The sequence below is a fragment of the Pseudaquabacterium terrae genome, assembly GCF_013266755.1.
In the GTDB taxonomy this organism is placed as follows: domain Bacteria; phylum Pseudomonadota; class Gammaproteobacteria; order Burkholderiales; family Burkholderiaceae_C; genus Pseudaquabacterium; species Pseudaquabacterium terrae.
The window spans coordinates 563712-620718 of sequence record NZ_JABRWJ010000002.1; the positions used below are offsets into that span (position 1 = coordinate 563712).

The window sequence follows — 57007 nt, forward strand, 5'->3', positions numbered from 1 at the left end:
GCCCGACGATGGTGTCGGCTTCCTCGCCGAGGGCGAGATCGAAGCCTCGCAGAAGCACTGGGACCCGGCGATCGCCGCGTTCCGCAATGCGCTCGGCAAGACTGACGCCAGCACCGCGGCGACGCGGCTGCATGCCGCGCTGCTGGGTTCGCAACGCCCGCCCGAGGCGCAGCGTTTCGCCGACAGCTGGCTCAAGGACCATCCCACCGACGCCGCGTTTCGCCTCTACCTGGGCGACGCCGCGCTGGCGATGAACGACCTGCCGGCGGCCGAGGCGCGCTACCAGGACGTGCTGCAGCGCCAGCCCGACAACGCCATCGCGCTGAACAACGTCGCCTGGCTGAAGATGCGCCAGAAGAAGCCCGGCGCGCTGGAGTTCGCCGAGCGCGCCGTTGCCGCCGCGCCGAACCAGCCGGCGCTGATGGACACGCTGGCGATGGTGCTGTCGGCCGAACGCCAGCATCCGCGCGCGATCGAGCTGCAGAAGCAGGTCGTCGCGCAGGCGCCGCAGGTGCAGGGCTTCCGCCTGAACCTGGCCAAGATCTACCTCGAGGCCGGCGACAAGAAACAGGCCCGCACCGAGCTCGAGCCGCTGGTCAAGCTCGGCAAGGATTTCGTCGGTCACGCCGAAGTGGCGCAACTCGTGAAGAAGATCGAAGGCGGCTGATCGATCAGGCGCACTGCGCGGCGCCTTCGCGCCGGAACGCCACCACGTGGTCGAGCTCCAGGCGGATGCCGATGCGCTCGCCGATCGCGTGGTTGTGGTGCGAGGGCACCAGTGACAGCACCGTCGCGCCGCTGGCCAGGCGCAGCGTGTACAGGAACTCGGCGCCGCGGAAGGCCTTGGCCAGCACCTCGGCGGTGACCGGGCTCAGGTCGTCGTGGATCACGTCGTCGGGGCGCAGCAGCACGTCGACCGCGCAGCCCTGCGGGCAGAGGTCGCCGTGTTCGGTGCAGGTCACCGGCTGCGGGCTGTGCACCAGCCCGAGCTCGAGCTGCAGCTGCCGGTCGCCGGCGACGATGCCGGTCACGAAGGTGCCCTGGCCGACGAAGTCGGCGACGAAGCGGTTGCCCGGCCGGTGGTACAGGTTGTAGGCCGAGTCCCATTGCTGGATGCGACCCTCGCTCATCACGCCGATGTCGTCGGCGATCGCGAAGGCCTCGTGCTGGTCGTGCGTGACCATCAGCGCAGTGATGCCGGCGCTCTTCAGCAGGTGGCGCAGCTCCAGCCCGAGGCGCTCGCGCAGCTCGATGTCGAGGTTCGCGAACGGCTCGTCGAGCAGCAGCAGCCGCGGCTCGGGCGCCAGCGCGCGGGCCAGCGCAACACGCTGCTGCTGGCCGCCCGAGAGCTCGTGCGGATAACGCCGCGCGGCGTGCGCCAGACCCACGGTCTCGAGCATGCGCAGCGCGCGCCCGGCGGCGTCGGGCTGGCGCTGCAGGCCGAAACGCACGTTGTCGAGCACCGTCAGGTGCGGAAACAGCGCGTGGTCCTGGAACACCATGCCGACGCGCCGTTCTTCCGGTGGCCGCTGCAATTGCACGCTGGCAACCGTCTCGCCGCCGAGCTCGATGTGCCCGGCCAGCAGCGGCTCGAAGCCGGCGATCGCGCGCAGCACCGTGGTCTTGCCGCAGCCCGAAGGACCCAGCAGGCAGCCGATGGTGCCGGCGGGCAGGGTGATCGACAGCTCCTCGACGACGGCACGCCGGCCGTAGCCCACGCTGACCCGATCGACGACGAGCCAGGCAGGCGCGGCGGACATCGCGCGCATCATAGGGGCGCCCCTGCGGCGCGGCAGCGCGCCGATACACTGCGCCGGTGCCGTCCCCGTCCCTCGCGCTGCGCCTGCGTCCCGTCGTCGAACTGCCCTGGTTGAAGCTGTGCGCGCTGGCCGCGGCGGCGCTGGTCGCCGCGCCGCTGCTGTCGGTCGGGATGAACGTCTTTGCCGGCGGCACCGGCGCCACCTGGGCCCATCTGGCGGCCACCGTGTTGCCCGACTACGTGGTGACGACGCTGCTGCTGTGCCTGGGCGTGGCCCTCGGTGTCGCGGCGCTGGGTGTCGGCGCGGCCTGGCTGGTGACGCGCCATGAATTTCCGCTGCGTGCGCAGTTCGAGTGGGCGCTGGTGCTGCCGCTGGCGATGCCGGCCTACGTGATGGCCTACACCTACACCGACCTGCTGCAGTACGTCGGGCCGGTGCAGGGCGCGTTGCGCGAGGCCTTCGGCTGGCGCCGCGCCGACTACTGGTTCCCCGACGTGCGTTCCACCGGCGGCGCGGTGCTGATGTTCTCGCTGGTGCTGTACCCGTACGTCTACATGCTCGCGCGCACCGCCTTCCTCGAGCGCGCTGGCGGGCTGGTCGAGGTGGCGCGGGCGATGGGGCTGACGCCGTGGCAGGGCTTCGTGCGCGTGTCGCTGCCGCTGGCGCGGCCGGCGATCGCCGGCGGCATGGCACTGGCGCTGATGGAAACGCTGGCCGACTACGGCACGGTCTCGTACTTCGCGGTGCAGACCTTCACGACCGGCATCTACCGCGCCTGGTTCTCGCTCGGCGACCGCGTCGCCGCGGCGCAGCTGGCGCTGGCGCTGCTGGCCTTCGTGATCGGGGTGCTGGTGCTGGAGCGGCTGTCGCGCGGCCGCTCGCGCTTCCACGACACCACGCTGCGCCGCAGCGGCGTTTCGCGCAGCCCGCTGCATGGTGCCCAGGCGCTGCTGGCGCTGCTGGCCTGCGTGCTGCCGCTGGTGCTCGGCTTCCTGCTGCCGGCCGGGCTGCTGCTCGAGATGGCGTGGAGCGAAGGCGATGCGCAGTTCGGGCCGCGCTTCTTCGCGCTCGCCGGCAACAGCGTGCTGTTGTCCGGCCTGACGGCGCTGCTGGCGGTCGGCTTGGCGCTGCTGATTGCCTACGCCGCGCGCAGCCACGCCGGCCCGGCGATGCGCTGGGCGCACCGCGTCGTCGGGCTCGGTTATGCGCTGCCCGGCTCGGTGATCGCCGTCGGCGTGCTGATCCCGGTGACGCGACTGGACCACCTGATCGCCACGCTGCTGCGCGAGACGCTGCACGTCGAGGCCGGGCTGCTGTTCACCGGCACGATCGCCGCGCTGGTCTACGCCTGCCTGGTGCGCTACCTGACCGCCGCGGTGCAGACGGTCGATGCGGGCCTGTCGAAGATCACGCCGCACATGGACGATGCGGCTCGCAGCCTCGGCCACGGCCCGGGCGCGACGCTGCGCCGCGTGCACCTGCCGCTGCTGCGCGGCAGCGTGCTGACCGCCGCGCTGCTGGTGTTCATCGACGTGATGAAGGAGCTGCCGGCGACGCTGGTCATGCGCCCCTTCAACTTCAATACGCTGGCCACGCAGGCCTACACGCTGGCCTCCGACGAGCGCCTGGCCGAAGCCTCGACCGCGGCGCTGGCGATCGTCGTGGTCGGGCTGCTGCCGATGATGCTGCTGTGCCGGCAGATCGCGAAGGGGCAGGCGGTCTCGGCACATTAGGGGCTGTCCGGCGCCGGGCCGTCCCAAGCCGGACGCGCCCCCTTGGGGGGCCGACGCCGGAGGCGGCTTGGGGGTCTCATTTCCAGCCGGCGCGGTCGAAGACCTTCTGGGCCTGCGTCGTGGTTTTCGCCAAGTCGCCGATCGGCAACTGGTCGGCCTTGAAGCTGCCGAGCATGGCGAGCTGCTTGTTGGCGATGGTCGCGGTCTTCACCACCGGCCACTCGTTGTTGCCGTCGGCGAAATAGGCCTGTGCTTCGTCGCTGGCCAGGTATTCGAGGAACTTGACGGCGGCATCGCGGTGGGGCGCATGCTTGAGCACGCCGGCGCCGGAGACGTTGACGTGCGTGCCCCAGCTCGACTGGTTCGGCCAGACGATGCCGATCGCATTGACGACCTGCTGGTCCTCGGCCTTGGTCGAGCGCATCAGCCGCACCAGGTAGTAGGTGTTGGAGATCGTCACGCCGCATTCGCCGGCGGCGACGGCCTTGATCTGGTCGGTGTCGCCGCCCTTGGGCGCCCGCGCGAAGTTGGCGACCAGGCCCTTGGCCCAGGCTTCGGTCTTCGCTTCGCCGTCGTGGGCGATCATCGCGGCGCCGAGCGACAGGTTGTACGGATGCGCGCCGGAGCGCACGCAAACCTGGCCCTTCAGCGCCGGCGCGGCGAGGTCGGCATAGTTCTGCACCTGCTCGCCCTTGAGCGCGACCTTGTTGTAGACGATGACGCGCGCGCGGGTCGAGAACGAGAACCAGGTCGGCGTGCGCAGCGTGGCCGGCACGCGGGTTTCGAGCACGCTCGACTTGACCGGCTGGAACAGGCCGAGCGAATCGGCCACTTCGAGCCGCGCCGCGTCGACGGTGATCAGCAGGTCGGCCGGGCTCGCCGTGCCTTCGTTGCGGATGCGCTCGACCAGCTCGTCCTCGCGGCCGTCGAGGCGATTGATCTTGATGCCGGTGGCCTTGGTGAAGTTGGCGTACAGCGCCTCGTCGGTCTGGTAGTGACGGGCGGAGTAGATGTTCAGGACCTTCTCCTGGGCCTGGGCGGGCAGCGCCACGGCGACGGCCAGCAGGGCGGGGAGAAGCGCGAGGACGGGGCGGCGGTGCATGTTTTTCGGTGCGAATGGATTTCGGGGCAAAAATCATAACAAGAATGATTCGCAAGACGCGGCCTGTTTATTGCCCTTGGTTGCGCGCGGTCAAAGCCGCGACGGTGCGCCCAGGCGGGCCGCTACAGCCAGCCGGCGCGCCGGAAGCGCCACCACATCAAGGCGCAGACCACGCCGATGACGCCCAGCGCCGCCGGGTAGCCCCACGGCTTCTTCAGCTCCGGCATGTGCTCGAAGTTCATGCCCCAGATGCCGACGAAGAAGGTCGCCACGGCAAAGATGCCGGCATAGGCCGCCAGCCGCTTGGTGACCTCCGACTCCTCGATCGTCGTCACCGACAGGTTGACCTGGATCGCCGTGCTGATCGTGTCGCGCATCGCGTCGATCGAGCTCTGCACGCGCGCCAGGTGATCGAAGATGTCGCGGAAGTAGGCCTCCGACCGCGCGCACACCGATGGCACGCGGCCGCCGTGCAGCTTGGTCGTCGCATCGAGCAGCGGCGACACGGCGTGCCGCAAGGTCGTCACCTTGTGCTTCAGCTCGTACAGCCGCTCGATGTTCGCGCGCGCCTGGCCACGCTCGAAGATCTGGCCCTCGATCGCCTCGAGCTCGGTCTCCAGCGCATCGACGATCGGGAAATAACGGTCGACGACAGCGTCCATCAGCGCGTACAGCACGAAGCCGGTGCCCTGGCGCAGCAGGTGCGGCTCGCGCTCGCAGCGCTCGCGCACGCCGAGGAAGCCCTGCGTGCTGCGGTTGCGCACCGACAGCACGAAGTTGCTGCCGGCGAAGACATGCACCTCGCCGACGCGCAGCTCGTCGGTCGGCGTGAACTCGACCATGTGCATCACGGTGAACAGCGTCGAGCCGTACTCCTCGATCTTCGGCCGCTGGTGGCCGTGGCGGGCGTCCTCGATCGCCAGGTCGTGCAGGCCGAACTCGTCCTGCATCGTCGCCAGCTCGTCCTCGCCGGCATCGCGCAGCGCCACCCAGACGAAGCAGCCCGGCTTCTGCAGGTAGTCGCTGATCGCCTCGACGGGAATGTCGGCGAGCTTGGTCCCTTCCTGGTAGGCGACGCAGTTGACGAGCATGGGTGCAACTCCTGGGCACGAACGCAGATAACGAGCGGCCGATCTTGGCATGGCGCCCGTGGTCGGCCGGCGCGAGAATGGCCGGATTCATCAGCGCGGAGAACAAGCCATGAAAGGCGACGCCAAGGTCCTGGACTACCTCAATGCCCAGCTGAAGATGGAGCTGACGGCCATCAACCAGTACTTCCTGCACTGCAGGATGCTGAAGAACTGGGGCTACGGCCGCATGGCCAAGCACGAGTACGAAGAATCGATCGAGGAGATGAAGCACGCCGACAAGTTGATCGAGCGCGTGCTGATGCTCGAAGGCCTGCCGAACCTGCAGGACCTGGGCAAGCTGCTGATCGGCGAGAGCGTCGTCGAGGTGCTGCAGTGCGACCTGAAAGTCGAGGTCGCCTCGCAGGCCCACCTGAAGGATGCGATCGCCCACTGCGAGAGCGTGCGCGACTACGTCAGCCGCGAGCTGCTCGAGGACATCCTCGAGGACACCGAGGAACACATCGACTACCTCGAGACCCAGCTCGGGCTGGTCGGTCAGGTCGGCGAGCAGAACTACCTGCAATCGCAGATGGGCGAGCACGGCGGCAGCTGATCGAGACGGCCGCGGCGTGACGCAGCGCACGGCCAAAGCCCCCGCGGGTTGGGGGACGATTGAGAACTATTCGTATTAGCGTGTAGACTGGCGGCACCGACTCAGCTGTGCCCGTTTCGCCGCCATGATCGTCTGCATTTGCCGCCGCGTTTCCGACCGCGATATCCAGCACGCCGTGCGCGAAGGCATCGCCAGCTTCGACGTGCTGCAGGACGAGACCGGCGTCGCCAGCCATTGCGGCGCCTGCCACGATTGCGCGCACGAGGTCTTCGAAGAGGCCCGCGCTGCCGCGCATGGCGGCTGCGCCGGCGCCTGCCACGCCGGCACCAAGGTCATCTCGATCGCGACCGCCTTCGCGACCTGAAGGCGAATCAGGCCTGCACCAGCAGGCCCTTGGTCTCGATGAACCCGACCACCTCGGCCAGGCCTTGGCCCGTGCGCAGGTTGGTCATCACGTGCGGGCGGTTCGGCCGCATGCGCCGCGTGTCGGCTTCCATCACCGCGAGGTCGGCCCCGACGTAGGGCGCCAGGTCGGTCTTGTTGATCACGAACAGGTCGCTCTTGGTGATGCCGGGCCCGCCCTTGCGCGGGATCTTCTCGCCCGCGGCGACGTCGATGACGTAGAGCGTCAGGTCGCTCAGCTCCGGGCTGAAGGTCGCGGCGAGGTTGTCGCCGCCCGACTCGATGAAGACGATGTCGGCCTCGGGAAAGCGCTCGAGCATGCGGTCGACCGCCTCGAGATTGATCGATGCGTCCTCGCGGATCGCGGTGTGCGGGCAGCCGCCGGTCTCGACGCCCATGATGCGTTCCGGGGCCAGCGCGCCGGCGACGGTCAGCAGCCGCTGGTCTTCCTTGGTGTAGATGTCGTTGGTGATGACCACCAGGTCCCAGCGCTCGCGCATCGTCTTGCACAGCATCTCGACCAGCGTCGTCTTGCCCGAGCCCACCGGACCGCCGACGCCGACGCGCAGCGGCGGCAGTTTCTTGGTCCGTCCGGGGATCGTGTGCAGTTTCATGCGGTCCAGTGTAGCCAGCGGGTCGGTCACGAGCGGAACAGCCGCGAGTACTGCGCCTCGTGGCGCGCCGACAGGATCGCCCAGCGCGGCGCGAAGCTCTGGCGCGCGGCGTCGCCAGCGCCGGCGGTGGCCAGCGCGGCGTCGATCGCGGCCGGCAGCGCGCCGGCGAGCGCATCGAGCAGGCGCTGGCCGGCGGACTGGCCCAGCGGCACGGCCTTCAGCGCCGCCTGCACCATGTTCTCGGCCCAGCCGAACCCATAACCCAGCAGCGCATCGGCCGCGCCCAGGCCGCTGCAGTCGGCGGCCAGCGCAAAGGCGATCGGCCAGGCCGGCGCCGGGCGCAGTGCGCGCAACGCCTCGACGCGTGTGTCCGCGGGCTGGCGCTGGCGCAGCCAGTCGGCGAGCGAGCGGCCGGTCTGCTCGGTCTGCAGGCGCAGCTCGGCGCTCTCGCGCGTGCGCAGCGCCCAGTCGTTCAGCGCCTCGATGCGCGCCAGGTCGTGCTGCTGCCAGGCGGCCAGTGCCGCGGCGAGCAGGGGCAGCTCGGCGCGCTGCAGGCCGAGCGCGAGGTGGTCGATCAGCCAGCGGCCGGCGCTGGCCTCATCGCTGACCAGGCCGGCGTCGATGGCGGCTTCGAGCACCTCGGAGTAGCTGAAGCCGCCCACCGGCAGCGCCGGCGACGCCAGCCGCATCAGGCCGAGCAGAGCACGCCGGTCGGTGCTCAATGGTCGTGTTCGTGGCCGTGACCGTGGCCGTGGCCGTGATGATCGTGGCCATGGTCGTGGCCGTGTTCGTGATCGTGGCCATGGTCATGATCGTGCCCGTGCCCGGCATGCCCACCCGAGCCGTAGGCCCCGCCCTCGGGCTCGAACGCCGCCAGTTCCTCGTGCACGATCAGGTGCTGCTGCCGCAACAGCGCGGCCAGCACGTGGTCGGGCTCCAGCTTCAGGTGATCGGGCTTCAGCTCGAGCGCGACATGCCGGTTGCCCAGGTGATAGGCCGCGCGCATCAGGTCGAACGGCGTGCCGTGCTCGGCGCAGTGGCGCACCACCAGCACCGGCTGCGGGGCGGCCTGCACGACGACCAGCGAGCCGTCCTCGCCGACCAGCACGTCGCCGCCGCGCACCTGCGTGCCGCGCGGCAGGAAGACGCCGAGCGCGCGGCCGGTCGAGTCGGTGGCATCGAAGCGGCTCTTCTGCCGCACGTCCCAATCGAGCGCCACGTTCGGCGCGCGCTGCAGCAGCACTTTCGCGAGGCCGCGGCCCTGGGGAATCAGCTTGTTGATCGTCAGCATCGGGCGATTGTCGCGCCGGTCATCAGAAGTCGACCATCTCCAGCGCCACGCCGCGTGCGGCGAGCGCCGCGCGCGCGTTTTCGGCTTGCCGCGCATGGGTGAACGGCCACCAGGTGACGCGCCAGCCCTCGGGCGTCTGCTGCAGGTCGGTTTCGATGGCCGTCGGATGCGCAATGCGGGTCGTCTCGGCGCGCAGGCGTTTCAGCACCGCCTCGGCATCGGCGCGCTGGCGCATCGGCCGCGTCACCAGCGCGTAGAAGCGCGCCGGGCCGGCCGACGCGGCCGGCGGCGGGCGGCTCGCGGGCTGCGGCAGGCCCGGATGCTGTTGCCGCTCGGCGCGCGCGGCTTCGGCCAAGTCCGGCTTCAGGCGCGGCACCAGCGGTGCCGAGGCGCGTTGGGCTTCGGCCAGCGGGGCGCTGGCCGGCGGCGGCGCCGCGATCACCGCCGGCGCCGAGGCCGCGGCAGGTGCCGACGCGAGCACCGGCGGCGGCACGACGATCGCGGGTGCCGACGGGCGCGGTGTCGGCGCCGAGGCGACAACAGCGGGCGCCGACGCGACCGGCGTGGGCACGGCGACCGACGCGACCGGCGCCGGTGGTGCGACCGCTGCAACCGCTGCCGGCGAACTCGCGGCCGCCACCGGAGCGGTCGCCGAGGCCGCGCCAACGTGCGCTGCCGAAGCGGCAGCTGCGCTCGCGACGCTGGCCGCACTGGCCGCCTTTGGTGCACTCGCCGGCCGCGCCGCGATCACCGGCTCTGCCGGCCGCTTCGTCGCCACCAGCCACAGCGCCGCGACGCCGATCAGCAGCGACGCCATCGTCGCGCCGCCCAGCGCAGCCAGTCGCGGCACGCTCCACAACCGCTGCCCCTGCACCGGCATGCGCCGGCCGTGGCCCAGCACCAGCCGCGGACGCGACGGGCCGAGGTCGATCGCGGCGGTGACGAGGTAGCGGTTCAGCCGCTCCGGCGGCAGATCGCCGCGCGGCGCGTCGAGCAGATCACGATCGGACTGCAGCACGCGCTCGGGCAGCTCGGCCGGCCCGGGGCGCTCGACGAAGCCATGACGCAGCGCAAACGCGGCCAGCCGCTTCGGCCCGATCTCCGGCAGCGCATCCTCGCTGAAGACGGCCCACGGCCGGCGGTTGACCCGTTTGGGGAACATCAGCGCGAGCAGCCCGCGCTTGGGCGCCGCGGCGTGCCACGGCGGCTGGCCCTCGCGGGCGAACGGCAGCACGACGATGCCGACGCTCTGAACGTCGCGGCGTGCGATCCGGCGCGCCAGCGGGTGGCGGTTGTGCCAGGCCACCACCTGGGCGGCGACATCGGCGACGAAACTCGGCGGGTCGGCGCGCATTCCGCGAGCAGGCTCTCCCCGCCGGCTCGGGCGGTACTTTTGCAATGGCGCACTGTAACGCGCCAATTCGCAGCGAACTCCCGATCAGAATAGGCACCCAGGTAGCGGCCCGGCAGAGGCCGCGCACCGTTGATCGAGGAAATCACCAACATGCGCGTCGTGGGTCGCCTGCTGTTGTGCATCGTGTGTTGCCTGGCGTGGCCGGCTTGGGGCGCGGATCCGCCCGACTGCTCGCGGCCGCTGAGCCTGGCGCTGCACGAGCACGGGCTGCTCTATTCCGGCCAGACCGGCGAGGGCATCGACAAGGACATCGCCGACGAGCTGATCCGCCGCAGCGGCTGCCGCTTCGCCGTCACCGTGATGCCGCGCGCGCGCATCTGGCAACTGATCGAGTCCGGTGCGCTGGACTTCAGCCTCTCGGGCATCACCAACGAGGCACGCGACAAGTTCGCCGCCTTTGCCTGGTACTTCTCGAACCGGTACTACCTGCTGGCGCGCAAGGATGCCGGCGTGCGCTCGCATGCCGACCTGGTCGACAACCCGAAGCTGCTGCTCGGCGTGATCCGCAGCTTCCGCTACAGCCCGACCGCCAACCGGATGGTCGACCGGCTCGACGCGCAGCAGCGCGTCAGCTATGCCAGCCACCTCGACCCGCTGTTCCAGGTCCTGCTCGACAACCGCGTGCAGGCGATGATCATCGAGCCCTTCGACTACCCGGTGGTCTCCAGCGGCCGGCTGCGCGAGGAAACGACGATTCTCGAGTTCGACGATCCACCGGTGCCGCACGGCCTGATCATGTCGAAGAAGTCGCTGCCGCCGGCGCAGCAGGCGGCCTGGCGCGCGCTGGTCCAGGAGATGCGCCGCGACGGCACCATGCAGCGCATCTTCGAGAAGTACTTCAAGCCCGAGCTGGCGCGCGAGATGACCCAGTTCTGAGGCCCGAGCGCGTGCTGCCCAAACGATCCCTGTCGCTGCTGCCCTGGCTGGTCGGCCTGGTCGCGCTGGCGATCAGCGGGCTGCTCGCATCGCACGAGCAGACCACGCAGCAGCGCGCGCTGCGCTCGGCTTTCGAGCTCGGCCTGCGGCAGACGGTGAGCCGCATCGAGCAGCGCATCGCCAGCTACGAGCTGTTGCTGCGCGGCGCGCAGGGGCTGTTCCACGCCACTGGCGGCCGAGTCACGGCCGCTGACTTCGAGGCTTATGTCGATGCCCAGCTCGCCGGCGCCGATGCCGCCGGCCTGCAGGGCATCGGCTACGTCGCGCCGCCGGCGGCCGATGGCCGCGCGCCGCTGCTGTTCAATGCGCCGACGCTCGGCAGCACCCCCCGCGTGATCGGCTTCGACATGCTCGGCGAGCCGCTGCGCCGCGCCGCGCTGCTGCAGGCGCGCGATTCGGGCGGCGTCGCGATCAGCCGCAAGCTGCGCCTGATCTCCGACGGCGAAGGCGCCGCGCAGTCGTCGTTCCTGATGGTGCTGCCGGTCTACGGACCCGGGCCGGCGCCGGCCGGCGTCGAGCAGCGCCGGCGCCAGCTCGGCGGCTGGGTGGCCGCCGCGTTCCGCATGAACGACCTGATGTCCAGCCTCTACGGCGAGGGCATGCCGGGCCTGGCGCTGCGCATCCACGACGGCGTGCAGCTGAACGGCGAGGCGCTGATGTACGAATCGGCGACGGCGCGGGCGTTGCTGCAGGCGGGCGGCACGCCGCCGCGCCACGAGGCCCACGAGTACATCGGCTTCGCCGGCCACACCTGGACCTTGACGGTCAGCACCTTGCCGGAGTTCGAGGCGCTGCATGGCCCGGCGACGCCGCGCATCATCCTCGGCGCCGGCATCGTTGCCAGCCTGCTGCTGGCGCTGCTGACCTACCAGCTCGTCAGCGGCCGCGAGCATGCGCATGCCGTGGCGCAGGCGATGACGCGCGAGCTGCGCGAGAGCGAGGAGCGCTACCGCCGCATCGTCGAGACCGCCGACGAAGGCATCTGGATGCTCGACGCCGCGCAGCGCACGTCCTTCGTCAATCCGAAGGTGCTGGCGATGCTGGGCCACCTGCCTGCGGCGCTGCTCGGCGAGCCGCTCGGCCGCTTCCTCGACGAACCGGGCCGCGTGCTGGTCGAGCGCTTCCTGGCCCGCGGTGCCGCGGCGGCGGCCGAGCACCACGAGGTGCGCTTTCGCCGCGGCGACGGCGCCGACCTGTGGGCCTCGCTGTCGATGAACCCGGTGGTCGATGCCGCCGGCCGCTACGCCGGCACGCTGGCGATGATCACCGACATCAGCGCCGCCAAGCAGGCCGAGACGCGGCGCCAGCTGCTCGAGGCGCAGCTGCGCGAGTCGCAGAAGATGGAGGCCATCGGCACGCTGGCCGGCGGCATCGCCCACGACTTCAACAACATCGTCGCCGCGATCCTCGGCAATGCGGCGCTGGCGCGCGATGCGCTGCCGGCGGACGCGCCCGCGGCTTCGCACCTGACGCAGATCCTGCAGGCCGGCTCGCACGCGCGCAGCCTGGTGCAGCAGATCGTCGCCTTCAGCCGGCGCCAGCCGCTGGCGCGCGTGGTGCAGCCGCTGGCGCCGCTGGTGCAGGCCACCGTCGGCCTGTTGCGCGCGACCCTGCCGGCCGGCGTCGAGCTGCGCGCCGCGCTGACCGAGCAGCCGGTGTGGGCGCAGGTCGATGCGAACCAGTTGCAGCAGGTGCTGATGAACCTCGGCACCAACGCCTGGCATGCGCTGGCCGGAGATGTCGGACGCATCGAGCTGGGCTTGTCGTGCGCGACGCTCGACGCCGAAGCGGTGCAGGCGCTGTCGGGTCTGCCGCCCGGCAACTACGCGCATGTCTGGGTCGCCGACAACGGCTGCGGCATGGATGCGACGACCTTGGCGCGCATCTTCGAGCCGTTCTTCACCACCAAGCCGGTCGGCCAGGGCACCGGGCTCGGCCTGTCGGTCGTGCACGGCATCGTCGCCGCGCACCAGGGCGCGATCGGCGTGCACAGCCGGCCGGGCGAAGGCACGCGCTTCGACCTGTATTTCCCGCTCGCCGAGGCCGCCAGCGACTCGACGGTGCCGATGGTGCCGCTGGCCGGCGCCGCGCGCGGCCGCGGCCAGCGGCTGCTGTACGTCGACGACGACGCGGTGATGGTGATGCTGGTCGAATCGCTGCTCGAACGCGCCGGCTACCGCGTGCGCTGCTTCGTCGATGCGCGCGCGGCGCTCGAGGTGCTGCGCGCCGAGCCGGAGGCTTTCGACCTGGTGATCACCGACTACAACATGCCCGAGCTGTCGGGGCTCGACGTCGTGCGCGCGCTGCGCTTCATCCGCCCGGCGCTGCCGGTGATCATCAGCTCGGGTTACCTGAGCGAGGACATCCGCGCCGCGGCCCAGGACGCCGGCGTGCGCCACCTGCTGCAGAAGGAATACAGCACCGAGCGGCTGGTGCCGCTGGTGCAGCAGGTGCTGGCCGAGGCGAGCGCCTGAGCAGGGCCCCGGCGGCCGCTCAGAACAGGAAGTAGCGCTGCGTCATCGGCAGCGACGACGCCGGCTCGCAGGTCAGCAGCTGCCCGTCGGCGCGCACCTCGTAGGTCTGCGGGTCGATCTCCATCGTCGGCAGGTAGTCGTTGTGCACCATGCCGGCCTTGGTGATCCGGCGGTTGCCCTTCACCACGCCGATGCGCTTGGCGAGGCCGTAGCGATCCGCCACGCCGGCATCGAGCGCCGCCTGGCTGACGAAGCTGAGCGAGCCTGCCGCCAGTGCGCCGCCGAAGGCGCCGAACATCGGCCGGAAGTGCACCGGCTGCGGCGTCGGGATGCTGGCGTTCGGATCGCCCATCGCCGCCGCCGCGATGAACCCGCCCTTGAGCACGACGCTGGGCTTGACGCCGAAGAAGGCCGGCCGCCACAACACCAGGTCGGCCCACTTGCCGACCTCGATCGAGCCGACCTCGTGCGCGATGCCGTGCGACAGCGCCGGGTTGATCGTGAGCTTGGCGACATAACGCTTGATGCGAGCGTTGTCGTTGCGATCCCCGTCTCCGGGCAGCGCGCCGCGCTGCGTCTTCATCTTGTGCGCGGTCTGCCAGCAGCGAATGATGACCTCGCCGACACGGCCCATCGCCTGGCTGTCGGACGAGAACATGCTGATCGCGCCGAGGTCGTGCAGCACGTCCTCGGCAGCGATGGTCTCGCGGCGGATGCGGCTCTCGGCGAACGCCAGGTCCTCGGCGACCGAGGCGTCGAGGTGGTGGCAGACCATCAGCATGTCGAGGTGCTCGTCGACAGTGTTGATGGTGTAGGGCATCGTCGGATTGGTCGACGAGGGCAGGAAGTTCTTCTCGCCGACCACGCGCATGATGTCCGGCGCATGGCCGCCGCCGGCGCCTTCGGTGTGGAAGGCGCACAGCGTGCGGCCCCGGGTCGCGGCAATGGTGTCCTCGACGAAGCCGCTCTCGTTGAGCGTGTCGCTGTGGATCGAGACCTGCGTGTCGGTGAGGTCGGCGACCGCGAGGCAGGTGTCGATCGCCGCCGGTGTCGTGCCCCAGTCCTCGTGCAGCTTGAGCCCGATCGCGCCGGCATCGATCTGCGGGCGCAGCGCGTCGGGACGGCTGGCGTTGCCCTTGCCGAGGAAGCCGAGGTTCATCGGAAACGCGTCCGCTGCCTGCAGCATGCGGCGGATGTTCTCGGGGCCCGGCGTGCAGGTGGTGGCGAGCGTGCCGGTGGCCGGTCCGGTGCCGCCGCCGAACATCGTCGTCACGCCGGACATCAGCGCTTCCTCGATCTGCTGGGGGCAGATGAAGTGGATGTGCGTGTCGACCGCGCCGGCGGTGACGATCAGCCCTTCGGCCGACAGGATCTCGGTGCCCGGGCCGATGACGATGTCGACGCCGGGTTGCACGTCGGGGTTGCCGGCCTTGCCGATGGCCACGATGCGCTGGCCCTTGATGCCGATGTCGGCCTTGACGATGCCCCAGTGGTCGACGATCAGCGCATTGGTGATCACCAGGTCGCAGGCCTCGTGCGCGCCGGGGCCGTTGATGCGCTGGCTCTGCCCCATGCCGTCGCGGATCGTCTTGCCGCCGCCGAATTTCACTTCCTCGCCATATCCGCCGGCGCGCAGCGTGAAGTCGTCTTCGACCTCGAGCACGAGGGCCGTGTCGGCCAGCCGCAGGCGGTCGCCGATGGTCGGGCCGAACATTTCGGCGTAGGCACGTTTGCCGAGGGTGGCCATCAGAGTTGTCCTTGGATCAGGCCGCGGAAGCCCCAGGCCTCGCGCGCGCCGGCATAGTCGACCAGCTCGACGGTGCGCTGCTGGCCGGGCTCGAAACGCACCGCGGTGCCGCTGGCGATGTTCAGCCGCATGCCGTGCGCAGCCGCGCGGTCGAAGCGCAGCGCCGCGTTGGTTTCGGCGAAGTGGTAGTGCGAGCCGACCTGGATCGGCCGGTCGCCGGCGTTCTCGACCACCAGCGTCGTCGTGCGCCGGTTCGGGTTCAAGACCAGCTCGCCGTCGTCGGTCAGCAGTTCTCCGGGGATCATCGTCGCGCGCTCCCTCAAGCGATGGGTTGATGGACCGTCACGAGCTTGGTCCCGTCCGGAAACGTCGCCTCGACCTGGATCTCCGGGATCATCTCGGCGACGCCCTCCATCACGTCGGCGCGCGTCAGCACCGTCTTGCCCTCGCTCATCAGCGCGGCGACCGACTTGCCGTCGCGTGCGCCCTCCATGATCGCTGCGGTGATCAGCGCGATCGCCTCGGGCACGTTGAGCTTCAGCCCGCGCGCCTTGCGGCGCTCGGCCAGCAGCGCGGCGGTGAAGATCAGCAGCTTGTCTTTCTCGCGCGGGGTCAGGTCCATGGGGCGCGATTCTGGCAAGCCTTGTGCCGCCAGGCGAGACCCGCAGCGGTGCTGTTTACGCACAGAGACGGTGCCTGAGCAGCGCCGCACTGGTGCGCAAGGCTTGCAAGCGCACCGCGAACGGGCAAATCGACCCGCCCCCGGCTGGTGCGCTTCTTGAGTGCGTTGCTCTGTGTCGTCGACCCCCCCGCTTCCGCAAGCCGCCCCGCAGCGCGTCGTCACGTTCCGGCGCGACTACAACAGCTGGGTCGCGCGCGAGACGATGGAGGACTACGCGCTGCGCTTCACGCCGCGCACCTTCCGCAAGTGGAGCGAGTGGCGGGTCGCGAACACCGCGTTCGGCGCGGCCTCGTTCCTGATCCTCGAAGCGGTCGGCGCGACGCTGCTGGTGCAGCACGGCTTCAGCAACGCCGCGCTGGCGATCCTCGTCACCGGGCTGATCATCTTCCTGGCCGGCCTGCCGATCAGCGTCTACGCGGCGCGCCACGGCGTCGACATGGACCTGCTGACGCGCGGCGCCGGCTTCGGCTACCTCGGCTCGACGATCACCTCGCTGATCTACGCCAGCTTCACCTTCATCTTCTTCGCGCTCGAAGCGGCGGTGATGGCCTATGCGCTCGAGCTCGCGTTCGACATTCCGCCCGCCTGGGGCTACGGGCTGTGCGCGCTGGTCGTCATCCCGCTGGTCACGCACGGCGTCACGGCGATCAGCCGGCTGCAGGTGTGGACGCAGCCGCTGTGGCTGCTGCTGCTGGTGCTGCCCTTCGCCTTCGTGCTGTGGAAGAGCCCGGAAGAGCTGGCCGGGCTGACCAGCTTCGGCGGCGTGAGCGGTCAATTCGCCGGCTTCGACCTGCATGCCTTCGGCGCCGCGCTGACGGTCGGCATCGCGCTGATCACGCAGATGGGCGAGCAGGCCGACTACCTGCGCTTCATGCCCGAGAAGCAGCCCGGCCGCGCCGCGCGCTGGTGGTGGGGCACGCTGCTCGGCGGCCCGGGCTGGGTCATCGTCGGCGTGCTGAAGATGATGGCCGGCGTGGTGCTCGCCTACCTGGCGCTCAAGCACATGGTGCCGCCCGAACGCGCTGTCGATCCCAACCAGATGTACCTGGCGGCCTGGGAATACGTGTTCAGCGACTACGGCTGGGCGGTCGCCGCGACGGCGCTCTTCGTCGTCATCTCGCAGCTGAAGATCAACGTCACCAACGCCTATGCCGGGTCGCTGGCCTGGAGCAACTTCTTCTCGCGGCTGACGCACAGCCACCCGGGCCGCGTGGTGTGGGTCGTCTTCAACACGCTGATCGCGCTGGTGCTGATGGAGATGAACGTCTTCCAGGCGCTCGGCCATGTGCTCGGCCTGTACAGCAACATCGCGATCGCCTGGATGATGGCCGTCGTCGCCGACCTGGTGATCAACAAGCCGCTCGGGCTGTCACCGCCGGGCATCGAGTTCCGGCGCGCGAATCTGTACGACATCAATCCGGTCGGCGTCGGCGCGATGGGCATCGCGTCGCTGCTGTCGGTGGCCGCGCACCTGGGTGCCTTCGGGCCCACCGCGCAGGCCTTCTCCGCGATGATCGCGCTGGTCACCGCGATGCTGGCATCGCCGCTGATCGCCTGGGCCACGCGGGGGCGCTACTACCTGGCGCGGCGTGCGGAACCCGATGAGGACGCCGGCCCGCCGTTGGCCGCCGCCCTGCGCGGCCCGCGCCTCGCCCGCTGCTGCATCTGCGAGCGCGACTACGAGCCCGAGGACATGGCGCAATGCCCCGCCTACGGCGGCCCGATCTGCTCGCTGTGCTGCACGCTCGACGCCCGCTGCGACGACCTGTGCAAGCCCGACGCACGCCTGTCGGCGCAATGGCTGCGGCTGTGCCAGCGGCTCTTGCCCCGCCGCATGGCGCCGCACCTGGAGAGCGGGCTCGCGCACTACCTGCTGCTGATGCTGGCGGTGGTGCCGCTGCTCGGCGCGGTGTTCAGTGGCCTGTACCTGCTGGGCCTGCGCACGCTGGCCGCCGGCGGGCCGCACGAGGCGGCGCTGATCGCGCCGCTGCTGCGCGCCGGTTATGGCCAGGCCTTTCTGGTGTTGTTGCTGGTCGCCGGCATGGTCGCCTGGTGGTTGGTGCTGGCGCAGCGCAGCCGGCAGCTAGCGCAGCAGGAGACGCGCCGCCAGACCCAGGCGATGCAGGAGCAGGCCGACGCGCTGCAGCGCGAGATCCAGTCGCACCAGCGCACCGATGCGCAGCTGCAGCAGGCCAAGGCCGCTGCCGACGCGGCCAACCAGGCCAAGAGCCGCTACATCACGACGATCAGCCACGAGCTGCGCACGCCGCTGAACTCGATCCTCGGTTATGCCCAGCTGCTGGAGGACGACCCGGCGGTGCCCGAGCACCGCCGCGGCGCGGTGCAGGTGATCCGCCGCGGCGGCGACCACCTGCTGAGCCTGATCGAGGGCACGCTGGACATCGCCCGCATCGAGAGCGGCCGGCTGACGCTGGAACCCTCGGCGATGCGCCTGGCCGAGGGGCTTGACGAGATCGCCCGCATGTTCGAGCTGCAGGCCGCGGCACGGGGCCTGAGCTTCGAGCACCAGCGCTCGAGCCCACTGCCGGCGCTGGTGCGTGCCGACGAGAAGCGGCTGCGCCAGATCCTGATCAACCTGCTCGGCAATGCGGTGAAGTTCACGCGCGCCGGCCGGGTGATCCTGCGCAGCGCGTATGCGCGCGAGATGGCCCGCTTCGAGATCGAGGACACGGGGCCCGGCATGGGCGAGGCCGAGCTGCAGCGTGTGTTCGAGCCCTTCGAACGCGGCACCGCGGCCGGCGTCGCCGCGGCCGGTGGCACCGGCCTGGGGCTGACGATCGCCCGCATGCTGACCGACCTGATGGGCGGCGAAATGAGCGTGCGTTCGACCCCCGGTGTCGGCACCTGCTTCTCGATCAAGCTCTACCTGCCCGAGCTCGCCGCCGGCCACGACCCGCGCCACCGGCTCGCGCCGCGGCGCGTGCTCGGCTACGAAGGCCCACGGCGCCGCCTGCTGGTCGTCGACAACGAAGAGGCCGACCGCCGCCTGCTGGCCGATCGCCTCGCGCCGCTGGGCTTCGAGCTGCTGCAGGCCGCTTCCGGCGAAGAAGCGCTGGCCACGCTGCGCAGCACCGAAGTCGACGCGCTCTTCCTCGACCTGGCGATGCCGGGCATCGACGGCTGGACGACGCTGCGCCGGCTGCGCGATGAGGGCCTGTCGAGCGCGCCGGCGGCAATCGTCTCGGCCAACGCCTACGACAAGGGGCTGGAGAACGGCGTCGGCATCACGCCGGCCGACTTCCTCGTCAAGCCGGTGCGCATGGTCGAGCTGCTGGGCTGGCTGGAGCGGCGCCTGTCGCTGCAGTGGGTGCAGGCCGCGGTCGAACCGAGCGCGCCCGAGCCGCCGGCGGGTGCCGAGCGCGCGCCGCCCGCCGCGGCGTTGCGCGGGCTCGACGAACTGGTGCGCCTGGGCTACGTCCGTGGCATCGTCAAGCGGCTCGATGCGCTGGCGCTCGAGCATCCCGATTGCCGGCCCTACCTCGATCGCCTGCGCGGCCTCGCGCGCGGGTTCGAGCTCGACGCCATCACCGCTCATCTCGAACGCGCATTGAACGAAGCCAGCGATGCCTGACCCGCTGATCCCCCCCCTCGACCGCGGCGCCGGCGACCTGGTGCTGATCGTCGACGACGTGCCCGACAACCTGTCGCTGCTGCACGATGCGCTTGACGAGGCCGGCCACACCGTGCTGGTGGCGCGCGACGGGCCGAGCGCGATCGCCCGCGCGCAGCAGGCGAAGCCCGATGTCGTGCTGCTCGACGCGATGATGCCGGGCATGGATGGCTTCGAGGTCGCGCGGCGGCTGAAGGCCGATCCCGAGACGGCGGCGATCCCGATCATCTTCATGACCGCGCTGACCGAGACCGAGCACGTGCTCGCGGCCTTCGGCGCCGGCGGCGTCGACTACGTGACGAAACCGCTGGAGCCGCGCCAGGTGCTCGCGCGCATCGCCGCGCACACGCAGACCGCGCGCGCACAGCGCCAGGCGCGCCATGCGCTCGATGCCTTCGGCCATGCGACGCTGGTGGTGCGGCCGGCCGACGGGCGGCTGGTGTGGCAGACCGCGCTCGCGCGCACGCTGCTGCGCGACTACTTCGGCAGCGTCGGCAGCGCCGCGCCGGTGCCGTTGATCGACTGGCTGCGCCAGCAGGTGGCCGCGGTGGCTGCCGTCGGCGCGGCCCCGCAGCCGCTGGTCAGCGCCCGCGGCGGGCGCCGGCTGACGCTGGAGCTGCACAGCATGATCGGCGACGATCCGGCGGCCCATGAGACCGGCGAGGCCGAATGGCTGATCGTTGCCACCGAGGCCGACGATGCCGCGGTCTTCGAGGCCATGATGCAGGCCTTCCGGCTGACGGTGCGCGAGGCCGAGGTGCTGTACTGGGTCGCCAAGGGCAAGACCAACCGCGATGTCGGCGAGATCCTGGCGATGAGCCCGCGCACGGTGACCAAGCACATGGAGCACATCCTGCAGAAGATGGGCGTCGAGACGCGCACCGCGGCGGCGGCGCGGGTGCTGAAGCTGATCGGGTAGTCCTTGGATATCGCTTATTGGCGATATTCAGGCGATAACGCTGGACAGCGATATCTTGAGAACATTGCCGATCGACGATACCGACAATCTGCTGCCCGACAACGACACCATTCGCCGACGCATCCGCGCCCGGTTCGGTGTCCGGTCCACCGAAGCCTTCGAGCTGCTGTCGGCCATCGGCCGGGATTGCGTCGGCGCCGTGCAGCTGCTGCCGGTCGACGAGACGCCGCACGACATCCGCAAGGTCGAGTACCAGCGCCTGAGCGACGCGGAGGTCGAGCGCATCCTGCGCGAGATTGTTGTCACGCCTGCGTTCGGCGTCCGCGACAGCGTGTCCGACTTCCGCATTTCCATCGCCGGGGCCCAGGAGAAGACCGCCCTGCTGTGGTTCGACGGCGGGTGGTGCAAGCCCCTGGACGCGACACCGACCACGCACATCCTCAAGTTGCCGCTCGGCAAGGTCACCAAGGTCGACGCGGACTTCAGCACGTCGGTCGAGAACGAGTGGCTGTGCGCGCAGATCGTTCGCGAGCTCGGGTTGGACGTGGCCGAGACCGCCATGGCTCGCTTCGGCGATCAGTCCGTACTCGTCGTCGAGCGCTTCGACCGAGTGCGGGTCGACGATGCTCGCGGCCGCCGCCATCCTTACCTGATTCGCCTGCCCCAGGAAGACATGTGTCAGGCCACCGGCACGCCGCCGGCGCACAAGTACGAGAACGACAAGGGGCCGGGCATGCTGCAGTGTCTCGAAGTTCTCGGCAGCGCCGAGTCGCCCCATGAGTCGCGCCTGCACTTTGCGTTGGCTCAACTGGCCTTCTGGCTCCTGGCGGCCCCCGACGGGCATGCCAAGAACTTCTCCGTCTTCATCAACGCGGGCGGCAGCTACACGCACACACCGCTTTACGACGTCCTGTCGGCCTGGCCCGTCATCGGCAAACGTGCCCACCAGCTCCCCTACCAGGAAGCCGGCCTGGCGATGGCGATTCGGTCGAAGAACGCGCACTACAAGTTCGGCGAGATCGACGTCCGCCACTGGCGGCACCTTGCGCTCACGACGGGCGGCGAACCGGCGTGGTCCGCCATGCTGCAGATGGTGCAGCAGGTCGAGCCGGTGCTGGCGCGCGTCTCGGCGCGGCTGCCGCGGGACTTCCCGGCGCAGGTCTGGGAAACCATCTCGCGCGGCACGCAAGACCACGGTCGCAAGTTCTTGCGGGGCGCCGCGGCGCTCGCCTAGGCTGAAACTCCGAGCGCGGCGATCGAGCGCCGCAGGTTCGCGCGCGCCTGGGCCTCGAACAACTCGCGCGCCGGCGCGGTGGCGTACAGCCGCGGCCGCGCGAGAAACTGCTGCAGCACGCGCAGGCGGCCGGCGCGAAACGCTTCGTCGTCGACCCGCTTGTACTCGATGCGCACCTGGCGCTCGTACTCGTCGAAGCGGGCCCGCGACGCGCCGAGGATCGCGAGGTCGATGTCGACCAGCACGCAGGCATCGCGGCCGACCGGCTCGGCGGCGTGGCGCGTCGCCATCACCAGCGCGTGCAGCCGCTGGGAGACCTCGTCCGGCACGCCGGCGGCCCAGGCGGCCGAACGGGCCCAGGCGGCCGAGCGCGCTTCGCTGTCGTGCCGCTCGGGTGTGTAGATCGCATCGTGGAACCACAGCGCCAGCGCGACCTCGGCCGGATGCTCGGCCTGCCGCGCCAGCCGCGGCAGCAGGTCGAGGCACTCACGCAGGTGCTGCGGCGTGTGGTAGGCGCGCGGCGGCTCTTCATAACACGCCAACAGCACGTCCCGCAGCGCGTCGTCGACGCAGCCCGCGCCGCAGGCCTGCCAGGCCGCGCGCCAGCCGGCGCTGGCCAGCGGATCAGCCGCCATCGGCGAGCGCCGGCACGCGCGTCAGGTGCTGCTTCGGGCCGGTGTAGGCGTCGTACACCGCCCGGTGGCCGCGGCGCGACATTTCGCCGTCGCGCTCGTCGTAGGCCGCGACCCAGGTCAGCAGCGGCTCGAGCAGCCGGTCCTGCTCGGCGCGCGATGCGTACTTGTGCGGCTCCCACGGGCGCGCGCGGCAGTGCGCAAGGCAGGCCTCGGTGCCGGGATCGAGCCAGATCAGCCGCGGTGTCCACGCCAGCGCTGCCTCGACCAGGCTGGCGTAGCAGCCTTCGATGACCCAGTGCTCGCTGGCCTCGCAGAAGGCGCGCAGGTCCTGCAGCGCCCGTGCCGGCTCACGCGCCTGCGCGATCTGGCCCGGCGCCCAGAAGATGGTGTCGAGGTCGAGCACCGGTGCGCGGTGCGGCCGCGCCATCGAGCGGGCGAGGGTCGATTTGCCGGAGCCGGCATTGCCGAGGATGGCGACGCGCATCGAGTGCAGCTTACCCCCGCCGGCGCCGCGGCGGCCACGTTGCGCCGAACCGCACCTGCGCCTAAGCTGGTCCGCACCCCAACAACGTCGACAGGAGACCGAGCATGAGCAACCACGTCTACAAGTCACTCGAACTGACCGGCTCGTCGGCCACCGGCATCGAGGATGCGGTCGGCAACGCGATCGCCAAGGCCCACGAGACCGTGCGCAACATCCAATGGTTCCAGGTCACCGAGACGCGCGGCCATGTCGTCGACGGCAAGGTCGCGCACTGGCAAGTGACGGTGAAGCTGGGGTTCACGCTCGAGTGATCGGCTAAACCCGGCAAACCGTCAAGCTGAGCGGCCCGCCCGAGCCGCCGCTGCGGTGCTGCCCGCAGGCGTGGCCGCGTATGCGCCTGATTACAATCCGCCGCTGTTCCGCACCGCGGCAGCAACAGCCTCCACCGGCAGAGGGAAACGGTTCATGCGCAAGGTGACCATCGTCGGGGCCGGCATCGCCGGCATGAGCGCCGCGCTGCGGCTGCTGGAGCGTGGCTTCCACGTCACGCTGCTCGAGCAGGACGACTTCATGGGCGGCATGCTGCGCGCCTGCACCTTCCCGGACGAACGCAACGGCGACCGTCATGAGCACAGCTACCACATGCTCATGAACTGGTACCTGAACCTGTGGGACATCATCGACGAGCTCGACCTGCGCGACAACTGGTCGCCGAGCTTCGCGTTCTACTTCCTGAGCAAGGGCGAGCCGAACCACAAGATGCTCAACGTCGGCTCTCCCGCCGACTTGCTGCGCAACGTCACCAGCGGCTGCGCACCGCTGCCCGACATGTTCCTGTTCATGTATTCGATGATCGACCTGCTGGCGACGCCGATGCACCAGGACAGCCTGCTCGACGAGCAATCGGTCAACGGCTTCATGGCCTCGCGCAAGTACTCCACCGACCGCGCCGCGCAGCTGCAGCAGAAGGTGTGGGAGACGGTGTGGGCGATCCCGTCGTACAACGCCTCGGCCAAGGGCTACAAGAATTTTCTCAAGTACGGCAACTTCCATCCCACGCCGCAGATCTGGATCTTCCGCAAGAACAAGTACGACGCGCTGATCGGCCCGATCGAGCGCAAGCTGCGCTCCTACGGCGAGCGCTTCACCTTCATGCCCATGGCCTACGTGCACGGGATGGACCTCGATGAGCACGGCCGCGTCAGCGCGCTGCGCTGGTCGCAGATGGACCATTCGCCGTCGATCGACCCGCGCGGCTGGCACAAGCCGCGCGTGCCCAAGGAGCCCAACCGCCCGCCGCTGCCCGTCGACGGCGACCTGATCCTCGCGGTGACCCCGGGCGCGATGACCCGCATGGTCGACACGCCGGTGTTCGTGCGCGCGCCGAAACTGGGCGACATGCACTATCTGAACTCGGTGCCGATGGCCTCGGTGGAGCTGCACTTCAAGAAGGGCGTGTGGCTGAAGAACGTGCCCAAGGACGTCTGCGTGCTGATGGACGCGAAGTACCAGATGACCTTCCTGGACTATTCGCAGCACTGGCCGCACCAGCACTCGACCTTCCTCTACGTCACCTGCTCCGACTGCGAGGCGCTGATGAGCGTGCCGCCGGAGACGCGCATCGGCGCCGACGAGCACTCGCCCGGCCGCGTGGTGCTCGACCTCGCGCACCCCACCACGGCGATCGAGTTCCTGCTGCAGCAGCTGAACGAGACGATGCCCTTCGATGTGAACGAGGTCGACCTCGAGCGCACGCGCATCCAGACCAACCGCGGCGAGGACCTGTTCGCCAACGAAACCGGCAGCGAGCAGTTCCGCCCGGACACCGTCACCAACCTGCCCAACCTGTTCCTTGCCGGCACCTATGTGCGCAACTACGCCGACGTGGCGACGATCGAGGGCGCCGTCACCAGCGGCCTGATGGCCGCCGAGGCGGTGCGCGAGCGCAGCGGCGTGATGCCGCCGATCACCGTCAAGCACGCCGGCTACCACCACGAGTCGGTATTCGGCGCGCTGAAGCTGCTGTGGGCGCCCTATGCCTACGGCGCCAAGCTGTGGTCGATGGCCAACGACGCCTACGGCACGCCGAACGGCAACCTGATGAACCAATGGATCGGCGCCTGGGCCAGCCTGGGCAACCTGATCGATCGCGGCCGCGCCGGGGCCACCGGCGCGCCCGGCGCGCGCAGCAACATTCCCCGCCCATGAGCTTTCCACCGAACCCTTCACCGAACGATCCGCTCGGCGAGCTGATGCGCGCCTGGAGCGGCATGGCCGCGGCGGCGATGCCCGGGGCCGACGCGCTGGGTGCCATGGCAGGAGCGCCGGGCGCGGCCGCGCCGGCCGGCAATCCGGCTGTCGGCGCGCTCGCGCAGGCGCACTGGCTGGCCAGCGGCGTGTGGCTGCGGCTGGGCAGCCGCGCCGCGCAGTCGCTGGCCCAGTACCAGCATGAATGCGGTGCGGCCACGCACCCCGGCGGCGCCGATGCGCCGGCGCGCCAGGCCGATGCCGCGCGCGCCCATCTGCGCCGGCTGGGCGAGATGGCGCTCGACGAGGCACGCGCGCTCGATGCCCAGCTGCAGGGCCTGGCCGAGGAATTGCGTGCGTCGATGGACGACCCCGCCGCCGGGCCGGCCCCGCGCCGCCACGCGCGCGCCAAACCCTGAACGCCAGAGACCGCCCGCCCCGAACCGATGAACGACGAACCGCCGCGCAGCGTCCGCCGCTGGCTCGAGGATCTCGGCCTCGAGCAGTACGCCGAGCGCTTCGAACGCCACGCGATCGACTTCGAGCTGCTGCCGGCGCTGGGCGAAGCCGAGCTCGATCGGCTCGGCGTGCAGGTGCTCGGCCACCGGATCAAGCTGTCGCGCGCCATTGCCGCACTGGCCGCCGCGCCACCCCGGCCCGGGCGGGCGTTCGCGCCGGCAGCGCCGGCGCCTGCGGGCGGCCCCGAGCGGCGCCAGCTCACGGTCATGTTCTGCGACCTCGTCGGCTCGACCGCGCTGTCGCAGACGCTGGATCCCGAGGACCTGCGCCTGCTGATGCAGCGCTACCAGCAGATCTGCGGCGCGGCCGTCGAGCGTTACGACGGGCACGTCGGGCAGTACCTCGGCGATGGCCTGATGGTCTACTTCGGCTGGCCGCGCGCGCATGAAGATGGCGCGCAGCGTGCGCTGCAGGCGGCGCTCGAAATCGTCGACACGGTCAAGGCCATTCCCGCCGCGCAGCCGCTGCGCGTGCGCATCGGCATCGCCACCGGCGCCGTGGTGGTGGGCGAAACCGTCGGCGGCGATGTGTCGCTGCCGAAGACGGCCATCGGCGAGACGCCCAACGTTGCGGCCCGCGTGCAGGCGCTGGCCGAGCCCGACCAGATCATGATCGCCGCCACCACGCGGCGACTGGTGGCCGACGCCTTCGAATGCGAGGACCGCGGCGAGCAGATGCTCAAGGGCATCGCGCAGCCGGTGCAGGTGTGGCGCGTGCTCGGCGAAGGCCGGGCCGACGGCCGCTTCGCCGCGGCGCACGGCGCGCGGCTGACGCCGCTGGTCAACCGGGACCAGGAAATCTCGCTGCTGCTCGATCGCTGGTCGAGCGCGCTGGCCGGCCGCGGGCAGGCCGTGCTGCTGGTCGGCGACGCGGGCATCGGCAAGAGCCGCATCACGGCCGAGCTGTGCGCGCAGGCCGGTGACGGCAGCGTGCTGATCCGCATGCAGTGCTCGGCGCTGCACCGCCATTCGGCCTTCTACCCGGTGATCGCCTCGCTGCAGCGCGCCGCGGGCTTCGAGCGCGGCGACACGCCTTCGACCAAGCTCGACAAGCTCGAGGCACTGCTGCAGCGCTTCGGGGCGCCACGCGAGCGCGTGGCGCCGCCGCTGGCGCTGCTGCTGTCGCTGCCGCTCGACCGCTACACGGCCTCGCAGGGCAGCCCGCACAAGCAGAAGCGCGACATCATCGAGGCCCTGGTCGCCATCGTCAGCGCGGCCTCGCGCAAGACCGCGGTGCTGCTGGTCTTCGAGGACCTGCACTGGGTCGACCCGACGACGATGGAGGTCGTCGACGCCATCGTTGCGGCGATCCACGAGCGTCCGGTGCTGCTGGTGATGACCAGCCGCAACGACATCGCCGACCGCTGGGAGGGCCACCCGCACGTCGCGCGCCAGCGCCTGCTCGGCCTCGATCGCGGGCACAGCCTTCGCCTGGCGGTGGCGGTCGCGGTGAAGTACGGGCTGCCCCGCTCGGTGCTCGACCGCATCGTCGACCGCACCGACGGCGTGCCGCTGTTCCTCGAGGAGGTCACGCGGGCGCTGCTGGACAGCGATACCTTGCGGCTGGCGGCGACGCAGACCCCGGCCGACTCGATCGAGATCCCGGCCACGTTGAAGGACTCGCTGACCGCGCGGCTGGACCAGCTCGGGCCCGCCCGGCGCTGCGCGCAGTACGGCGCGGTGCTCGGCCGCCAGTTCCGCCACGATGCGGTGCTGGCCCTGTCGGGCATGGCGGAGCAGGACTTCAACGCGCAGATGGCGCAGCTGCTGGGTGCCGGCCTCGTCACCCGCAGCGGCGAAGGGCCTGGGGTGGTCTATACCTTCCACCACGCGCTGATCCAGGACGCCGCCTACGAGACGCTGCTGAAGACCGAGCGGCGTGCGCTGCATGCCCGCGCCGGCGAGGTGCTGAGCGAACACTTTCCCGAGCTGGCCGACACCGAGCCCGAGGTGCTGGCGCGGCACTACACCGCCGGCGAGGACTACGCCCGTGCCGTGCCCTTGTGGCTGAAGGCCGGGCAGCGGGCCTGGCTGCGTTCGGCCGCGCCGGAGGCCATGGCCCACCTGAGCGCGGGCATCGCGCTCGTCGCTCGCCTGGAGGACGCCGCCAGCCGCGACAGCCTGGAGCTGCGGCTGCAGTCGGCGCTGGGCGTGGTGTACTTCGCCGCCGTCAGTTATGCCTCGCCGCAGGCCCATGACGCGATTTCACGCGCCGCCGTGCTGTGCGAGCGCGTGCCCGACGTGACGCTGAAGGTGCCGGTGCTCTACGGCGTGGGCGCGTTCCAGACCATGAAGGGCGACATCCGCGCCGGCCACGAGGCCTTCGAGCGGCTGATCGCCGAAGCCGATGCGTCGGCGCAGCCGCGCCTGCGGCTGTATGCCCATTCGGTGCTGACCTGGTCGCTGCACAACTGCGGCCGCTTTGCCGACAGCCTGCCCGCCGCCGACGAGACCGCGGCGCTGTATGCCGCCGGCGCGATGGCCGGCCCGCGCCTGTCGGCCGCCGACCCCAAGATCATCAGCGAGTGCCATCGCGCCTCGTCGCTGTGGGCGCTGGGGCATGTCGACCAGGCCCGCGCCGCCAGCGACGGCGTGCTGGCGCATGCACGCGCGCTCGGCGATCCGTACAGCCTGGCCTATGCGCTGAATTACGCGGCCCTGCTGGTGCCCGAGCGCTGCGGCGAACGTGAGCTGGTGCTCGAGCGCAGCGCCGAGGGCATCGCGCTGGCGCGCGAGCTGGGCTACCCCTTCCTCGAGGCCTTCGGCATGCTCTGGCACGCCTGGGCGCAGGGCGCGGGCCCGGCACCGGCGGCCGCGCAGCGGGCGATGAGCGAAGGCATGCAGCGCATCCAGGCACTGGGCGTGAAATACCACCTGCCGCAGCTGCTGGCGCGCAACGCGCGGCTGCTGCTGCGCAGCGGCCAGACCGGCGCCGCGCAGCTCGAGGTCGCGCAGGCGCTGGCGCAGCTGGAGTCCTCGGGCGAGCACTCGGTCGAGGTCGACGTCTACCTGGCCGAAGGCGAGGTGCTGCAGGCCGCCGGCGGCGAACAGCAGGCGCTGGCCGAGGCCGCCTACCGGCTGGCGCTGGACGTGGCGCGCGAGCAGGGCGCCCGCTCGTGGGAGCTGCGCGCGGCAATGGCGCTGGCACGGCTGTGGGCCGACGCCGGCAACCGGCAGGAAGCGCGCGCACTGCTCGCGCCCACGCTGGGCAGCTTCACCGAGGGCCACACCACGGCCGACCTGCGACAGGCCGCGGCGCTGCTGGCCTCGCTCAACTGAACCCGCGACCCCGTGCATCCGAATTTCAAAGGCAACATCACCGACGCTTTGGGACTGACCGACGAGATGGCGCAGCTGCAGCGCGCCATCACTGACTGGGCCACGCAGACGCATCCGGAGATGCACGAGGCGATGGCGTGGCAGTTCGGCGGCGGCTCCAAGTACTTCCGGCCGCTGACGCTGTTCAGCTGCCACCGCGCGATGTCCGGCGCGCCGATCGGCCGCGGCCTGATCCATGCCGCGCTGGCGGTCGAGATGGTCCACAACGTCTCGCTGATCGTCGACGACATCGTCGACAAGTCGGAGACGCGGCGCGGCAAGCCGACGATGCACCACCGCTTCGGCGAGCTGCAGGCCTACATGGTGTCCGGCTACATCGTGGCCGACGGCTACGAGCTGGTCTGCGATCCGGCCTGCTACGACCCCGAGGAGTTCGACCCGCGGCTGGTGCGGCTGAACGTGCAGCTGCTGTCGGAGCTGCTCAAGCGGCTGGGCGTGGCCGAATGCATGCAGTGGCGCCTGCGCCGCCAGCCGCTGGGCGTCGAGGACTGGCGCCAGATCGCCGGCGAGGACACCGGCTCGATGTTCGAGGTCTGCGCCTGCCTGGGCACGCGATCGCAGGCGCTGCGGCAGTACGGGCGGCTGCTTGGCATGGTGTACCACGGCTGCGACGACGTCGGCGACGTGCGCGGCGCGCAGGCGCTGGGCGGCGGCGGCAAGGAAGACCTGCGCGACGGCATCCTCACGCTGCCGGCGGCGCTGGCCATCCGCGACCCCGAGCTGCGCACGATCTTCTGCAAGCCGCAGCCCAGCGATGCCGAGCTCGACCTGCTGGCGCGCGCCAACGCCGACCAGCTCGACGAGGCCGAGCGCGTGCTCGACGGGCTGGCGCAGGAGGCGGTGGAGCAGGCCCGGCGGCATGCGCGCGACCCGGAGCGGTTGATCGCGCTGGTGGAGCACACGCGGCGCTTGTCGCGGCTGTAGGGCGCCGCGGCACGCGTGCAGGCGTGAGGATGCCCGGCCTCAGCCGCGCGCCGCCCGCGCCAGCCGCACCTCGACCCGCAGCCCGCGCCCGTCGAAGCCATCGTCCAGCGTGACCTCGGCCGCATGCTGGGCGGCGGCGCGTTGCACGATCGTCAAGCCGAGTCCGCTGCCGGGCACGTCCTGGTCGGGCGGGCGGTAGAAGCGCTCGAACACCTTGGTCCGCAGCGCTGCCGGAATGCCCGGCCCCTGGTCGGTGACGGCGATGCGCACCGCGTCGTCGTCGGCCCGCAGCTCGACGACGACGCGGCTGCCCGAGGGCGAGTACTTGACCGCGTTGTCCAGCAGGTTGTCGATCAGCGAGCCCATCGTCTCGCGGTGCAGCGGCAGCAGGCAGTCGGCCGGTGCCAGCAGCTCGATCTCGATGCCGCGGCGCTGCGCCAGGTCGGCGGCGAGCACGATGCGGTCGCGCAGCAGGCCGACCAGATCGACCGGGCGCCGGTCCAGCATCAGCGGGTCGGCCTCGGAGCGCGCCAGCGACAGCACCTGGTGCACCATGTGCCCGGCCTGGCCCACGCCGTCGGCCAGGCGCTGGCGCGCGGCCTCGCGCCGGCCGGCGTCGTCGCTGGCCAGCGTGTCGGCATTGGCCTGGATCACCGCCAGCGGCGTCTTCAGCCCGTGCGCGGCATTGAGCAGGAAGTCGCGCTCGCGCTCCTGGTGCTCACGCAGCCGCGCCAGCAGCGCGTTCACCGCATCGACCACCGGCGCCAGCTCGACATAGGGCGACGGCGGCAGCGGCGTCAGGTTGCCCGGCATACGCCCGGCGATCTGCTGGCCGACGCGGCGCAGCGGCCGGAAGCCCAGCCGCAGCACCAGCCAGGCGGTGAGCGCCAGCACCGGCAGGCTCAGGAAGAAGGGCCGGCTGTAGTAGGTGAGCCCTTCCAGGCCGAAGTGCCAGTCGCCCGGCATTTCCTGCCAGCGACGCACGCGCAGCTTCTGCTCGGGCAGCGCGAGCTCGACGTAGAGCCAGTCGCGATCGCTCGCCTGCTGCGCCGGATCGGGCGGCTTGCGGCGGCCGAGGTCGGGCGATGCGTACTGGTGGATCAGCGCGCCGTCGCGCAGCACCTGCAGCAGGATGGTCGGCGGCTCGTAGCCCATGTCCTGCCATTCCTGCGCTCGCAGCCGCTCCAGCGCGGGCAGGCCGGTCGTGCCCGCCCCCTGGCGCAGCTGCAGCAGCACGTGCTCGGCCCAGACGCGGTTCCAGGCCTGGCCGTTGCGGGCCTGCACGACCTTGACGTAGTAGACCTCGTTGATCATCAGCGCACACCAGACGGCGAGCGCGGCACCGATGAAGACGGCGAGCGTGCGCTTGAAGAGCGAGCGGGTCGGAGCGGGCAGGCTCACGGTTCCACCGCGTAGCCCACGCCCCGCACGGTGCGGATGTAGCCCTCGCCGATCTTCTTGCGCAGGTTGGCCATGTGCACGTCCAGCGCGTGGCCGTCGCTGCCCGGCAGGGCGCGCACTTCCAGCTCGCGCCGCGTCAGCACGCGGTCGGTGAACTTCAGCAGCGTGGCCAGCAGCTCGAACTCGGTCTTCGACAAGGCCACCGGCACGCCGGCGCGCGTCACGCGGCGGCGCTTCTCGTCCAGCACCAGGTCGCGCGCCGTCCACAGCCCGGAATCGTCCTCGCCGCCCAGGCCCGCGCGGCGCGCCACGGCGCGCAGCCGCGCCAGCAGCTCGGCACCGACGAAGGGTTTCACCAGGTAGTCGTCGGCGCCGCTGTCCAGGCCCTGCAGCCGGTCCTCGATGCCGTCGCGCGCGGTGATCACGATCACCGGCATCTGGCGGTCGTGCTGGCGCACGTGGCGCAGCAGGTCCAGGCCGTCGCCGTCGGGCAGCCCCAGGTCGAGCAGCAGCGCGTCGGGCCGCTGCTCGTCGAACCAGAAGCGCGCGTCGGCGACGCGGCGCACCCACAGTGCATCGTGGCCGCCGTCCTGCAGCACGGCCTGCAGCGAGCGGCCGAGCGTCAGGTCGTCCTCGACCAGGCACACCTTCATCGGGGAAACCTCCTGAGCGGATTCTGCCGGACCGGTTCGCCGGGCCGGCGCGGCGCCTTGAGCCAATCTTGAGACGGCGCTGAACGAACCCCGAGGCGGCGCGCACGATCATCCGGCCGCACCACTGGAGGGTTATTCGATGAAGGTTTCCGTCGCCCCGGCACAGCCGGCCTGGGTTCCTCATGTCATTCGGCTGGCCGTGTGCAGCCTGCTCGCAGGCTCGGCCGGCATTCGGGCGCAGACCGCCGCCCCTGCCGACAAGCCGGTGCAGCCCGCGGCCACCGCCGACAAGACGGCCCCGGGTGAGCTGCCCACCGTCACCGTGACGGCCACGCGCACGACGACCAACCTGTTGAAGACGCCGGTCGCGGTGACGGCGCTGAGCGCCGACGACCTGGTGCGCGACAACGTCAAGGACCTGATGGACCTGAGCGGCATGGTGCCCAACCTGCAGCTCGGCCTGTCGAACGGCGATTCGGGCGTGCTGGCGGCGATCCGCGGCGTGACCTCGACCAACTTCACCGAGATCGGCGATCCGGCGGTCGGCATCCACATCGACGGCATCTACACGCCGCGCCCGCAGGGCTCGCTGGCGCTGATGTTCGACCTGGATCAGGTGGAAGTGCTGCGCGGCGCGCAGGGCACGCTGTTCGGCCGCAATTCGACGGCCGGCGTCATCAACATCATCCCGGCCAAGCCCGAGTTCAAGACCCACCACGGCTGGGCCTCGCTGCAGCTGGGCAACTACAAGGGCCAGCAGCTGCGCGCGGTCTACAACCTCGGCGTGAGCGAGAACTTCGCGCTGCGCGCGGCGGTGATGGTGGACAAGCGCGACAGCTACCTGAGCCAGGAGCAGGACCTGCGCGACCGCGGCGCGAAGCTGCCGGATGCGGCCGGCGTGGGCCACTTCACGCCCGACGGCAAGCCCGACACCGACCAGCGCCTGAACCGCAAGCTCTCGCCGTCGGAGTACTACAACAACTCCGACCAGCAGGGCCTGCGCCTGACGGGCCGCTGGGCGATCACCAAAAACCTCGAGTGGACTTCGGGTGTCGAGCACTACGCCAACCGCGGCGCCGGCGACATCGGCCTGAAGGACTGCAAGATGGCCGCCGGCACGCCCTGGGCCTGCGGCCCCGAGGGCCAGTGGCACGCCATCATCAACGTGCCGGGCAAGATCGACATGACGATCGACACCTGGCGCAACCAGCTGTCGTGGAAGCTCGGCGACAGCACCGAGCTCGGCTACAAGTTCGCCTACGCCAAGCAGCGCCGCTACCAGCAGCACGACGACGACGGCGGCCAGCGCTGGCTCGACAGCGAGGTCGGCACGATGTTCGAGTGGGGCAACTGGGGCCGCCAGCACGCCATCGACTGGGCCAGCTACACGCTGAAGTCGAACTACCGCTCGACCGTGCACGAGCTGCAGCTGAAACAGCAGGGTGCCGACTGGCGCTACGTGGCGGGCCTGTTCAGCCTGAACGAGAAGAACGCGATCGACTTCGCGCAGGACAACCTGGTGGCGGCGCCCTACGCGATGCCGCAGGGCCAGTACTACGCGCAGCCGGACCGGCGCATCGCGTCGAAGGCCGTCTTCATCCAGGGCGACAAGCTGCTGGCCAAGGACCTCACCGGCACGCTCGGCCTGCGCTTCACGCGTGACCGCCGCAGTGACGTGGGCGGCATCAGCGCGGGCCTGTGGGACGCCAGCGAGCCCTGGTACTACAACGGCCTGTACAAGCCGCCCGTGGCGCCCGGCCTGGGCACGCCGCACAACGGCACGGACCTCACGTTCGGCATGGGCCCGTTCGCCGGCCTGGGTGTCTACCCGGTGCCGACCGAGAACACCCACAGCGCGAACTGGAGCAAGACCACCTGGCGCGGCGGGCTGCAGTACGACATCGACAAGACGCGCATGCTGTTCGTGTCGCTGGCCACCGGCTACCGGCCGGGCGGCTTCGGCGACAAGTTCGACACCTGCGGCGGCGGCACCTGCACCGACGGCAGCACGCAGAAGTACAGCTTCCTCGAGTACGGCCCCGAGACGACCAAGAACCTGGAGGTCGGCTACAAGGGCCGCCACCTCGGCAACAAGCTCGACCTGAGCGCGGTTGCCTTCTTCACCAAGTACCAGGGCATGCACGTGACCGGCACCAACGCGGTCGGCCAGCGCAAGCTGCGCGACGGCGAGACCTGCCCCGACTGGAACCCGGCCTGCGACATCGTTGCCGCGTGGAAGACCGAGAACATCGGCGACGCCGACATTCGCGGCCTGGAGCTCGAGTTCAAGGCGCTGCCTTGGGGCCAGGGCAAGCTGTCCGGCTTCCTTGCGCTGCTCGACACCAAGGTCAAGTCGTACCCGACCTACGACGACAACTGGATGTGCGGCTACCGCGCGCAGTTCAACGCCGAGCCCTGCGCGCCGGTCTACCTGGGCGAGGACCCCGCGAAGCGCGGCCGCGCGATCCGCGACGTGCGCGGCCACCAGCTGCCCTATGCGCCAAAGTACGCGGTGGGTCTGAACTACACGCACGACTTCGCGATCGGCAGCGCGCTGACGCTGTCGCCGACGATCGGCGCGCGCTGGCAGAGCAAGATGTATTTCACCGTGCGCAACCTCGACAACCCGGTGATCGGCGACTACCAGGACGCCTACACGAACTGGAACGCGTCGGTGCGCCTGGCGCCGTCCGACGGCAAGTGGGACCTCGAGTTCTGGGGCACGAACCTGACCAACAACATCGTCAAGAACTGGATGGGCCAGGGCGCGGCCGGCGGGTACACCTTCAACAGCTACAGCCAGCCGCGCATGGTCGGTGTCAGAGGGACCTGGTACTTCTGATGTCTCGCCTCGCGCTCCCGCGGCTCGCGGCCGGCCGCAGCGCCGCGGTCGACCTCTTCCGCGCGCTGACGGTGCTGGTGATGGTGGTCGTCAACGACTGGTCCGGCGTGCCGGGGCTGCCGGCGTGGGCGGCCCACATGCCGGCCGACGCCGACGCGATGAGCTTCGTCGACGCGGTGTTCCCGGCCTTCCTGTTCATCGTCGGGCTGTCGATCCCGTTCGCGCTGCAGCAGCGGGCCGATGCGGGCCAGGCGCCGGCCGCGGTGCTGCGCCACACGGCGCAGCGGGCCGGGGCGCTCATCGTGCTGGGCCTGTTCATGGTCAACGCCGAGGGTGCGGCGGCGATGCCGCTGCCGGTGGCGGCCTGGGCGCTGGCCGCGTACTTCGGCGTGTTCCTGCTGTGGGGCTCGCTGGGCGGCGGGCCGGCGCTGGCGTGGCCGTGGCGCAGCACAGGCGCCGTGCTGCTGGTGGCGCTGGCGCTGCTGTACCGCGGCGCCGACGGCGCGCCGATGCAGCCGCACTGGTGGGGCATCCTGGGCCTGATCGGCTGGGCCTACCTGCTGGCCTGCGCGGCCTTCGTGGCGGCGCGCGGGCGGCTCGTGCCGCTGCTGCTGGCGCTGGCGCTGTGCGTCGCCTGGTACATCGTGCTCGCGCCGCGGCTGGGGCAGGGCGGGCATGCCACGCACACCGCGATCGTGCTCGCCGGCTGCGTGACGGCCTGCCTGCTGTTCGATGCGCGGCGCCCGCGCGTGGCGGCGGCGCTGGGCTTCGCGGTCGCGCTGGCGCTGCTGGCCAGCGCGCTGCGTCCGGGCTGGAAGGTCTCGAAGATCCACGCCACGCCGAGCTGGGCGCTGTACAGCGCCGCGGCCTGCACCGTCATCGCGCTGCTGCTGCGCTGGAGCCTGCGCCGGGCGCCGGCGGTCGGCGAGCGCCTCGCCGGCGCGCTGGCGCCGGTGGCCGCGAACCCGCTGCTGGCCTACCTGATCCCCTTCGTCGTCGAGGCGTCGATGCAGCTGGCCGGCTGGCAGCGGCCGGCGCTGCTGCGCCACGGTGCGGCCGGCATCGCCACCGCCTTCGTCTACGCGCTGCTGGTGCTGCTGGCCACGCGTTGGCTTGCTGCGCGCGGCGTGCGGCTGCGGCTGTAGGCTCAGGCCATGGACGCCGCCGTGGCGTGGTTCGAGCCAGCCGCCACCGACGACTCGCGCGGCGGCTGGCCGGGGCTGGACGACGGCTGGCTCGGCGATGGCAGCGCGCGCTGGCTCGACGGTGGCGTGGCCGAGGCGACCGACGAGGAACGCAGCGCGCTCGCGCTCGACCCCGGTGCGTGCGTGCTGCGCGCCCGCTGGCTGCAGCAGCGCGGCGGGCGGCCGCTGGCGCTGATCCGCCGCAGCTTGCCACCCCCCGGCGGCGCGCCGGTGCTGGCGCCGGCGGTCGCGCGGCTGATGCTGACCCACGCCGGCCCGCCGGCCGCGCGCTCGCTGCAGCGCGCGAGTGCCACCACCGCCGACGCCGACGAGGCCGCGCTGCTGCGGCTGCGGCGCGGCGCGCCGCTGCTCGTGCTGCGCCAGTGCCGTTATGGTGTCGACGGCCGGCCGATCGAGGTGCGCGCCGCCTTCTGGCGCGCTGAATCCGCCACTGTCCTGATGGAGCTGCGACGTTGAAGTTTCCTGCCTGCCTTTGTGCACTCGCCGCCGCCGCCGGCCTCGCCGGCTGCGGCACCCCGCGCTCGGCCGCGCCCGATGCCGCGCCGTTCCTGCCCACGCCGGCGCAGTTCGAGCGCCTGTTCCCCGAGCGACTGCCGTTCTACGGCTACGAGGGCTTTGCCGCCGCGGTGCGTTCGATGCCCGGCTTCGCGTCGACCGGGCCTGAAGCGCTGCGCCGGCGCGAGATGGCGGCCTTCCTGGGGCAGATCGCGCACGAGTCCGACCGCCTGCGCGCGCTGCGCGAGTACGCGCGCGAGAACTGGGACCACTACTGCCGCAGCGGCGGCGGCGACAGCTGCGCGCCGGGCCGCCAGTACTACGGCCGCGGGCCGATCCAGCTGTCGTGGAACTACCAGTACCGCGCGGCCGGCCAGGCCATCGGCGTCGACCTGTGGAGCGAGCCCGACCTCGTGGCCACCGATCCGAAGATCGCCTGGCAGACGGCCCTCTGGTACTGGATGACGCAGCCCGGCCCGGGCCGCATGACCTCGCACGCGGCGATCGTCGATGGCTTCGGCTTCGGCGAGACGACGCGCAGCATCAACGGCGCGCTGGAATGCGACAAGCCTGCCGACGAAGCGGTGCAGCGCAAGCTCGCGCGCCGCATCGGTTTCTACCGCGAGGCGGCAGCGCTGTTCGAGGTCGACGTCGGCGAGCGGCTGGCGTGCTGACCGCCTACGTCGGCACCTACGCGCCCAACGGCGGCGGCATCCACGCCTTCGGATTCGAACCCGGCGCGCCGCCGCCGCCGCTGGCAGGCGAGGCCCGGGTGGCCGACGGCGACAGCCCGAGCTGGCTAACGGCCAATGCCGCTGGCACGCGGCTGTACGCGGTGCACGAGCTGCACCGCGCGCCGGGCAGCGGGGAGGGCCGCATCAGTAGCTACGAGATCGGCGCCGGCGGCCGCCTGCGGCGGCTGGGCTGCACCAGCTCCGGCGGCGTGCGGCCGGTGCACCTGAGCCTGCATCCGGGCGGCCGCCACGCGTTCGTCGCGCACTACGACAGCGGCGATGTCGCGGTGCTGGGCGTCGACGGCGACGGCTGCATCGGCCCGCTGCTGGAGCGGCGCGCGCTGGCCGAGGCCTGCGGCAACGACGCGCGGCCCGGTCCTGCGCAGGCCGCTCGCGCGCCGCGCGGCAGCTTCGCCTGCAGCGGCCACGACGCGCCGCACGCGCACATCGCCGTGCCCGACCCGAGCGGCCGCTTCCTGCTGTGCACCGACCTCGGGCTCGATGTCCTCGTCGCCTGGCGCTTCGACGCCGGGCGCGGCCGGCTCGAGGCGCCGCGCGCCGTGCGCACGTCGTCCGGCGCCGGGCCACGCCACCTCGTCTTCCACCCGCACGATCCGACGCGGCTGTACCTGCTGAACGAAGAAGCGTCGACGCTGGCCTGGTTGCGTTTCGACGGCGGCGAGCTGCAAGCGCTGGGCGAGGCCAGTTGCCTGCCCGCGGCCTATGCCGGCACCGCCTATGCGTCGGACCTGTGTTGTTCGGCCGACGGCCGCCACCTCTACGCGCTGAACCGCCTGCACGACAGCATCGCGCACTTCACGCTGGCGCCCGACGGCACGCCGCAGCTGCAGGGCACCGAGTGGTGCCGCGGCAGCTACCCGCGCACGCTGCGGCGCGTGCCGGGCGGCGGCCTGGTCGTCTGCAACGAGCGCAGCGATCACCTGGCGTGGTTTCAGATCGGTGGTGATGGCACGCCGCGGTTTGCGGGGCACTACACGGGCGTGGGTGGGGCGGCGTCGGTCGTCTTCGTCGGGACGTGACTCGGCGCGGTCGTCTGCCACGAGACGCCCCGATCAACGACCCCTAATCCCACAAAGCAGCGGCAGCACTTTGTTGCAGACCCGCCGGTAACCCCCGGGCATCATTTGTAAGTTCGACGAAAACAGCCGGATTCACCGGCCCGTCCTGGGGGAGTTCCATGTTCAGCAGAGGCGCACGCTCCGGCGTGGGCGCAGCCGTGCCCGCGCCGATTCCGATGGCGATCGATCCGTGTTCATGCCAGCGCGCACGCGGCTGCCGCCATGCCTGACTACGCGCTCGGCAACGCGCCGCCGCGCGCGCAATCGGACATCGGCTCGGGCCCCTGGTGCTCGGAGCAACAGACGGCGCGCTTCCTGCTGTACAAGCGCGCGCTCGAAGCGGCGCTGGACACCCACGCCCTGACGCTGTCGCCCGGCCCCGACGCGGTGCGCCACATGCGGCACTACCTGAACAACACCGGCCAGGACTTGCCGGTGGACGTCGCTGCGCTGATGGACCGGTCGGCGCAACTGAGCAAGCAGTACGTCAGCGAGCTGGCCGACGCCCAGGCCTTCGCGCAGACGCTGGCGGTGGGCCGGCATCACATCCACTCGACGCGGCTGGCCCAGGGCTACTTCCGCCAGAGCCAGGACGCCAACCTCTTCTTCGCCATCGGCGGCTACTCGTACTGGGGCCAGGCCAGCGTCACCGTGGCGGACGACGAGCAGGCCGGCAAGCGCTACGAGATGGACTTCAGCTTCGAGTTCTTCGACCGCTACAACTGGGACGGCGGCAAGCAGGTCACGCTGGCCGGGGTGATCATCACCGACGCCTTCATGCAGAACTTCCACCGCCAGTGCTACGCGCGCGAATACGACCTGCGCGGCACGCTGACGCAGCGGCTGCGCTGGGCGCACGGACATCCGGCGCAGGGGGTGCACGCCCGCTCCACGCAGGCGTCGGGCACGCAGGCGCGGCCATGAGTCAAGTCGTGCAGCGCTGGCTTGTCGCCTTGCTCGTCGTGCTGCTGGCCGCTTCGGTCGGCTTCAACCTGCTGCTCTATCCGAAGGCGCGCCAGCACACCCGCCTGGTCGCCGTGAGTTGGGGTGACGGCCCGGGCGCGCCCGCGCTGTATGGCGCCTATGTCTGGGTCGACGGCGACGCGCCGCAGATGCGGGCCTTGCTCACCGTCTTCATCGACCGCCCGAGCCTGTGGGCCAGCTATGAACACGAGACGCGCGTGCTCGGCCCGGTCGACAGCCCCGAACAGGCGGTGCAGCAGTGGGGCCGGCTGCGCTGGGATGGCGAGGGCCTGCACGTCGGCATCCCCCCGCGCGCCGTGACGATCCCGGCGTCCGAACTCCAGCGGCACCGCTAGCGCCCACACGCCACATCACATGAACCACGCCGACTTCAAAGCCCTCACGCTCGCCGACCAGCACCACCGCTTCCTGCGGATGTGCTTTCCGAAGGGGGACGGTCCCGCCGCAGTGCTGCTGCCCCAGGAGCTGCAAGCCTTCGAGTGCATCGGCCGCGACTTCGAGTTCAGCGTGCAGGTCATCTCCGACGACGCCAGCCTGGAATTCAAGGGCCTGCTCGGCCGCATGGTCACCGTCTCGCTGCACCGGGAGGACGGCAGCCGGCGCCATTTCAACGGCTACGTCTTCGGCTTCAGCCTGCGCGAGGTGGATGGCGGCCTGGCCCATTACGACATGCTGCTGCGCCCGTGGGTGGCCTACCTGGCGCTGCGGCGCGACAACTACCTCTTCCACGGCAAGACCCTGTGCGAGCAGACCGCCGAGATATTCGCGGACTACCCGCAGCACGACTGGGAGTGGCGCGTCAACGTCGACGACCCGGCGATGACCGACGCCTGCCAGTTCCAGGAGAGCGACCACAACTACCTGCACCGGCGCTGGGAGGCGCTGGGCCTGCACTACTGGTACGAGCACCGCGAAGACGGCCACACGCTGGTGCTGTGCGACGACAGCCTCGTGCACAGTGCGCCGGTCGATGGCGAGCCGACGATGAAGTGGCAGGCGGAGGCCGGCAGCCGCGAGGACGACGGCGTGTTGCGCTTCAATCCGCTGCGCACGGTCGCCGCCAGCCGCTACAGCCTGGCCAGCTTCGACTTCAAGAACCCGCACCCGCGCCTGACCGACACGCCCACGCTCAACCAGCAGGGCGACGTTCCGGCCCTCGAGGTCTACGACTGGGGCGGCGCCTACGGCTTCAAGGACGCAGGCGACGGCAGCCGCGTCAGCCGCCTGCGCATGGAAGCGATCGAGGCCCATGCCAAGCGCTTCGAGGCCCGCAGCAACGAGCGCTGCGCGCAGCCGCACCGGCACTTCACGCTCACCGGCCACTACGAGCACGGCGGCGAAGATGCCCAGTTCCTGATCCTGCAGGTGCAGCACCACGCGCGCAACAACTACGCCAGCTTGGGCGCCGGCGGGCCGGCTTCGCACTACGAGAACCACTTCGTGTGCCTGCGCAAGAAGATTCCGTGGCGCGTGCTGCCCGGCTTCAACAGCACCGAGCCGAAGATCTTCGGCGTGCAGACCGCCATCGTCGTCGGCCCGGCGGGCGAGGAGATTCACACCGACGAGTACGGCCGCGTGCGGGTGCAGTTCCACTGGGACCGCGTCGGCGCGTTCGACGAACGCTCATCGGCCTGGGTGCGCGTGGCCAGCCTCTGGGCCGGCAGCAACTTCGGCGGCATCGCGATCCCGCGCATCGGCCAGGAAGTGGTGGTGCAGTGGCTCGATGGCAATCCCGACCGGCCGCTGATCACCGGCAGCGTCTACAACCAGGCCAACATGCCGCCTTGGGGCCTGCCGGGCGCCCAGCGCCAGACCGGCCTGCTGAGCCGCTCCACGCCGGGGGGCGGCTACGGCAACGCCAACGCATTGCGCTTCGACGACACCGGCGGCCAGGAAGAAGTGTGGCTGCACGCCGAGCTCGACCAGCGCATCGAGGTCGAGCGTGACGAGAGCCACTGGGTCGGCCGCGACCGCACGAAGACCATCGACCGCGACGAGACCGTGCACGTCAAGCACGACCGCACCGAGACCGTCGACAACGACGAGACGATCACGGTCCATAACAACCGGACGGAGCGGGTCGATCACAACGAGAAGATCAGCATCGGCGACAACCGCACGGAGGATGTCGGGCAGAACGAGACCATCTCCATCGGCGCCAACCGCACCGAGGACGTGGGGCAGAACGAGACGATCAGCATCGGGCAGAACCGCAGCGAGACGGTGGGGCAGAACGAATCGATCAACATCGGCCAGAACCAGAGCGTGACGATCGGCGACAACCGCTCGGTGACCATCGGCGGCATGAAGACCGAGACGGTGGCCAAGGCCAAGGCCGAGAGCATCGGCCTGGCCAAGGCGCTGAGCATCGGCGCGGCCTACCAGGTCTCGGTGGGCGGCGCGATGAACACCACCGTCGGGCTGCTCCAGGCCGAGCAGGTGGGCATCTCCAAGGACGTCAAGGTCGGCACCAGCTACACCATCACCGCCGGCAGCGAGTTCAAGATCGTCGTCGGCGCCGCGAGCTTCACGATGCGCGCCGACGGCACGATCACGATCAGCGGCAAGGACATCGTGCTGCAGGCCTCAGGTGACATCACCGGCAAGGCCGACGCGAACATCGCACTGAAGGCGACGCAGATCGATGCCAACTAGCACCGCCGGCGCCCTGGCCCACGGCACCCTCGATCGCCTGGCCGAGCACTACACCGACAAGCTGGGCCTGAACTGGCGCCGCCGCGCGAAGCTGCTGGCCTCGCCCTGCAGCGACTTCGCTGACCTGGCCGACTGGGACGCGCGGCTCGATGTCGCGCTGGAGGCCCTGCGGCTGCTGGGGCCTACCGCGCAACAGCACATGACACGCTGCCTGAACCTGCCCATCAATGCGGGCGAAGCGTTCGCCTTGCTGTGCCATGCGCTGCGCTCGGGACTGGCCGGCCTGGCGCAGGCCACGTCCGCCGTGGCGCGCAGCTTGCCCGGACTGCACGGCGCGCTGGTCGCCGCAATGGAGTGGAGCGAAGCCACGCCGCTGTGGCTGCAGACGGCCGCGTCGCTGCCGCTGGCCGCGCGCTTCGATCTGCTGGCCACTCGCCATCGCGACGCGCCGCAACTGCTGGCCGCGGCCTTCGATGCGCTGCGCGCCGAAGGCCCGGCGTCCGAGGCGTTGCCGGCGGCGCTGCGTTGCCTGCGATACCAGGGCGATGCGGCGCTGGCACAGGCAGCCGTTCATCACCTCGACGCCGGCAACAGCGACCGGCTGCGCCGCGTCGCAGCGCAAGCGGTGCTGGCACTGGCGCCCCCGGACCTGCATGCGCCGGCCGTCACCGCGCTGCTGGCGCTGGTGGAAGACGAAGGCCCACAGCGCGAGGCCGCCGCGCGGTGCCTGGCCTTGCACGCACCGGCGTCTCTGTTCCCACTATTGACCGCGCTGCGGCAGCGCCCGGGCGGCGAAGCCACCACGCGCCTCTACCTGCAGTCGCTGGGCTGGGCGGGTGACATGGGCGCGGTGCCGCGCCTCATCGAACAGCTCGATCACCCGTCGCACGCCCGGATTGCTGCCGCGTCGATTCGGCAGCTCACCGGCCTGGACCCGGTGCGCGACGGCTGGCAGGGCGAAGCGCTGGTCTCCGGCGTTGCGCCGGCCGACGATGCCCAGTCGTCGACGATCCCGCCACCCGATCCCGACGCGGGCCTGCCCTGGCCGTCGCGTCCCGCGTTCGTCGCGCTGTGGCGTCACGCCCGTGCTCGCTTCATTGGTGCGCCGACGTGGCTCGGTGGCCGTCCGGCCACGGCCGGGCACCTGCACGACGTGCTGCGCCACGGTCCGCTGGCCTGGCGACCGCTGGCGGCAGCGCGCCTGCAGCGCCTGGGCGGCGGTGCGCTGCTTCCCACCCGACTGCCGGCGCGGGCCCAAGCCGCGCTGATGTCGACCTGATCCCGACCTGGATTGCCCCGAGGACCTGCCGTGGACCGAGACCCCGTCACCACCCTGCGCGAAGTCGCGCCCAGCAGCGCCGCGGAGCCGAACGTCGTGCACGCCGACGTGGTCGTCGAGGCGCGCAACAGCCTCACGCTGCGCTGCGGCAAGTCCAGCATCACGCTGCATCCCAACGGCAAGATCGTGCTGCGCGGCGAATACATCCTGAGCGATGCCGAGGGCATCAACCGCATCGCCGGCGGGCAGATCGAACTGAACTGAGCCGGCCCGCCTAGCAGCGATGTGGAGCGTCGACAACAAGACCGCCTATGCGGCGGCGGGCGGATGGATCCGCGACCGTGACGGCGCCGAGGTGTGGATCGTCGCCATCAAGGCCACCTACGACATCCTGCCCGGCGGCACGCTGCGTCTGGCCGATGCGCAGGTGCCCGTGCACCGGGCCGCGCTGCCGCAGCCCGGACTGCAGAGCCTGCTCAGCGACACCGACCTGGGGCCGCCGCGCCCGGCCACCGACGTGCTGCTGGTCGGCTGCGCGCATGCACCGTCGGGCGAACCGGTCCAGGAGCTCGATGTCGCCTGGCGTGTCGGACCGATCAAGCGCCGCGCCCGCGTGGTGGGTGACCGCAGTGTTGGACACGGCTTGCTCGGCGGCGCACTCGGCGGCTGGTTCGCCGGCTTGCCCAGAGGCACCGAAGCCTTCGAGCGCATGCCGCTGACCTGGGAACGCGCGCAGGTCGACGCCGACGCCAACCCCATCGGCTGCGGCCGCACCCCGGGCAACGACGGCCGGATCGCACTGCCCAACGTGATGGCACCGGGGCGGCCGGTCGTCCTGCCGGGCAGCAGCGCCCGGCCGATCGGGTTCGGGCCGATCGCCAGCCACTGGCAGCCGCGCAACCGCCATGGCGGCACCTACGACAAACATTGGCAACACACGCGCAGCCCGCTGCTGCCCGAAGACCTCGATCCGCGCCACTGGCAATGCGCCGTGCCCGAGCAGCAGGCGAAGCCGCACCTGCGCGGGGGCGAGCCGGTGGCTTTGATGAACCTGACGCCTGCGGGCTTCGCGCCGGACGGGCGCGTGGCCTTCACGCTGCCGCGCCTGTCGCTGTCGTTCGAGACGCGCTTCTACGACGGCAGCATCGAACGCAGCCGGTCGGTCATCCATTGCGTGGTGCTGGACACGCATGACCGGCCGCGACTGAGCGTGGTGCATCACATGAGCCTGCCGTGCCACCCGAAGGTGAACCTGCTGGATCGGACGATCGTGCGGGAGAAGCGCAGGCCGTTGGATCGGCCATGGCAGGCAAACGACGCGGCCGCCGCGGCAGGCGCCTTCGACGGCCTGGCCGGCGCGGTGGAAGCATCGTGAACGCTCCGGCTGCCATCGTCGGCGCGTCGTGCCACTTCGCCTCCGCGCCCACGCTGCCGCTGGCCGACGTGGCGGTCCGGGCGCCGCTCGCTCTGCTGAGTCGGCATCCGTTCTTCGTCGATCGGGGTGGCATGCGTGTGCGCGTCAACGCGGTGTTCGATCTGGAGCCGGAGTTCAGTGCCAAGCGCTGGTGCACGCTGGCCCGCGCCGCACTGGGCGAGCTGGCCGACACGCTGGCCGTGCAGGGCTTGCTTCCGAAACGCAGGGGATCCTGCGCACTCTGGCTCGTGCTGCCGCCCGGCGAACGCGCCGGCGTGCCGGCCGACCTCGCCGACCGCTTGCGCCTGGCGCTGCAGGACGAGCGTTTCGGCTGGACCAAGGTTCACACGATGCGTGGCGGGCATGCCGCAGGTGTTCACGCGTTGCGCCAGGCTGCGCAGGCCGACGGCTCCCTGGGAGTGGTGCTGGGCGTTGACTGTTGGGGCCACCCTCACGCGCTGCAATGGCTCGAAGAACACGGCCTGCTGCACGGAGCGCATGCGCTGCATGAGGCGCGCTTTCGGCCGAACCCCTACGGACGTGTGCCCGGCGAAGCCGCCGCGGCTGTCGCGATCTTGCCAGGCGCAGGCCGGCGGGCACGGTGGGGTCGCACCACGGTCTCCAAACCCGCTGCGCCGCCATGGGCCATGCTGAGCGGATCGGCGCTGGCGGAAGAAGGCCACACCTGGGACGCATCCACGCCGTGTCTCGGCGCCGGACTGACGAGGGCGGCGCTGGGCGCATTGGACGCAGCGCGGGTGCCCGTCGGGGCAGTGCAACACGTCAGCACCGACCTCAACGGCGAACCCTACCGCACCGACGAGTTCGGATTCACGGCACTGCAGCTGGCGGCGCGACTGGCGCCTGGATGGAAGCGCAGTGCGCACACGCTGGTCACAGGCGACGTCGGCTCGGCCAGCGTCGTGCTGCAGACGGCCCTGGCCGCGTACTCGATGTACCGGGAGCGCGATCCGCGCAGCGCTGTTGCCACGCGGCTCATCCTCAGCACTTCTGACGACACGCTGCGCGCGGCCCTGGCCCTCACTTCTGCACCGATCAGCGTGCCATGACGATCACCATCAATGTCAACGGCCTGACGCTGTGTCACCGCGCCAGCGAGGGCATCAGCCGGAACACCCTTCCCGACGTGTGCAAGACGCCACCCAAGGGCGTCCCGATTCCGTACGCGAACATCGCGTACTCCAAAGACCTGGCCAAGGGCACCACGACCGTGTTCGCCGACGGCGGCAACATGATCGCCAACTACGGCAGCATCTTCGCCAAGAGCATCGGCGACGAGCCGGGCTCGATGGGTGGTGTCAAGTCCGGCACGCATCTGGCCGAAGCCGACTTCATCAGCCACTCCTTCGACGTGTTCTTCGAAGGCAAGGCGGCATGCCGTCTGACCGACAAGATGTTCATGAATCACCGCAATACGGTGAATCTGGCGGGACTGCTGCAGCCGCACTTGTCTGGATACACCGGCAATGACCTGACCATGAAGGCGGCCTGCGAAGTCTTCTGCACCGTGCGGCAGGAAGGCATGGACGCCAAGTCGAAGACCCCTCCGGACAAGCGCTTCGACTACTCGAACCGGGCGCGCGAATTGTCCGAGAAGCACAGCGGTCTCTCCGGGCTGGCCAAGGAGGGAAAGTTCCTGCACGCCACCAAGATCGGAGGCCTTGCGGACAACGCGGCCAAGGCAGCCGGCAAGGCCGCCGTCGGTCTCGACGCGATCAAGAGCAGGCTGATGAAGACGGCACTGGCTACCGCTGCTAAGAAAACCGGCGAGAAGTTCGCTCGCAGCGCCGGGCGGCGGCTCATCATGAAGTTCATCCCAGGCTTGAACGTCCTCAGCACCGCGGCCGATGTGATAGAGATCGGCATGGCCGCGTACGATGCAGTGCAGGAGGTCGGGAAGCTGCTCCAGGCCTACGATTCGAGCAAGTTCAATACCTACGAGATCAAGCCCGACTTGGCCAAGGTCGATCCGGTGACCGGCAAGCCGACCGAGATCTACGACTACAAGTTCGATCGGCCTGGCATGGTGGATGGGAACGGCGACAAGGTCGGTTCGTACAAGGACAAGTGGCAGGATGGACAGAAGGAGTTGTACGACGATGCCGTTGGCAACGAAAACGTCCACCAGGTGAACAACAAGGAGTGCAAATGCAAGTCAAAGTAGGTCAGGAGTCACTTGTGGGCAGCGAATACGACAAGCTGCGGCAGTTCAACGAGGTATGGGAAGGCCGACGGCTCTTCACCGCATGCATCGAGTTCATGCTCTGGTATGAACTCGCCGAGAACGTCGAGAACGGGCGAGGCCTGCCGGAGTCGGAGAAGAGCTATTGGGCAATGGTCGACGCCATTCGCCCACGAATCACCTTCTATGCCACCGGAGTCGATGGCCAACGGCGCAAACTCAAGAAGGACTCATTCGACCTATTTCCGCACACCTTGCGCTTGACCGAGCCGAACAATATCGCCGGACGCAACATGATCACCATGTTGCAGGGCACCGAAGACGACGAGTCCGACGTGTTCTTGCAGGGCTACCTGTGGGAGTGTTGCTTCCAACGATTCGGTCTGCGCATTGAAGAGGTGATGAACGACCCCGAAGCCTTCGTTCAGCGGTGCGTACAGGTCGTAGCGGGCATCAAGTTCAAGTCCGGCATCGGGGGGTTCTCGATGAATTACGAGGACGTGTATATCAACAGCAACATCCACCTGTGCGACCCCATCGTCGGCCGCTTCCCCGGAGTGAACGTCATCAACCCCTGGCGCTACCGCGACCTCGACGGCGTACCGACGGTCAACTGGCTGACCCTGGTGAGCACGGCGGATCTCGCCCGCCTGGGCGGCTGGGACGCCGTGGCGGCACAGGTGAAGGCACCGATCGTGATGCACCGGTTGCCGCATGGGGCCTTGCTCCAGGCCGGCCCCAGGCCACTCCTTGGCGACGTGAACGAGCAGGAACGACTGGATACCTACCATGAGGTCGGCAGGCTGCTGGCTCCAGTCAGGTCCACGACTGAAGTCCAGTCAAAGCTCGGTGGAGGCCGGCTGGAAGCCACACGTTGGATGCATCGCTTCTTCAGACCGCAGGCATAGCGAATGGCCATGAACGACTTGCCGTTCAGCACGGAGCTGAACCTGCCCCGCGAGCCCTTCTCAGGCCACGTGCGCTTGCTGCTGGTTCCCCTGCCGGAGGGCGAACCGCCCTCCGTGGACTTGGCGCTCGAGTACAACGGCACTCGCAGCGTGCTCGCGCTTTTCGGTGCGGCGGTCAACGCGCAGATGTTCAATCGCAGTGACGACGTGGTGTCGGCATGGCGGGCCGATCCACCGTCCATCGAAGCGCGAACGTTCGGGATCGAACTACAGGCCCGCGTCGAGAACCTTCCCCTGTACGCCTGGGCCCATCTGCTGGCGCTGCTGCGCAAGAACCACGACGCGCTGGAGCCGCTGCAGTCGGCGAGCATCACCGCCGAGGGCGCGCACGGCGAGCTGCCGGTTGGCGATGTGGTCAATGTCGTGCCGCAGGACCTGCGCGCCGACGAGCCGCCGTTCGAGTGGGAAGCCGTCGGCGCCGAGAAGTCGCGCAACATCAGCCTGGAGATGTTGTTCCGCGACCCGGTCGAACCTGGCGTGCACGAGCGGGTGGAGGACGATCTGTCGGTGTGGTTGCAGATGATCATCCTGGGCGCGTTCGACCTGGAATTCGAAGAAGCGGACGACCTGGATCCGCTGGGCACTGTCAAGTCCACGTCGCCCTACCGCATCGAGTGCTTCGTTCCGTACTACACGGGCGATATGTCGGGCTTCGTGGCGTTGGAGAACTGGTTGCGGCACATGCACCGACAAGGCCAGGCCCTCGAAGAGGCGGGCCTGCAATGAAACGCCCGCTTGCTCGCAGTTGGATCGGCCGCGGCTTCCTTATCGGCCTCGGAATGGTGGTGCCGTTGGCAATGGCCGCTCTCCTGAACGAGGTCATGAGCATGGCCATGTTCGAGCTCTCGTTCAAGGAGCGCATCTATCGCGCCGTGAGGGACGCCAGCGGCAACCTGCATCCCATCGGGGACCTGCGTGTGTTGCCGTTCGAGCGCGTGAAACACGGCGATGGGGAGACGACGCTGCGCGGTGCCATCGAGAACACGGGCGACAGGACGATCGCGACGTTCGAAGTCGAGGTGGAATTCTTCGATCAGGAAGCGAAATTCCTTGGGGAGTGCACGAAGTCGTTCCGCACGCAACTCGTGCCCAAGCATGTCGAGAACGTGCTGGTGACGTGCGGTGGCAGGTTCGATGGTCCGATCCCCGAGCATGTCTCGTTCAAGGTCAGGGCCATCCAGGCCACCTCCCTTTGAGCCGCAGCCGACTCACGGCACGGGAGCGCGCGCCGAATCGGTCGTCATCGCGGGAATGACGAGTCCGGCTTCAGCGCTCGAACACCCAGCCCAAGCCGAGTGACCACCACGCCGGCGCATCGTCGTCCATGCCGCGGGCGCGGCTGAAGTCGACGTTCAGCGCAGGCGTCAGCGCCCAGCGCGCGCCGGCCCGCCAGTAGTCCGTGCGGCCTTCCCGAAAGCCCTCGCCGACGAACGACCAAGCCGTCACTGGCGTCCATTCCAGCGCAGCACCCGCGCGCGCACTGTCAGCCTCGTGGTGCCGGAAATCGCGCCCGACGTTGACATGCAAGCGACCGCATGCCGCCGGTTTCCCGATCGCCCCAAACCTCCACCTGGCACTGCCCCGGCTCGAGCAGCGCGGCATCGTCCACCCCGTGATGGCCGCCGGCGGCATGGGCCGTTGATCCGAACCCGCCGGCCAGCAGCACGAGAAGGAACCGCCGCTTCACGCGTTCCCCTGCGACCCCCGGTGCGCCCACCCCGTGATGCGCTTCTCCAGCACCGAGAACAGCTCGTACATCCCCATCGCCATCGCGCCGACGACCACCAGCCCGGCGAAGGCCAAACCCATCTGCATCGCAGAGCCGGCCGAGACCAGCAGGTAGCCGATGCCTTCGTTGCTGGCGGTCATCTCGCTGACGGTGGTGCCGACGAAGGCCAGCGTGATCGCCACCTTCAGCGAGCCGAAGAAGTACGGCATCGAGCGCGGCAGGCCGACCTTGACCAGCACGTCCCAGCGCCTGGCGCCGAGCACGCGCAGCACGTCTTCCAGCTCGGGCTCGAGCGTCGCCAGGCCGGTGGCGATGTTGACGGTGATCGGGAAGAACGAGATCAGGAACGCGGTGAGGATCGCCGGACCGATGCCGATGCCCAGCCAGACAACGAGGATCGGCACGAAGGCGGCCTTGGGCAGCGCGTTGAATCCGGTCATCAGCGGATAGATGGCGGCATAGGCCAGCCGCGAGCTGCCGATCAGGAAGCCCAGCAGCACGCCGACGACGATGGCGATCGCGAAGCCGGCCATCGTGACCCAGTAGGTGCGCCACGCGTGCTTGGCGATCTCGCCCTTGAATTCGACGAACTGCGCCCAGATGCGCGCCGGGCTCGGGAAGATGAACTCGCTGACGTTGAAGGCCGTGCAGATCAGCTGCCACAGCACGATCACCGCCAGCAGCAGCGCCCACGGCGCCCAGGCTTCGAGTTGCCGCGGCTTCATCACGACGCCGCCTTCGCGAAGACGTTGCGCACCGCGCCGATGTGGCCGCGCAGTTCGTGCACGATGTCGGTGAACATGGCCGAGTAAGTAACTTCCAAGTCGCGCGGCCGCGGCAGCTCGATCTCGCGCCGCACGACGAAGCGGCCCGGGCTCTTGCTCATCACGTACACGGTGTCGGCGAGGAACACGCTCTCGCGCAGGTCGTGCGTCACGAGGATCACGTTGAAGCGCTGCGCCGCCTGCAGGTCGCGCAGCGTGCACCACAGCTCTTCGCGGGTGAAGGCGTCGAGCGCGCCGAAGGGCTCGTCGAGCAGCAGCATCTTCGGCTCGTGGATCAGCGCGCGGCAGATGCTGGCGCGCTGCTGCATGCCGCCGGAGAGCTGCCACGGAAACTTGTCCTCGTAGCCGCCTAAGCCCACGTTCTGCAGCAGCGCGCGCGCCTTGGCCTCGTACTCGGCGCGCTTGTGCTTGAAGCTCGACCGGTACGGCTCGACGATCTCCAGCGGCAGCATCACGTTGCGCACCGTCGTGCGCCAGGGCAAGAGGCTCGGCGCCTGGAAGGCCATGCCGGTGATCTTCAGCGGCCCGGTCACCGCGTGGCCGGCGATCGTGATGGTGCCCTTGCTCGGCCGCTTCAAACCAGTGGCCAGCTTCATGAAGGTCGACTTGCCGCAGCCCGACGGGCCGACGATGGCAATGAATTCGCCTTCGTTGACTTTCAGCGTGATGTCCTCGACCGCGAACTGGCCGGCGTCGAGCAGTTCCTCGTTGTAGGCGAGCCAGACCTTGTCGAACTCGACGAAGCTCACTTCTTGGAGCCGGCGAAGATGTCGCGCTCCTGCGGCGTCGGCAGGAAGCTGCCGTTCCAGATCACATCGGGGTCGATGCGGCCTTTCGTCGTATAAGCGTCGGCGACCTGGCTGGCCATCAGCGCGAGGCGCGGCGGGCTGATGTTGCCGAAGCCTTCGCTGCGTGCGTCCTGCGTGGCGATCGCCGACTGGATGGCCAGGCGCAGGCGCCGCTCTTCCAGCTCGGCATTGATGATGCCGTCGCGCTCCTTGACGATCGCGACGCCGGCCTTCGGGTTGTTGACGATGTCCTTGGCCGCCTTGCTGAAGGCGCGCAGGAAACCCTTCACCGCCTCGGGCCGCTTCTTCAGGAATTCTTCCGACACGATGATCGCGTTGCCGTAGAGCTTGACGCCGAATTGCGGATAGGCCATCACCGCCACGTCCTCGGCCTTGACGCCGCGCGCCTCGAGGTTCAGCAGGCTCGTGAAATAGAAGCCGGTGATCGCGTCGACGTCACCGCGGGCGAGCATCGTCTCGCGCAGCGGCGGGTCCATGCTGATCCAGTTCACCGCGCCGATCGAATTGGCCTTCTGGAAGATCGGAAAGCCGCGCCGGCCGGCGTCGAAGACCGGGGCGCCGAGCTTCTTGCCGGTGAGGTCCTGCGGCTTCAAGATGTTGCTTTTCTTCAGCGAGAACACCGCCGCCGGCGTGTTGTTGTAGACCATCATCACCGCCACCGGCTTGTTCGGCGCGGTCGGGTTGTTGGCATGGAATTCCATCAGCGCCGCGAGGTCGGCGAAGCCCATGTCGTAGGCGCCCGAGGCGACGCGGTTGACGGCATTGCCCGAGCCGCTGCCGGCATCGACGGTGACGTTGAGCTTCTCGTCCTTGAAGTAGCCCTTGGCCACTGGCCACAGGAAGAACGCGGCCGGGCCTTCGAAGCGCCAGTCGAGCTGGAACCTGATCGGCGTGTCCTGGGCCTGCACGGGCAGGGCGGCCGCGAGCGCGCTCGACAACAGCAGGGCAGCCAGCGTGGTGCGGCGATGCAGCAGGGGCATGGAAGAACTCCTCGACGTCTGTGGTTATGGATGCGTGTTCAGTTGCGTGCGTGCTCAGCTGCGCGTTGCGTCGACCAGCAGCCCGCCGCGCACGATCAGCTCGAACTCGGCCGCCGGCTGCGGCCGCGCGAGCAGGAAGCCCTGCAGCGCAGTGCAGCCGATGCCGCACAGGAACTCGCGCTGCGGCTCGGTCTCGACGCCCTCGGCGACCACCGCGATGCCGAGCGCGCGCGCCAGCTGCACGATCGCGCGCACCAGCACGCGGTCGTCCTCGTCGGCCGGCAGGTCGCGCACGAAGCTGCGGTCGATCTTGATCTTCGAGGGCCGCAGGTGCTTGAGGTACGCCAGCGACGAATAGCCGGTGCCGAAGTCGTCGACCACCAGCCGCAGGCCCAGCGCATGCAGCCGCTCGACGATGCGCTGCGTGGTCTCGGTGTCGGTCATCAGCACGCTTTCGGTGAGCTCGATCTCCAGCTCGTCGGGCTGCACGCCGAAATCGGCCATCGCCTGCGTCAGCGTGTCGACCAGCCGGTGGTGGCGGAACTCCAGTGCCGAGACGTTGACCGCCACCGTGCCGAAATTCAGCCCGGCCGCCTTCCAGCGCGCGATCTGCGCGCAGGCGGCGCGCACGGTCCAGTTGCCGAGTTCGCTGATCAGCCCGCTCTGCTCGGCCGCCGGGATGAACTGCAGCGGCGGCACCATGCCGCGCACCGGGTGCATCCAGCGGATCAGCGCCTCGCAGCCGAGCACCGTGCCGCCGACCGCGGCGACCAGTGGCTGGTAGTGCAGCACGAACTCGTCGTGCAGCAGCGCGTACTGCAGCTCCTTCTCCAGCCGCAGCGTGGCCTGCAGCTGGCTGTTGAACTCGCTGCGGAAGAAGCTGTGGCGGGCGCGCCCCAGGCGCTTGGCCGCGTACATCGCGGTGTCGGCGTGGCGCAGCAGCTCTTCGTAGTCGGCCGCATCGTCGGGGAAGAGGGCGATGCCGATGCTCGCCGACACCGAGGCCTCCTGCTCGCGCACCGTCATCGGCGCCTCGATGGCCTTGAGCAGCCGGTCGGCGGTGGCGGCCACCTCGTCCCAGGTGTGCGCGTCGTGCAGCAGGATCGTGAACTCGTCGCCCGAATGGCGGCAGACGACGTCGGATTCGCGCACCGTCGCGCGCAGCCGGCCGGCCAGCGCGATCAGCAGATCGTCGCCGGCGGCATGGCCGAGCTGGTCGTTGACCGACTTGAAGCGATCGAGATCGATGAACAGCAGCGCCAGCTTGCCGTTGTCGCGCCGCGCCGCGGCCACCGCCGCCAGCGTCAGCTCGGCGAACAGCGTGCGGTTGGCCAGGCCCGTCAGCGGGTCGTGCAGCGCCATCGTCTCGAGCGCCGCCTTCTTCGATTCGAGCTCGGAGAACAGGCCGTGGATCTGGCCGTGCACTTCGTTCAGGTGCTGGCCGAGCTCGCCGAGCTCGTCCTCGCCATGCCACTTCAGCGGCGCCAGCTCGGCGCGGTGGGCGATGGCGCTGGCCTGCTGCTTCAGGCGCTGGATCGGGCGCAGCAGCCGGCGGTAGAACACGCCCAGCAGCACCGCGGTGGCCAGCAGCACCTGCAGCGCGACGAGCTGCAGCGTTCCCGCGCGGCGCGCCGAGAGGATGCGCTCGATCTCGCGCTCGTCGAAGCGCAGCTCCAGGTCGGCCAGCACCTCGCCTTCGCGAACGATTTCGGTGCGCATCGGCTGGCCGGCGTCGCCGGTGATGCCGGGGCGCTTCAGCACGATCGGCGGTGCCAGCGGGCGCCGCTCGGCCAGCCGCACGGCGAGCACCGAAGGCTCGTCGAGCGTGCGCTTCAGCGCGGCCTGCACCTGGTTGCTGTCGATCGTCCACAGCGGTTCGACAAGCACGTTCGAGGCCATCACCATCAGCGCCTGGCGGTGCTGCTGGATCAGCGGCTGCTGCACCTCGCGGATCAGCCGCTGGTCGACATGCCACAGCGCCGCCGCCGGAATCAGCACCGCGGCGGCGATCGCCAGCAACACGGTGGTGCGGATGGACAGGCGGGGCCAGTACATGCGCTTCAAATGGGGTCAGCGCTCGGCCAGCGCGCGGTTCAGGCGCTCGACCACGGCATCGGGCACGGCCCGGTTGCAGTACAGGTGCCGCTGCTGTCCATCCGGCACGCCGGCCAGCGTGAGCAGCTGCAGCTGCGCGCCGACGGTGCCGAGCTCGGACAGCAGCGCCTCGCCCTCCTCGGGGGCGATGATCATCCATGCGGCGCGGCCGGCCTCGACCATGCGTGCCATCTGCGCGCTCTCGGCCGACGTGCGGCGCACGCTCGCCGGGTGCTGGGCGATCGCGCCATCGAGCAGCGGGCCGTAGGAATAGCCCTCCTTGACCAGCAGCGGCAGTGCCGCATCGGCCAGCAGCTCGGCCGGCGCGCGTGCGCCGCTCCAGCCGCCGTCGCGCCGCGCCAGGGCCATGAAGGGCCGGTCCTGGTACAGCGGCAGGCTGAAGCGGCCGAGCTGCTCGCGCTCGGGGTTGCGGAACCAGCCGAGGCCGCAGTCCAGCGTCGGGGCGCTGCCCTGGATCAGCACCAGCTGGCGCTGGCTCGGTGTCTTGACCCACTGGAACGGCAGCTGCGCACGCTGCAAGGCACGCACCGCCGGCGCGACGAGCAGCCCCTGCGGCTGGCCGTCGGCAGCGGTGTACGAGTACGGCGGCCGTTCCTGGTAGTGCAGCGTGATCGGGGCCTGCACGGCGGGCTGCGCCTGGGCCGCGGCCATCGGCACCTGGGCCGTCGCCACCGGCACCTGGGCCGTAGCCACCGGCACCTGGGCCGTAGCCATCAGCACCAGGCCGGCCGCGGCAGCGCCGGGCAGAGGGGGGTACTGCAACGTTCGCATCGTGTCCGCAGTCGCCCGCTGGCGTGAAACCCACAGAAGGGGGCAACGATAGCATTGCAGCCCCCCGTCCAGGGGGCGCCGCAGCATGCCGGCAACGGGCGGGTGTGCGAAAAGATCAGCTCACGGCCCCGGATCGCCGGCGCCATCGGCAGCGGCGGCTTCGGTGGCCGCGGCACTGGCCAGCGCGATCGTGCGGCGGTGGCGTTCGCTCCACTCCTGCAGGCTGCGTCCGTGCGCCTGCATGTGCTCGCGCAGCGCGCGCCGTTCGCCGCCATCGGCCACGCGCTGCAGCCACGCCTGGGCGGCGGCGAGCGCGCCGCAGGCGAGGTCGGTCTGGTCGCCGGGGCCGGGCGCGCCGGCTTCGATCAAGGCGTCGTGCTCCTGCTGCCAGGCGGCGGCGGCCGCGCCATCGACGCGCCAGGCGCGGGCGATGGCCAGCGCGGCGCCGAGCTCGGCCAGGCTGCCACCGTGTGCGCCGAGCACACCGGCCAGCGCGCGGCAGGTGACCTGGCGCGCCGGCTCGGCCTCGCCGGGCACGACGCCGGCGCCGCAGTACTCGCGCGCCTGGCCCGTGGCCGCCGGCGACAGCCGCCAGGTGTCGTGCACGCTGAGGGCGACGCTCGATGCCAGCGTGCGTGGCAGCGCCGGCAACGGCGGCGCCAGCGCGCGGTGGACCAGTGCCGGCAGCTGCGCCGCGTGGGCACGGCTGCGCGTGGCCTGCGCGGCGTGGCGCATCGCTTCGTGCTCGGCATCGGCCTCGCCCTGGGCCGCGGCCTCGGCGGCCAGCTCCAGCCAGGCCTGGGCGTTGTCCGGCTCCAGTCGCGCGGCCTGCGCGCGGCTCAGCAGCCGGCAGGCGCTGCCGTCGCGCTCGGCCAGGCCCTGGCAGCCGTGCAGCGCGAAGGCGTAGATCACCGGGTCCTGCGAGCCGGAGGCCAGCCAGGCCAGCTTCTCCAGGCGCTGCCGCGCGCCCTGGCCGCGGCCGCGCGCGCCGATCAGCAGCCCGGCGGCGTTGATGCGCGGATCGGCATCGGCCAGCAGCCGCTGCTCGGCCTGGTCGAGCGCGGCGGCGCGCTGCGCAGCGGGAATGCGCTGCAGCGGGAACGGGTCGTCGTCGGGCAGCTCGACCGGGCCCCAGCCGCAGACCTCGACGCCGGGCGCGGGCAGGGTCGCCGCGGCGGGCAGCGCGCGCGGCAGCGCCGCGGTCAACGCCGCCGCGGCGGGCGCTGCTCTGGCCAATGTCTGCGGCGGCTTCGCGATGGCTGCCGCCGCGGGCACGGCCGCTGCTGCGGCGCGCGTGCGCTCGGTCGATGGCGGGGCCGTGCCGATCGCACGCCAGCACCAGCCGAGCACGAGCATCACCAGCGTCAGCGCCAGTGCCAGCGCGCTCCAGCGCAAGGCCGGATCGCCGTGCCACGGGGGCGCGGGTGGCGGGGACGGTGGGTGGCGGCTGCGCATCGGCGCGGGCCGCGGACACCGGGCCCGCGGCCGCCGAACATCGTGCGCCGGTTGCCGGTGCGCAGCCAGCGCGTCGTGCCAGACCGCGCTGCCAGCGCGGCTTTCAGCGCGGCCTTCAGCGTGCCTCGGTGCAGTGGCGCAGCAGTTGCCGCAGCGCCGGCTCGGCCTTGCCGCGGCGGCAGGTCAGCACGATGTCTTGCGCATGGCTGAAGAGGGCCGGCTTGACCCGGCGCAATGTGGCCAGCGGCGCCGTCGCCGCGACCAGGTGATCGGGCAGGAAGCCGGCGAAGCGGCCGCTGGCCACCAGCAGCGCCACGCCCTCGATGCTGTCGGCGCGGATCGTGCCGTGCAGCGGACCGGCGGGGCGGTGCGGCAGGTCGGTCGAGTAGGGGTCGACGACGCAGGCGATCGCCGCCAGGTCGGCCGCGACCAGCGTCGCATCGTCGCGCTCGAACCACGGGTGGCCGGGCGCGACGTAGAGGCTGTTCGGCTCCGTGTACAGGCGCTGCTGCTGCAGCCCGGCGGCCGGCGGATGCGCGGCGACGATGCCGGCGTCGAGCTCGCCCGCGAGGATGCGGCGCTCGATCTCGATCGGCCGCAAGGTCAGCAGCTCCAGCACCAGCCCCGGCAGCGCATCGGCGCAATGCGCCAGCGCGGACGTGAGCGGGGCGCCCGGCGCCGT

Annotated in this window: 52 protein-coding genes (2 of these 52 only partly in view); 30 read left to right on the plus strand and 22 right to left on the minus strand. The window is 70.5% G+C overall.

Annotated features, from left to right (window positions below; genetic code table 11):
- A protein-coding gene (gene prsT / locus HLB44_RS07675) for an XrtA/PEP-CTERM system TPR-repeat protein PrsT (RefSeq protein WP_173121957.1) crosses the window boundary here: on the plus strand, positions 1–667 show its 3' end. 2135 nt of this gene lie to the left of the window's left edge; the window shows 667 of its 2802 coding nt (coding positions 2136–2802); the start codon falls outside the window, past its left edge; it ends in the stop codon at positions 665–667.
- A 4-nt stretch (positions 668–671) separates the two neighbouring features.
- Here the strand turns inward: prsT and HLB44_RS07680 are convergent, their stop codons facing one another.
- Complete coding sequence (locus HLB44_RS07680; protein ID WP_217283562.1) at positions 672–1769, minus strand: ABC transporter ATP-binding protein; 1098 nt, start codon at positions 1767–1769, stop codon at positions 672–674.
- 47 nt (positions 1770–1816) lie between these two features.
- Between HLB44_RS07680 and HLB44_RS07685 the strand changes: the two genes are divergently transcribed.
- Positions 1817–3493, plus strand: a complete 1677-nt coding sequence (locus HLB44_RS07685; RefSeq protein ID WP_425500774.1) for an ABC transporter permease — start codon at positions 1817–1819, stop codon at positions 3491–3493.
- 76 nt (positions 3494–3569) lie between these two features.
- On the opposite strand, the gene HLB44_RS07690 is transcribed toward HLB44_RS07685, so the two are convergent.
- The gene (locus HLB44_RS07690; protein ID WP_173121959.1) at positions 3570–4595 is read right to left on the minus strand and encodes an extracellular solute-binding protein; all 1026 of its coding nucleotides are present in this window, start codon (positions 4593–4595) and stop codon (positions 3570–3572) included.
- Positions 4596–4717: 122 nt separating this feature from the next.
- Complete coding sequence (gene corA / locus HLB44_RS07695; protein WP_173121960.1) at positions 4718–5686, minus strand: magnesium/cobalt transporter CorA; 969 nt, start codon at positions 5684–5686, stop codon at positions 4718–4720.
- Between the two features lie 109 nt (positions 5687–5795).
- Between corA and bfr the strand changes: the two genes are divergently transcribed.
- Together bfr and HLB44_RS07705 are read left to right on the plus strand one after the other, a co-directional pair.
- Entirely contained in the window at positions 5796–6278 is a 483-nt protein-coding gene (gene bfr / locus HLB44_RS07700) for a bacterioferritin (RefSeq protein ID WP_173121961.1), read from the plus strand.
- A gap of 124 nt (positions 6279–6402) precedes the next feature.
- Complete coding sequence (locus HLB44_RS07705; RefSeq protein WP_173121962.1) at positions 6403–6642, plus strand: (2Fe-2S)-binding protein; 240 nt, start codon at positions 6403–6405, stop codon at positions 6640–6642.
- A gap of 7 nt (positions 6643–6649) precedes the next feature.
- Here the strand turns inward: HLB44_RS07705 and ureG are convergent, their stop codons facing one another.
- From ureG to HLB44_RS07725, 4 genes are read right to left on the minus strand one after another with little or no spacing between them, the layout of a single operon-like run.
- A complete protein-coding gene (gene ureG, locus HLB44_RS07710) occupies positions 6650–7294 on the minus strand; it encodes an urease accessory protein UreG (RefSeq protein ID WP_173121963.1) in 645 nt (214 codons plus the stop codon).
- A 26-nt stretch (positions 7295–7320) separates the two neighbouring features.
- Positions 7321–7983 carry an urease accessory protein UreF gene (locus HLB44_RS07715; RefSeq protein ID WP_173122258.1) on the minus strand — a complete coding sequence of 221 codons (663 nt, stop codon included), beginning with the start codon at positions 7981–7983 and terminating at the stop codon, positions 7321–7323.
- A gap of 29 nt (positions 7984–8012) precedes the next feature.
- The gene (ureE, locus tag HLB44_RS07720) at positions 8013–8585 is read right to left on the minus strand and encodes an urease accessory protein UreE (protein WP_173121964.1); all 573 of its coding nucleotides are present in this window, start codon (positions 8583–8585) and stop codon (positions 8013–8015) included.
- A gap of 22 nt (positions 8586–8607) precedes the next feature.
- A complete protein-coding gene (locus HLB44_RS07725; protein WP_173121965.1) occupies positions 8608–9939 on the minus strand; it encodes a hypothetical protein in 1332 nt (443 codons plus the stop codon).
- Between the two features lie 150 nt (positions 9940–10089).
- Here HLB44_RS07725 and HLB44_RS07730 point away from each other — a divergent pair, with 150 nt between their 5' ends.
- On the plus strand, positions 10090–10875 hold the full coding sequence (locus HLB44_RS07730) for a substrate-binding periplasmic protein (protein ID WP_173121966.1): 786 nt from the start codon (positions 10090–10092) through the stop codon (positions 10873–10875).
- 11 nt (positions 10876–10886) lie between these two features.
- Positions 10887–13409 carry a CHASE domain-containing protein gene (locus HLB44_RS07735; RefSeq protein ID WP_173121967.1) on the plus strand — a complete coding sequence of 841 codons (2523 nt, stop codon included), beginning with the start codon at positions 10887–10889 and terminating at the stop codon, positions 13407–13409.
- A gap of 19 nt (positions 13410–13428) precedes the next feature.
- Here the strand turns inward: HLB44_RS07735 and ureC are convergent, their stop codons facing one another.
- The 3 genes from ureC to ureA are packed head-to-tail and all read right to left on the minus strand — an operon-like array spanning position 13429 to position 15778.
- On the minus strand, positions 13429–15156 hold the full coding sequence (ureC, locus tag HLB44_RS07740; RefSeq protein ID WP_173121968.1) for an urease subunit alpha: 1728 nt from the start codon (positions 15154–15156) through the stop codon (positions 13429–13431).
- Positions 15156–15461, minus strand: a complete 306-nt coding sequence (locus HLB44_RS07745) for an urease subunit beta (RefSeq protein ID WP_173121969.1) — start codon at positions 15459–15461, stop codon at positions 15156–15158. Before HLB44_RS07745 ends, ureC begins: the two co-directional genes overlap by 1 nt.
- Positions 15462–15475: 14 nt before the next feature.
- Entirely contained in the window at positions 15476–15778 is a 303-nt protein-coding gene (gene ureA / locus HLB44_RS07750) for an urease subunit gamma (protein ID WP_173121970.1), read from the minus strand.
- Positions 15779–15950: 172 nt separating this feature from the next.
- Here ureA and HLB44_RS07755 point away from each other — a divergent pair, with 172 nt between their 5' ends.
- The 3 genes from HLB44_RS07755 to HLB44_RS07765 all read left to right on the plus strand — a co-directional run bounded on the left by HLB44_RS07755 (position 15951) and on the right by HLB44_RS07765 (position 21622).
- On the plus strand, positions 15951–19430 hold the full coding sequence (locus tag HLB44_RS07755) for a hybrid sensor histidine kinase/response regulator (protein WP_425500775.1): 3480 nt from the start codon (positions 15951–15953) through the stop codon (positions 19428–19430).
- Complete coding sequence (locus tag HLB44_RS07760; protein WP_173121971.1) at positions 19423–20388, plus strand: response regulator transcription factor; 966 nt, start codon at positions 19423–19425, stop codon at positions 20386–20388. The genes HLB44_RS07755 and HLB44_RS07760 overlap by 8 nt, the downstream gene beginning before the upstream one ends.
- Positions 20389–20452: 64 nt before the next feature.
- Positions 20453–21622 (plus strand): HipA domain-containing protein, encoded by a 1170-nt coding sequence (locus tag HLB44_RS07765; RefSeq protein ID WP_173121972.1) that lies wholly within the window; start codon positions 20453–20455, stop codon positions 21620–21622.
- Here the strand turns inward: HLB44_RS07765 and HLB44_RS07770 are convergent.
- Both HLB44_RS07770 and HLB44_RS07775 read right to left on the minus strand, forming a co-directional pair.
- Positions 21619–22257 carry an HD domain-containing protein gene (locus HLB44_RS07770; protein WP_173121973.1) on the minus strand — a complete coding sequence of 213 codons (639 nt, stop codon included), beginning with the start codon at positions 22255–22257 and terminating at the stop codon, positions 21619–21621. The genes HLB44_RS07765 and HLB44_RS07770 overlap by 4 nt on opposite strands.
- The gene (locus HLB44_RS07775) at positions 22247–22741 is read right to left on the minus strand and encodes a P-loop NTPase family protein (RefSeq protein ID WP_217283563.1); all 495 of its coding nucleotides are present in this window, start codon (positions 22739–22741) and stop codon (positions 22247–22249) included. Before HLB44_RS07775 ends, HLB44_RS07770 begins: the two co-directional genes overlap by 11 nt.
- Before the next feature lie 104 nt (positions 22742–22845).
- Here HLB44_RS07775 and HLB44_RS07780 point away from each other — a divergent pair, with 104 nt between their 5' ends.
- From HLB44_RS07780 to HLB44_RS07800, 5 genes are all read left to right on the plus strand, one after another.
- Entirely contained in the window at positions 22846–23052 is a 207-nt protein-coding gene (locus tag HLB44_RS07780) for a dodecin (RefSeq protein WP_173121974.1), read from the plus strand.
- 154 nt (positions 23053–23206) lie between these two features.
- Complete coding sequence (locus HLB44_RS07785; RefSeq protein WP_173121975.1) at positions 23207–24949, plus strand: oleate hydratase; 1743 nt, start codon at positions 23207–23209, stop codon at positions 24947–24949.
- On the plus strand, positions 24946–25407 hold the full coding sequence (locus HLB44_RS07790) for a hypothetical protein (protein ID WP_173121976.1): 462 nt from the start codon (positions 24946–24948) through the stop codon (positions 25405–25407). The genes HLB44_RS07785 and HLB44_RS07790 overlap by 4 nt, the downstream gene beginning before the upstream one ends.
- 27 nt (positions 25408–25434) lie before the next feature.
- The gene (locus HLB44_RS07795) at positions 25435–28785 is read left to right on the plus strand and encodes an ATP-binding protein (RefSeq protein WP_173121977.1); all 3351 of its coding nucleotides are present in this window, start codon (positions 25435–25437) and stop codon (positions 28783–28785) included.
- Between the two features lie 12 nt (positions 28786–28797).
- The gene (locus tag HLB44_RS07800; RefSeq protein WP_173121978.1) at positions 28798–29769 is read left to right on the plus strand and encodes a polyprenyl synthetase family protein; all 972 of its coding nucleotides are present in this window, start codon (positions 28798–28800) and stop codon (positions 29767–29769) included.
- Positions 29770–29808: 39 nt separating this feature from the next.
- Here HLB44_RS07800 and HLB44_RS07805 read toward each other — a convergent pair whose 3' ends face one another.
- Both HLB44_RS07805 and HLB44_RS07810 read right to left on the minus strand, forming a co-directional pair.
- Positions 29809–31170: an ATP-binding protein gene (locus tag HLB44_RS07805; RefSeq protein WP_173121979.1), complete on the minus strand. Its 1362-nt coding sequence runs from the start codon at positions 31168–31170 to the stop codon at positions 29809–29811.
- The gene (locus HLB44_RS07810; protein ID WP_173121980.1) at positions 31167–31823 is read right to left on the minus strand and encodes a response regulator transcription factor; all 657 of its coding nucleotides are present in this window, start codon (positions 31821–31823) and stop codon (positions 31167–31169) included. Before HLB44_RS07810 ends, HLB44_RS07805 begins: the two co-directional genes overlap by 4 nt.
- A 139-nt stretch (positions 31824–31962) precedes the next feature.
- On the opposite strand from HLB44_RS07810, the gene HLB44_RS07815 reads away from it, so the two are divergent.
- The 16 genes from HLB44_RS07815 to HLB44_RS07890 all read left to right on the plus strand — a co-directional run bounded on the left by HLB44_RS07815 (position 31963) and on the right by HLB44_RS07890 (position 48877).
- Positions 31963–34665, plus strand: coding sequence for a TonB-dependent receptor (locus HLB44_RS07815; protein ID WP_173121981.1), 2703 nt, complete (start codon positions 31963–31965; stop codon positions 34663–34665).
- Positions 34665–35810, plus strand: coding sequence for a DUF5009 domain-containing protein (locus HLB44_RS07820; protein WP_173121982.1), 1146 nt, complete (start codon positions 34665–34667; stop codon positions 35808–35810). Before HLB44_RS07815 ends, HLB44_RS07820 begins: the two co-directional genes overlap by 1 nt.
- A 9-nt stretch (positions 35811–35819) precedes the next feature.
- Complete coding sequence (locus tag HLB44_RS07825; RefSeq protein WP_173121983.1) at positions 35820–36326, plus strand: UTRA domain-containing protein; 507 nt, start codon at positions 35820–35822, stop codon at positions 36324–36326.
- Positions 36323–37039 (plus strand): chitinase, encoded by a 717-nt coding sequence (locus HLB44_RS07830; RefSeq protein ID WP_173121984.1) that lies wholly within the window; start codon positions 36323–36325, stop codon positions 37037–37039. Before HLB44_RS07825 ends, HLB44_RS07830 begins: the two co-directional genes overlap by 4 nt.
- Positions 37033–38139: a beta-propeller fold lactonase family protein gene (locus HLB44_RS07835; protein WP_173121985.1), complete on the plus strand. Its 1107-nt coding sequence runs from the start codon at positions 37033–37035 to the stop codon at positions 38137–38139. Before HLB44_RS07830 ends, HLB44_RS07835 begins: the two co-directional genes overlap by 7 nt.
- Before the next feature lie 261 nt (positions 38140–38400).
- A complete protein-coding gene (locus tag HLB44_RS07840) occupies positions 38401–39102 on the plus strand; it encodes a hypothetical protein (protein ID WP_173121986.1) in 702 nt (233 codons plus the stop codon).
- The gene (locus HLB44_RS07845) at positions 39099–39497 is read left to right on the plus strand and encodes a hypothetical protein (RefSeq protein WP_173121987.1); all 399 of its coding nucleotides are present in this window, start codon (positions 39099–39101) and stop codon (positions 39495–39497) included. Before HLB44_RS07840 ends, HLB44_RS07845 begins: the two co-directional genes overlap by 4 nt.
- 19 nt (positions 39498–39516) lie before the next feature.
- Positions 39517–41817: a type VI secretion system Vgr family protein gene (locus tag HLB44_RS07850; RefSeq protein WP_173121988.1), complete on the plus strand. Its 2301-nt coding sequence runs from the start codon at positions 39517–39519 to the stop codon at positions 41815–41817.
- Positions 41807–43096, plus strand: coding sequence for a hypothetical protein (locus tag HLB44_RS07855; RefSeq protein ID WP_173121989.1), 1290 nt, complete (start codon positions 41807–41809; stop codon positions 43094–43096). Before HLB44_RS07850 ends, HLB44_RS07855 begins: the two co-directional genes overlap by 11 nt.
- 30 nt (positions 43097–43126) lie before the next feature.
- Entirely contained in the window at positions 43127–43360 is a 234-nt protein-coding gene (locus tag HLB44_RS07860) for a hypothetical protein (RefSeq protein ID WP_173121352.1), read from the plus strand.
- A 19-nt stretch (positions 43361–43379) separates the two neighbouring features.
- Positions 43380–44471 (plus strand): DUF2169 family type VI secretion system accessory protein, encoded by a 1092-nt coding sequence (locus HLB44_RS07865; protein ID WP_173121990.1) that lies wholly within the window; start codon positions 43380–43382, stop codon positions 44469–44471.
- Entirely contained in the window at positions 44468–45580 is a 1113-nt protein-coding gene (locus HLB44_RS07870) for a beta-ketoacyl synthase (protein WP_173121991.1), read from the plus strand. The genes HLB44_RS07865 and HLB44_RS07870 overlap by 4 nt, the downstream gene beginning before the upstream one ends.
- Positions 45577–46695, plus strand: coding sequence for a DUF4150 domain-containing protein (locus HLB44_RS37755; RefSeq protein ID WP_281375121.1), 1119 nt, complete (start codon positions 45577–45579; stop codon positions 46693–46695). Before HLB44_RS07870 ends, HLB44_RS37755 begins: the two co-directional genes overlap by 4 nt.
- On the plus strand, positions 46680–47621 hold the full coding sequence (locus HLB44_RS07880) for a type VI immunity family protein (RefSeq protein ID WP_173121992.1): 942 nt from the start codon (positions 46680–46682) through the stop codon (positions 47619–47621). The genes HLB44_RS37755 and HLB44_RS07880 overlap by 16 nt, the downstream gene beginning before the upstream one ends.
- Positions 47622–47624: 3 nt before the next feature.
- A complete protein-coding gene (locus tag HLB44_RS07885; protein ID WP_173121993.1) occupies positions 47625–48407 on the plus strand; it encodes a hypothetical protein in 783 nt (260 codons plus the stop codon).
- Positions 48404–48877: an FxLYD domain-containing protein gene (locus HLB44_RS07890; protein WP_173121994.1), complete on the plus strand. Its 474-nt coding sequence runs from the start codon at positions 48404–48406 to the stop codon at positions 48875–48877. The genes HLB44_RS07885 and HLB44_RS07890 overlap by 4 nt, the downstream gene beginning before the upstream one ends.
- Positions 48878–48947: 70 nt before the next feature.
- Here HLB44_RS07890 and HLB44_RS07895 read toward each other — a convergent pair whose 3' ends face one another.
- The 8 genes from HLB44_RS07895 to HLB44_RS07930 all read right to left on the minus strand — a co-directional run.
- Entirely contained in the window at positions 48948–49127 is a 180-nt protein-coding gene (locus HLB44_RS07895; protein WP_173121995.1) for a hypothetical protein, read from the minus strand.
- 237 nt (positions 49128–49364) lie between these two features.
- Positions 49365–50135 (minus strand): ABC transporter permease, encoded by a 771-nt coding sequence (locus HLB44_RS07900; protein ID WP_173121996.1) that lies wholly within the window; start codon positions 50133–50135, stop codon positions 49365–49367.
- The gene (locus HLB44_RS07905) at positions 50135–50944 is read right to left on the minus strand and encodes an ATP-binding cassette domain-containing protein (protein WP_173121997.1); all 810 of its coding nucleotides are present in this window, start codon (positions 50942–50944) and stop codon (positions 50135–50137) included. The genes HLB44_RS07900 and HLB44_RS07905 overlap by 1 nt, the downstream gene beginning before the upstream one ends.
- Positions 50941–51984, minus strand: a complete 1044-nt coding sequence (locus tag HLB44_RS07910; protein ID WP_173121998.1) for an ABC transporter substrate-binding protein — start codon at positions 51982–51984, stop codon at positions 50941–50943. The genes HLB44_RS07905 and HLB44_RS07910 overlap by 4 nt, the downstream gene beginning before the upstream one ends.
- Positions 51985–52038: 54 nt before the next feature.
- On the minus strand, positions 52039–54039 hold the full coding sequence (locus tag HLB44_RS07915; RefSeq protein WP_173121999.1) for a putative bifunctional diguanylate cyclase/phosphodiesterase: 2001 nt from the start codon (positions 54037–54039) through the stop codon (positions 52039–52041).
- 15 nt (positions 54040–54054) lie between these two features.
- Complete coding sequence (locus tag HLB44_RS07920; protein ID WP_173122000.1) at positions 54055–54861, minus strand: type 2 periplasmic-binding domain-containing protein; 807 nt, start codon at positions 54859–54861, stop codon at positions 54055–54057.
- A 129-nt stretch (positions 54862–54990) separates the two neighbouring features.
- Positions 54991–56325 (minus strand): hypothetical protein, encoded by a 1335-nt coding sequence (locus HLB44_RS07925; RefSeq protein WP_173122001.1) that lies wholly within the window; start codon positions 56323–56325, stop codon positions 54991–54993.
- Between the two features lie 115 nt (positions 56326–56440).
- Positions 56441–57007, minus strand: partial view of a LysR family transcriptional regulator gene (locus HLB44_RS07930; RefSeq protein ID WP_173122002.1) — the 3' portion only. The gene runs 387 nt beyond the window's last position; 567 of the gene's 954 nt are visible here — the last part of the coding sequence; its start codon lies off the right edge, out of view; it ends in the stop codon at positions 56441–56443.

Coding starts and splice junctions, on each gene's coding strand:
- bfr (WP_173121961.1), top strand. CDS start 5,796: ATGAAAGGCGACGCCAAGGTCCTGGACTACCTCAATGCCCAGCTGAAG.
- HLB44_RS07855 (WP_173121989.1), top strand. CDS start 41,807: ATGCCAACTAGCACCGCCGGCGCCCTGGCCCACGGCACCCTCGATCGC.
- HLB44_RS07820 (WP_173121982.1), top strand. CDS start 34,665: ATGTCTCGCCTCGCGCTCCCGCGGCTCGCGGCCGGCCGCAGCGCCGCG.
- HLB44_RS07840 (WP_173121986.1), top strand. CDS start 38,401: ATGCCTGACTACGCGCTCGGCAACGCGCCGCCGCGCGCGCAATCGGAC.
- HLB44_RS07745 (WP_173121969.1), bottom strand. CDS start 15,461: ATGATCCCCGGAGAACTGCTGACCGACGACGGCGAGCTGGTCTTGAAC.
- HLB44_RS07890 (WP_173121994.1), top strand. CDS start 48,404: ATGAAACGCCCGCTTGCTCGCAGTTGGATCGGCCGCGGCTTCCTTATC.
- HLB44_RS07790 (WP_173121976.1), top strand. CDS start 24,946: ATGAGCTTTCCACCGAACCCTTCACCGAACGATCCGCTCGGCGAGCTG.
- HLB44_RS07725 (WP_173121965.1), bottom strand. CDS start 9,939: ATGCGCGCCGACCCGCCGAGTTTCGTCGCCGATGTCGCCGCCCAGGTG.
- HLB44_RS07845 (WP_173121987.1), top strand. CDS start 39,099: ATGAGTCAAGTCGTGCAGCGCTGGCTTGTCGCCTTGCTCGTCGTGCTG.
- HLB44_RS07770 (WP_173121973.1), bottom strand. CDS start 22,257: ATGGCGGCTGATCCGCTGGCCAGCGCCGGCTGGCGCGCGGCCTGGCAG.
- ureG (WP_173121963.1), bottom strand. CDS start 7,294: ATGAAACTGCACACGATCCCCGGACGGACCAAGAAACTGCCGCCGCTG.
- HLB44_RS07910 (WP_173121998.1), bottom strand. CDS start 51,984: ATGCCCCTGCTGCATCGCCGCACCACGCTGGCTGCCCTGCTGTTGTCG.
- ureA (WP_173121970.1), bottom strand. CDS start 15,778: ATGGACCTGACCCCGCGCGAGAAAGACAAGCTGCTGATCTTCACCGCC.
- HLB44_RS07680 (WP_217283562.1), bottom strand. CDS start 1,769: ATGCGCGCGATGTCCGCCGCGCCTGCCTGGCTCGTCGTCGATCGGGTC.
- HLB44_RS07795 (WP_173121977.1), top strand. CDS start 25,435: ATGAACGACGAACCGCCGCGCAGCGTCCGCCGCTGGCTCGAGGATCTC.
- corA (WP_173121960.1), bottom strand. CDS start 5,686: ATGCTCGTCAACTGCGTCGCCTACCAGGAAGGGACCAAGCTCGCCGAC.
- HLB44_RS07780 (WP_173121974.1), top strand. CDS start 22,846: ATGAGCAACCACGTCTACAAGTCACTCGAACTGACCGGCTCGTCGGCC.
- HLB44_RS07900 (WP_173121996.1), bottom strand. CDS start 50,135: ATGAAGCCGCGGCAACTCGAAGCCTGGGCGCCGTGGGCGCTGCTGCTG.
- HLB44_RS07760 (WP_173121971.1), top strand. CDS start 19,423: ATGCCTGACCCGCTGATCCCCCCCCTCGACCGCGGCGCCGGCGACCTG.
- HLB44_RS07815 (WP_173121981.1), top strand. CDS start 31,963: ATGAAGGTTTCCGTCGCCCCGGCACAGCCGGCCTGGGTTCCTCATGTC.
- HLB44_RS07715 (WP_173122258.1), bottom strand. CDS start 7,983: ATGCGGCTGGCGTCGCCGGCGCTGCCGGTGGGCGGCTTCAGCTACTCC.
- HLB44_RS37755 (WP_281375121.1), top strand. CDS start 45,577: ATGACGATCACCATCAATGTCAACGGCCTGACGCTGTGTCACCGCGCC.
- ureC (WP_173121968.1), bottom strand. CDS start 15,156: ATGGCCACCCTCGGCAAACGTGCCTACGCCGAAATGTTCGGCCCGACC.
- HLB44_RS07730 (WP_173121966.1), top strand. CDS start 10,090: ATGCGCGTCGTGGGTCGCCTGCTGTTGTGCATCGTGTGTTGCCTGGCG.
- HLB44_RS07915 (WP_173121999.1), bottom strand. CDS start 54,039: ATGTACTGGCCCCGCCTGTCCATCCGCACCACCGTGTTGCTGGCGATC.
- HLB44_RS07690 (WP_173121959.1), bottom strand. CDS start 4,595: ATGCACCGCCGCCCCGTCCTCGCGCTTCTCCCCGCCCTGCTGGCCGTC.
- HLB44_RS07825 (WP_173121983.1), top strand. CDS start 35,820: ATGGACGCCGCCGTGGCGTGGTTCGAGCCAGCCGCCACCGACGACTCG.
- HLB44_RS07925 (WP_173122001.1), bottom strand. CDS start 56,325: ATGCGCAGCCGCCACCCACCGTCCCCGCCACCCGCGCCCCCGTGGCAC.
- ureE (WP_173121964.1), bottom strand. CDS start 8,585: ATGCTGACGATCAACAAGCTGATTCCCCAGGGCCGCGGCCTCGCGAAA.
- HLB44_RS07810 (WP_173121980.1), bottom strand. CDS start 31,823: ATGAAGGTGTGCCTGGTCGAGGACGACCTGACGCTCGGCCGCTCGCTG.
- HLB44_RS07865 (WP_173121990.1), top strand. CDS start 43,380: ATGTGGAGCGTCGACAACAAGACCGCCTATGCGGCGGCGGGCGGATGG.
- HLB44_RS07885 (WP_173121993.1), top strand. CDS start 47,625: ATGGCCATGAACGACTTGCCGTTCAGCACGGAGCTGAACCTGCCCCGC.
- HLB44_RS07705 (WP_173121962.1), top strand. CDS start 6,403: ATGATCGTCTGCATTTGCCGCCGCGTTTCCGACCGCGATATCCAGCAC.
- HLB44_RS07775 (WP_217283563.1), bottom strand. CDS start 22,741: ATGCGCGTCGCCATCCTCGGCAATGCCGGCTCCGGCAAATCGACCCTC.
- HLB44_RS07785 (WP_173121975.1), top strand. CDS start 23,207: ATGCGCAAGGTGACCATCGTCGGGGCCGGCATCGCCGGCATGAGCGCC.
- HLB44_RS07850 (WP_173121988.1), top strand. CDS start 39,517: ATGAACCACGCCGACTTCAAAGCCCTCACGCTCGCCGACCAGCACCAC.
- HLB44_RS07880 (WP_173121992.1), top strand. CDS start 46,680: ATGCAAGTCAAAGTAGGTCAGGAGTCACTTGTGGGCAGCGAATACGAC.